Source organism: Roseburia sp. AF42-8 (genome assembly GCF_003435965.1).
GTDB classification, from domain to species: domain Bacteria; phylum Bacillota; class Clostridia; order Lachnospirales; family Lachnospiraceae; genus Roseburia_C; species Roseburia_C amylophila.
Window position 1 is genome coordinate 1 of sequence record NZ_QTVB01000024.1, and the last position, 41742, is coordinate 41742.

A 41742-nucleotide genomic window follows, 5' to 3' on the forward strand; every position below is an offset into this window, starting at 1 on the left:
TCAGTCGGTTCGGTTGGCTCAGTCGGCTCAGTCGGCTCAGTCGGCTCAGTCGGCTCAGTCGGCTGGGTTGGTTCGGTTGGTCCGGTCGGTCCAACTGGCTCGGTCGGCTCAGTTTCTTTCTCCTTTTCATCAAAAGAAGCATACACTACGGTACTATCATTTAAATCTGCAACATTTACTTTACTGCCATCTTCTAAAGTCCAGCCGGTAAATTCATAGGTTGTTGTCTCTGTCTCTGCCTTTACAGGATCTGTTACAGAAACTTCCGTTCCCTTTACTTCACGTACTTCCTGATATACATTTCCGTCTACCATAAAAGTAACGGTATAACTGTTATCAACAATTTCTCCATCAATATGCCAGGAATTCGGATTAATCATCCGGTACCATTCGATGCGGTAGAATCTTGCATCATCCCCTGCAATGCCGCTGTTCGCTGCATATGCATCTAAAACAGATGCAAGTGTTACCGGCATCTTTCCATCATAATTCTTTTCTGCATCAAAAGAGGCTGGTGCAGTAAAACCAGACATATCCGTTGTCACTTTCAGCTGATTTAAAGAAACTGCTGCTCTTCCTATATAGTCATAATTTGCTGTTGCATCACCAACTGTTCCTTCCGGACGGACAGTTCCTGCTTTCCGGATGTAGAACTCTGCCTTCTGTGTAAATGTATCTGCTACTTTTACATATACGTTATAACCCTCTGTATTGCGGAAAAGTTTTGTATATGTTGTCACTACACCTGCATTTTCATCCTCTAAGATGAATCCATGGATTACGCTTTCCTCTGTGGTTGCATAATCTGCTGCTTCTTCTAATACAGCCGGGTCTAAAATACAGTTTCCACTTAACAGCAGCAGTTTTCCATTTCCATATTTGGCATATACTTTTGCACGAATCTTACTGATTCCAAAGCTTACATTTACAGTTCCACTATAGTTACCGGTAAAGGTTACGGTTGCCAGCGCAGTTCCCTCTTCTACATTATCTTTGTAATTACCAACAGTATAATCGGTTCCTGCTGTTAATACTTTTCCATTATAAGTTACAGTTACATCTTCTTCACTGAGTGTTACTGCTTTTCCGGTATAATATTTTTCCTTTGCAGCTGCAATCACGCTGTCATTTTCCACTTCTTTCGGAAGAATGGTATAGGTTGTATTTACCGTTCCTTTATAGTTACCGATTCCGGTAATTGCTGCTGATGCCTCTCCTGCATTTGGATTACTTCCACTGTATATTACAGTATAATCTTTTCCTTCTACTAATGTTTTGTCTCCATCCTTTACCACAACTGCAACTGTGTTTCCAGTATACTCAGTATCCTTTGCAGTTACCATTTCATTCGTCAACGTTTTCTGCCGGATAGTAAAGGCTGCTTCATTACTGTCTGCGGATTCAAATTTCTTTGCACTGGCTGTTGCAATTACCGTATAAGTTCCTGCATCCACCGGTGCCTTGCTTAATTTATTTCCTGCCTCATCATAATAAGTATAAGTAATGGAAATGCTTGGATTTTTTTCAATTCCCCAGCTGTATGCATTGGCATCACAACTTAAGTTCTTCTCATCATTACTGCCATTATATTCAAAATCGCTGGCTGTAAGATTTGCATACAATGCTTTTAAATAAGTTCTTACCGGTACAATAAATACCGTCTCTTTATAGTTCTCTGCTGCATCTCCTTCCGGCACAAATACTACATGATGGTCTACATCTTCAAAGATTGCAGTTCCGGTAGTATTAAACCACAGTGTCTCATCCGGGCTCCGCCACTCAAAATGGCCTTCCAGTTCCTGGTTCTCATCATTGACCGCTACTGCCATTCCGCCATTAAGATGGGACTCTCTCAGTTTTCCGGACATATGATTGATTGTTGCAGATGGTTTTTCCTTAATTACTGCCTCTGCCTTATTTACAGTTACAGTATAAGTCCTGCTTCCTGCCTCATATACATCTGTTGCCGGTGTTGTAATCGTATAAGTATAAGTTCCTGCATTTAAAATCTCTTTGTCACAGGTTCCAACAATACCACTCTTTGGACCGTCCTTTACAAAGTTCTTTGCATTCAGTGTCTGGACTTTTCCGTTATAAGTCAGATTTGAAATGCTCTCTTCAAATACCGGAGTTCTCTTACTGATTTTAATAGTATATTTTTCTGTTTTCCATTGAAAGAGATAATTCTTATACTTGCACTTCAAGGTAACTGTTCCTGTCTTATCCGCAGTTACAGATACCTCTTTCTTATTTGTATTTTTTAATGTTACCTTATCTTTTCCACTGGTAACACTCCATTTGGTTTCGTAAGCAATCCATGCAGAACACTCGATTTTCTTCGTATCCTGCAGCTGCATCTTAATTGTACCATCCTTTTCGGCAGCTTTTACTGTCATCCCGGTTATTCCGGATAAGGACAATACCATCAATGCTGCCATTACAAAAGCTGTAATTCTTTTTCCCAACATTTTGGCTACTCTCATGTTTTTTCTCCTTTTATTCATTTTATCCATTTCCTGTTAATTTATGAATTGTATAACCAATCATAGCCTACTCTGTGTTATAAAAAGCGTTATATTTTTCTATTTTTTCTTTATTCTTCCGAATTGTACTTAAATCTTCCTGTTTGTATTGTATTTCTCCTCGTATCTACTCGTCTGTTCCATTCACCAATACTTTATGATATTTCACATATTTCTTTCCAGCCGTCCGTTCCATGTTGTCATTGATTCTTTCTATCACAAGTCCGCAATTTTCTTCTTCAATACCTATTAAAAGTATCAGATACTGGTTTGTGCTGTATCTGGTATACAGGTCACCGCTGCGCAGGGAGTTTTTCAATGCCTGCTCCAGTTCTGCCCGGATGTATTCGAAATGAACACCGCCTTCTGAAGCATACCCCTTCCCATCGGTAATGGTGCTCATAAGAAGCCACGCACTCTTTCCCGTACGCTGCAAAACCCGTTTTGCAAAGCGGTAATTTTCAATGAAAACAGGATACGAACAGTAAAATGCTCCTTCCTCTCTCTCTTCTTCCAGCTTCTCCTGTATTGCCTGAATATGAGTGGCATCATCCTCCGTAACACAGCTGCTGATTCGTTTTAATTGTTCCAGCATAGACTTTGAAGGCTCACTGCCAAGCTCTGCCAGCAGCATTTCTTCTGTCTTATGATATAATGCCACCGCCTCTTTGGAACGCTTCATGGCAATCAATGCCTCCATCTGGTATACCTGCCAGTCATCCAGTGGATAAAGAACCGCTGCTTTTTCTGCTATCTCATATAATTTCTGATACTCCTGCTCATCCCTGTAAATTCCGCACAGTCTCTTTACACAGGACATATATAATTTCCGGTATTTCGTTGCCCAGAAAATTACCCATTCCGATGCTCCCAGTGCCGGCAAAAATTCTCCACGGTACAGCCTGACTGCTTCCTCTAATTCTGTTTTTCCAAAATCTTCCGCCTGTTTCAATGCATGCTCTGCCTTCTCTTCAAAAGAAATGCAATCACAACGATACGGAATTTCCGGTGTCCAGTAATAAACTCCCTTTCGGCTTATAATATAATCGCTCTCCGGCAGTCCCTGCTCCTTAAGCAGTTTCCGCACCCGGAAAAGAATTGCCCGGAAACTGTTGGATGGGTTTGCGACCTCCTCATTTTCCCATAGTCTTCCCACCAGTTCTTCCCTTGTTACCCCTTCTGTACCCGCATGCAGAATAATCTGAAGCAGCCGGTTCGTCTTTGTCGTTGATTTCCGGTCTATGATAAAGGAATGATTTCCATATTGCATTCGAAATGTTCCAAGCATACTTACTTCTAAAATTTTTTTCATGCTTCCTGCCCCCCTGCAGATTATTTTTCCTAATTGCAGTATAAAGGACTTTGTTTTTATACGCAAAAGATTTTTCTCATTTCTTCCGGATTGTCAAAACGAAAGATTACTCTTATAATCATATTCATAAATAATTCTAAAAAATAATTGTTTCGAGCTGTTAGAAAGGATTATACCATGGAAACAGGATTTATTGATTTACATGTACATTCAACCTGCTCTGACGGAACTTTTACTCCATCTGAGCTGGTTCATGAAGCCAGACGTCATTCGATATATGCCTTTGCCCTTACTGACCACGACTGTATCGATGGTATTAGAGAAGCGCAGGAAGAAACCTTGCGGCTTAACTCCCCGGATGCACCGGAAGTCATTGCCGGTGTTGAACTCTCCTGTGAACTGGATGACCGTGAAATCCATATGGTCGGGCTATATATTAACCCGGACGATAAAGTATTTAATGATAAATTAAATGCATTCCGTTCTTCCCGCACAGACCGCAACCGCCTGATGGTTGATAAACTGCAGCAGGAGGCACACCTTGCCATTGATTATGACAGTCTTATCAGAGAATTTCCGGATGCAGTCATTACAAGGGCACATATTGCAAGATACCTTGTAAATCATGGTCTTGCCAAAGATATGAATGCAGTATTCAGTAAATATATCGGGGATGACTGTCCTTATTATGTAGACCGTCCTAAAATCACTCCGCAGGAAGGTATTTCCCTGATTCATCATGCCGGTGGTCTTGCCATTTTAGCCCATCCGGTACTCTATCGCATGAATGCAGACCGATTGGACACTCTGGTTCAGACACTGGTAGAAGAAAGCCATTTAGATGGTATTGAAGCCGTCTATTCCAGCTACCAGCTTGGTGACGAACAGAACATCAAGAAGCTTGCGCAAAAATATCATCTGCTTATTTCCGGTGGTTCTGACTTCCACGGAAGTAACAAACCTTATATTTCCATGGGAAACGGAACGAGACATATGCCGATTCCTTATTATATTTTATCAGATATTAAAAATGCGCTGCATTGCAGATAGCTTACTACTCATGTACACCAAGAGGGACTGTCATTTTACAATTTCTGTAAAACAACAGTCCCTCTTTATAGATACTTTCTATTTTTTGTCTTTCACCTCATCTAATGCATTTCGAAAGATTCGTTCAAATTCATTTTCGGAACATTTTTTCCGGCTGGATTCATCCGAATACCCTCTATTCTGCTGTCTTTCCTGCTCGTGAACGAGCAAAACAACCGGAACCTTAAAATAACCGTCATATCCGTATGCGACAATCCCCTCCCTGGAGCTTTATTTCAATGGTTTCATATTATATATCGGCAAAAGTGTCTGATTTCTTTAGTCCTCTACCGGTTCTGCCGGAATAAAAATACGGTCTTTTACCACATCCGCAGGCTTTGGTGCTGCTTCTTCTGCTTCCCTGCAGAACTGCAGCTGTGAATTCACCAGCACCTTTCCACGTTTGTCAACCTTTTCATAGGTGCCATCCTTCTGAAGGAGATGTGCTTTCGTATTATCTGCCAGTTCCACATCCAGAATATGCATTACTTTATGCTTTAACTCTTCATTTTCTACAGGGAAAATAATCTCTACACGGCGGTCTAAGTTACGCGGCATCCAGTCAGCACTTCCCATGTAAATTTCTTCCTGTCCATCATTATAGAAATAGAAAATTCTGCTGTGCTCCAAGAAATTTCCTACAATGGAACGCACTCTGATATTTTCACTAATCTTTGGAATACCTACCTTCAGGCAGCAGATTCCACGTACCACCAGATCAATCTGCACTCCCGCTGCTGATGCTTCATACAAAGCTGCAATAATATCACGGTCACAAAGAGAATTCATCTTAGCTACAATTTTGGCTGTCTTTCCGGCTTTGGCATATTTTGTTTCACGCTCAATTAATTTCAAGAAACGCTTCCGCAGCCAGATTGGTGCTACCACCAGCCGGTTCCAGGACAGCGGTTCAGAATAACCGGATAACATATTAAATACTGCTGTTGCATCTTCACCGATTGCTTCCGAACAGGTAAAGATACCACAGTCTGTGTACAGCTTTGCAGTGGAATCGTTATAGTTTCCGGTTCCAAGATGTACATAACGGCAGATGCCTTCTTCTTCTCTTCTTACGACCAGTGCAATCTTGCTGTGGGTCTTTAAGCCCACCAGACCATAGATGACATGGCAGCCTGCTTTCTCTAATTTTTTTGCCCAGACAATGTTATTTTCCTCATCGAAACGGGCTTTTAATTCTACCAGAACAGATACCTGTTTGCCATTTTCTGCTGCCTGTGCCAGTGATGCAATAATCGGCGAATTGCCGCTGACACGGTAAAGTGTCTGTTTGATTGCCAGTACATCCGGATCTTTGGCTGCCTGACGGATAAATTCGACTACCGGATCAAAGGTCTGGTATGGATGATGCAGTAAAATATCACCTTTTTTAATTGCATCAAAGATACTCTCTCCCTGCTGGATCTGTGGCACCGGCTGTGGCGTATATGGTTTGTAACGTAAATCATCACAGCCTTCCAGTCCATACATCTTCATCAGGTAAGTCAAATCAATCGGTCCATTGATTTTAAAGATATCATCCTCTGACTCTACCCGAAGTTCATCCTTTAAAAATGCCAGCAGACGCTTATCAATGCCATATTCCACTTCCAGCCGGATAACTTCGCCCCACTGCCGTTTCTTTAAGGATTTTTCAATTTCTTTCAGTAAATCCTCTGCTTCGTCCTCATCAAAGGAAAGGTCCGCATTACGCATAATACGATACGGATAAGCACAGACCACTTTATGGCCTAAGAACAATTTGGAAATATTCTTCTCAATAATCTGCTCCAACAGGATAAAGGATTTCTCGCCTTCCTTTACGGATGGAATCGGAATCAGCCTTGGTAATACAGATGGCACCTGAACTGTTGCATATTCATAAATGGTTCCGCCCTTCTTACCCTCTGCCTTTAACTTCTTCTCCTCTGCTTTGCCAAGAAGATCATCTTTCTTTGGATTTTCTTCCAATAAGGCTACAATGTTTAATGTCTTATTGCGAATCAACGGAAATGGTCTGGATGCATCTACTGCCATCGGTGTCAGTACCGGATATATATTTTCTTCAAAATAACGGTCTACATATTCTGCCTGAAAATTCTCCAAATCTTCATAGGCATCTACAATATAGATTCCCCTTGCATTCAATAGCGGAATCAGGGAACGGTTATAAGTAGAATACTGCAGTTCTACCAGTTCCCTGGTGTCATGATTAATGGCTGCTAACTGTTCAGACGCTGTCATACCGGCAATGTCTGTTTTCTTATAGCCCGCATGTACCATATCCTTTAAAGAAGCCACACGTACCATGAAAAATTCATCTAAATTTGAAGAAGTAATACTGACAAATTTTAACCGTTCCAGAAGCGGAATGGATTTGTCTCTTGCTTCATTCAAGACTCTGCCATTAAATTTAATCCAGCTCAACTCACGGTTTTCGTAATATTCCGGATTCGTATATTCTTTTAACTTTTCCATTCGCATACTCTCCTAACTATAGACCTTTTTCACTTTAATCACCGGTTTCATACTGAATACTTCTTCAAAGAAGGACGCCTTGGACTCAAACAATCCTTTTTCCAAGGTTACATCATCTTCCGTCTCTATGGTAATAATCAGATTTCTTCCGGAAACAGAAGTCTTTACATTCTTAAATTTCTGTTTGTGGCTTCTATCCATGGCATTTGCCACCTTAAGGATGGCTGCAAGCTTGGCTACAGTAAGATAACTGTCATGGTCCATCTTATCTGCCAGTCTGTCATAGCTGTCTATCGGTAGTGTATTATAAAGTACCGTAGACGCCACAATTTCACGCTCCAGATGAGTCAATCCAATAATTTCCGAAGAAATAATAATGTCATAGGAGCACTGCGGTCCATTAACCAGACTGACAAATTTACCACAGTCATGGAGAATGGCTGCCGTCCTTAGTATCAGCCGCTCTCTGTTTCCCAATCCATGAATCTTCTTCATGGCATCAAATATCTGGACTGCCATCTGCTCTAATGCTTCAAGATGTGGCTGATAGCCGAAATATCTTTTGGACATACATTCCGCCGCAGATATTACATCTTCTTCGAAATCATGTGTTGCTTTCACCATATTATGCCGCTGTGCATAATCATATGCTATACCATCATTTACATTCACACCCGGAACAACAACATTCTGCGCATTTAATGCAGCAACTAACTGCCGGTAGATAACCAGTGCCGGAATCAGCAATGCATCACTCTCGTTGGTGATTCCTAATTCTCTTGCAATCTGTCCTGTATTCTTGGCTCTCAGCTTCTCCGTATAACGATAGAACTTGTCCGCATCTACCATACATTTGCCATTTTCTTTACTGATTTTCGGCATAAATGCAGAGATATAATCTCCCATAAAAATGACATAACGGATGCCATCCTTTGGCAGATAAAGAGCTTTAAAGACCTCTAACTCCTTATCTACGACCTCCTGAATCTGCTGCTCATAATTGCCACTTTGCATGCCAAGATCAAAGAGTTTCTCCTGCACGCGCATAATTCCAATCAGAAGATGCTGTGTGGTAACTACCTTTCCTTTTACAAAAAGTGTTATCTGCATACTGCCGCCACCTACATCAACTACTGCTGCATTCTGACTGGTCATATCCTCAAAATTCTTCTGGGATGCCACCGTCTTATAACTGATAAAACGATGTTCCGAATTGCTCAGCACTTTCACATTAAGTCCGGTCCGAATCCGTATCTGGTCTAAAATAAATGCTTCGTTCTGTGCATCCCGGATGACAAGACCTGAATATGCTTCATACTCATCCGTCCGGTACATCTCCATAATCCCCACGAATTCTTTCAGCACCTGACACAATTCATCCGCTGTCTCATATCCGACATATCCCTGGGAATAAACATCCCTTCCCAATTCTATTCTATGGCGGACATGGTCAATTTCCCGGATTCCTCTCTTAATGGAAAGCTCAAACACTTTCATGCTGATTTCATAAGACCCGATATAAATTGCTGCAAAAGTCTTCATCCGTGCTCCTCCTCCTGTGTAAATCTTCTGTTACACTTCCTGTCCTAACATATAATTGATAAACTGCTGTGCGGTTCTTCCGGAAAGTCCACCATGACTTAACTCCCATTTGTTGGCTTCTGCTAAAAGCTCTTCTGCCGGAAGATGTACTCCCTGCTTTTCTGCCAGTTCTACTACAATCTGCTGGAATTCTTTCTTGGTCGGTGCTCCAAAGTAAATAGATACACCAAAACGATATACCAGTGAAAGTTTTTCCTGTACGGTATCAGAAGTATGCATATCTTCACGCACTTCCTCTTTATCTGAAAAGTTCTCACGAATCAGATGTCTGCGGTTTGAGGTTGCATAAATCAGCACATTGTCCGGTTTCTTCTCCAGCCCACCTTCAATTACAGCTTTCAAATATTTGTATTCAATTTCAAATTCCTCAAAAGATAAATCATCCATATATATAATAAATTTATAATTACGGTTCTTTATCATGGAAATAACAGTGTTCAAATCTTTAAACTGATGCTTATAAACTTCAATCAGGCGAAGTCCCTGCTCATAATACTGATTGGCAATTGCCTTTATGCTGGTTGATTTACCGGTACCTGCATCACCAAACAACAGACAGTTATTGGCACTCTTTCCCTTTACAAAAGCTTCTGTATTATCCACCAGCTTCTTCTTGGCAATTTCATAGCCTACCAGGTCATCGAGTTTCACATGAGCGATTCTGGTAATCGGTGCCAGTTCTACAACACCATTGGTATTCTGGATACGGAATGCCTTATGTAAGCCTAGATTTCCCACACCAAATCTTGCATAGAATCCGGTTACGCTGTCCTGAAATGCATTGGTATCCTTTGCTCCTGCCAGTTCTACAGCCAGTTCACAGATGCAGTCACGGATACGTTTGTTAAATACGCTTCCATTATCATCCGGTCCCTTGAAATTCTGAAGCACATCCATATCATCAATTTCCAGAGTCTTTGCCACTTCATTTAAGTTATAATCAAACATTTCTTTTAAAATAGCAAAATCATGGGCTGCAATCGCATTGATACTTCCGTTTACTGCTCCTTTCATTTCGCAGGCGGTACTGTAGGCATTTTCATTATTTACCATAATAAACGCAAGAAAACAGTGCCACAGATTTCCTTCAAAACCGTGGCTCACTGCCAGTTCAATCAGTTGGTTCAAACATCTATAATACAATTCTACTATATCAGACCGATTGTAAAATTCACTATCATAGTTTTCCAAAATCCATGTAAAATTATAAAATAATTCTCCATTTTCAAAGTTCTTATATAAAATTAATTCTCCTGAATGTTTCATCTTACTGTCTTACCTGTCTTTCTAATAATTTCCAAGAATTTTAAAGTTTTCAGCTTCTTCTTTGATTCCATGCAATGCATTCTTTACTGCACTCTCATTTAAATTTCCTTCAAAGTCAATAAAGAAACGATATTCCCAGTTCCGCTCTCCTAATGGTCTTGATTCTATCTTATTCATGTTCAAATCATTAAAAATAAAATGGGATAACATATGATAAAGAGATCCACTTTCATGCGGAATTTCAAAGCAGATACTGATTTTTCCGGCATTCTTTAAGAATATCTTACGACCGGTTACAATGACAAACTTTGTACAGTTATTGCTGTTATCCTGGATATGCTCGTCCAATATATCAAGCCTGTAAATATCGGCAGTAAGACGGCTGGCAATGGCTGCCTGTCTTAGGAGACCATCTTCTTTTACTTTTTTTGCTGCCATGGCAGTATTCTTAAAGCTGTGTTTTTCCCAGTTCCGATGCTCGTCCAAATATCTGCCACACTGCATCAGTGCCTGCGGATGGGAATATACCTGTTCAATATCAGATAGCTTTGAGCCTTTCGTTCCGAGCAGGCAGTGGTCTATTGGAATAATCTGTTCTCCCACGATACAATTATCATATTCTACCAGCAAATCATAATTTTCTGACACAATTCCGGCAGAAGAATTCTCAATCGGAAGCACTGCATAATCTGCTTCTCCTTTTGCGATTGCTTCCATGGCATCCCGCCAGGTCTGCACATGATAACTGTTTGTGGTATCATGGAAAAACTGCTGCATTGCCATCTGGCTGTATGCGCCCTCTTCTCCCTGATATACGATTCTTATATTTTTATCCGGAAGTGCCGCTACCTCTTCAAATGGTATCGGCTCCATAATGCCTTTTTCTGCCAGCTTCTGATACTGCCGTTTTCTGCTCATGCTCATCAGATGTTCAAAAAGTTCTCTTGTTCCACGCTTTAAAAACGGGTCATCTACCATGGAAGTTACCTTTTCTAACTTCTCTTCTTCCCTTGCCTTATCAAAGACTTTTTTCCCGGTAGAAAGCTTATAATCTGCCACCTGTTCGGTCAGTGCCATACGTTTTTCATACAGTGACACCAGCTCTTTGTCCACGCTGTCAATTTCTGCTCTTATCTCGTTTAAATCTTTCATTGTTATCTTTCACCTTATTATTTTTTTCTATCATATACCATTCCCATTTCGGTTGCAAGTTTCCCGAAAGAAAGTTATAATTTTTATCGTAAGAATTGTGGAATTTGGAAATGTTATAGGAAAGTTCTTTCCTGTCGTATTTCCAAATTTCACAATCGTCTGATTACATATAACATCAAAGGAGGATTCTTATGAAAAACAAACGAAAAAAACAGCTCTTTATCACGATTGCAATTATTCTTATTCTGATTACAGTGTTTTGTCTGATTCATTTTCTTAACCGCACAAAAATGAATTCCGGTTATGTCAATGGAAATTCTGCCGGTAATCTTTATAACGGTGGACTTTTCTGTGAAAGTAACGGCACTGTTTTCTTCAGTAATCCTTCCGACAACCACCGACTCTATTCCATGAATCCTGATGGTTCTGATATGAAGAAGCTTTCCGATGATAACGTCTCTTATATCAATGCAGATGATCACTATGTTTACTATATCCGAAACAACAAGAGTAAGGATACTAATTTCTCTTTTCTGAATTTTGGAACTAACAGCTTATGCCGTATCAACCGTGATGGAGGCAGGGTTACCATTTTAGATGACGACCCAAGTCTTTATGCCGGACTGTACGGAAATTATATTTACTATATCCACTATGACAAAGAAACGGCTTCTACCTGTATCGGGTAAAGATCGACGGCACAAAAAAAGAACAGGTTTCTAAGTTTCCTTATAAGACCTGCTCCTCTAATGGACAGTATATGTACTTTAATGGCGAAAACGATTCCCACTCTCTCCTGCAGCTTGATACTGCCGACAACTCTGTTGCTACACTCTATAGCTGCACCTGTTATGAACCGACTGTAATCAATGACACGGCTTATTACATGGATGGAGACAACGATTATGGACTAAGCACTTATTCCTTAAGCAGCGGTACTGCCAACCTTATCATCCCATCCAGAATTGACTGCTACAACGTCACCGGGGATTATATCTATTATCAGAAAAATGGAGAGGGTGCCGGTATCTACCGCTGTCTCACCGACGGAAGCAATGAGGAATTACTGATATCCGGTAATTATACCGCATTACATACCACCTCACAGTACCTTTACTTCTATAAATACGGCAATGACTCTGCCTGTTATCAGATGCCACTTAGCGGAACCGGAAATGATATCGGTGTATTTACGCCGGAAAAATTATAGTATTCTTTTTCAAGAATCATATTCCAAATGTAGATTAACTCGTTTTGATTAAAGAATCTTTTAATTTATGAAAACAAATTTCAGAAAGGCTGCCCACTTGGATAGTGCGACAGCCTTATTATTCCCCCCTATCAGCCTTTCACTTAAAATTCAAGCAGTTCGGCGATTCTTAGAAGTATTTCCATCACATCTTCATAAGAAACCTTCTCTGCATATGTATTGTTCACGCAATAATTATTCCAAAGAACTTTTAAGGCTGTATCCTCTCTCATATCCTCTATAATCTCTTTCCACTCCAACATTGTCTGCAAGGATTCTCTTTTCTTTGCAGTTCTTGTAACAGCAAGTTTCAACATTTCAGGATGAATCGACTCCTTATACATATGATAAAACATATATAAATCATATAAGTCTCTGGCTCTTGAAGTTCCAATATTTCTTCTAATAATCGTCTCATACTTTTCTGCTATAATAGTTTCAATATTATATGCCTTAATATTAATTTCATCGTCATCCAGTATTGTTTTATATGAATACCGAACAGCTCCCGGGGTTATCTCATCTCCTGTAGTAATGTCAACTTTCACCTTATTTGCAATTTTTCCATAATGAGCAACTAAAAATGCACTGAAATTATTATAGTCATCTTTTTCTCTGATTATTTCAAACTTTTCAAACTCAAACTTTATGCCATCACCAACATCAATTAGAAGAATCTCTCGAATTACTCTTTCTAGCTCATCTTCTTCCATATTGATTCCAGTTACCGTAGTATCCATATCCATGGTAGTTCTTTCTGAGATTCCAATCATTGATGATATTAGAAAACCACCTTTTAATATAAAATTATTTTTATATGATGACTTTGCCAATCTTTCAAGGAAGCGCTCAATTAAAAACATCTGCAATACTTCTTGTGGCTGTAACTTTCTCTTTTCTGCAAAACTCCTTATCTGTCCCTTTAATTGTTCTGGTGTTCTCTCTTTCAACTCAGCACCTCCATATATGTCCGAACCTTCTGTTCCAAATGAAACGCTCTGGAATATTTGATAATCTTTCTTGGATTACACTTTCCACCAAAATACTCCTTCAGAGCCTGTGTATACACTTGAACATCGATACTCTTTTTATCTCTTATCAAATCACAGATACATCGTTCCAAATCATATGCCTTAACGTCATATCCCTGTGGGCTTTTCAACATCACAATACCTAAATCCCACAGTTCCTTCTTACAATAATGAAACTTTGTATTCTCATAGTTCTTCTTTATCCTGGAAACATTATCTCCCTGAGGAACCGTTAAATCCAGCTTGTGTGGCACTCTGTCTGAAATTCCATGTAAGAATAATGCGGTTCCATGGGAAAATATCAATTTATCAGACCTGCTTTGAATAACCCGGAATTCATCCGGCTGCTCATCTGCCAAAATATAATTTCCATGAGATTCTTTTAAGAGGATTCGTTTTTCCAGACTATCATAAAGCAGCAACCGGTCGATACCTGCTTTATGAAAATCCTTAGCGGATGCAATTCCACCATTCTGTTCAATTACCGACTTCAATTTATCAATGTAATAATCCACAAATACCACCACTCTTTCAAATCGTTCTTTCATTCTATCATATGAAAGAACGGTTGTAAATATTGTTCTTTCATTCTATTCAATTAAAGAACGTTTTTCTTACTATACGCATAGAAAAGGACATATCTCCTTCCAATTTAGGAATTTGATATGTCCTGTTAATTTCTTATTTCCCCTTACAGGCTGGTACGAACCTGTTTTGGTTTATAGCCTTCTTTTTCCAAAGCATTGATAATCTGCTGTTTATGCTCCGGTCCAAAGCACTCTAATGTAATGCGAAGTTCAACTGCTGCGGTACGGTTGGTTGTTACAAACTGGTTATGCTCCAGCTTGATAACATTTCCCTGCTCTCTTGCGATGATTCCGGACACTTTACAAAGCTCACCCGGCTTATCCGGAAGCAGTACAGATACAGTAAAGATTCTGTCGCGGAAAATAAGTCCCTGCTGAACAACGGAAGACATGGTAATGACATCCATGTTTCCACCGCTCAGGATGGATACGACCCGTTTGTCTTTCACATTCAGATGCTTTAATGCGGCAACGGTAAGTAAACCGGAGTTCTCTACCACCATCTTATGGTTTTCTACCATATCAAGGAAAGATACGACCAGCTCATCATCGCTTACGGTGATGATATCGTCTAAGTTCTTCTGAATATATGGGAAGATTTTTTCTCCCGGAGTCTTTACTGCGGTACCATCTGCAATGGTATTCACTGCCGGAAGTGTTGTAACCTTACCCTCCTTAAAGGAAGCCTGCATACAATTTGCTCCAGCCGGTTCTACACCAATCACTTTAATCTTTGGATTCAGTAATTTGGCAAGAGTGGAAACACCGGTTGCCAGTCCGCCTCCTCCGATTGGAACTAAAATATACTCAACCAGTGGAAGTTCTTTAAAGATTTCCATGGCTATGGTTCCCTGACCGGTTGCAACCGTCAAATCATCAAAAGGATGGATAAAGGTATATCCATGCTTCTCAGCCAGTTCATAAGCATGTGCACATGCTTCATCATAAACATCTCCATAAAGTACTACATCAGCACCATAGCTCTTGGTACGGTTTACTTTAATCAGTGGTGTTGTGGTTGGCATAACGATGGTTGCTTTACAGCCATAGCATTTTGCTGCATAGGCAACACCCTGGGCATGGTTTCCTGCGGAAGCGGTAATCAGTCCCCTCTCTCTTTCTTCTTCGGATAAAGTGCTGATTTTATAATAGGCACCACGTACCTTATATGCTCCGGTAAACTGCATATTTTCTGGTTTCAGATATACTTTGTTACCGGTCTGCTCACTCAAATAATTGCTGTAAATTAATTTGGTCTCCAAAGTTACTTCTTTTACTTTTTCACTTGCTTCTTCAAATTTATCTAATGTTAACATTCTGTCTCTCCTTCTTCTCCCGAATCTTCCTTTACATCAAACAATGCACTTACAAACTGCCCGGAATCAAATTTCTGTAAATCATCTATGGTTTCACCGACACCGATATATTTTACAGGGATGCCAAGTTCTGACTGAATGGCAACTGCGATACCACCTTTTGCGGTTCCGTCCATTTTCGTTAAAATAATTCCGGTAATGTCTGCCACCTCTGCAAACTGTCTTGCCTGTGCCAGTGCATTTTGTCCGGTTGTAGCATCCAATACTACCAAGGTCTCGCGGTATGCATCGGAATACTCTTTTTCCAGAATACGGTTGATTTTGCGAAGCTCTTCCATCAGGTTTTTCTTGTTATGAAGCCGTCCGGCAGTATCGCACAAAAGGACATCTGCCTTTCTTGCTTTCGCAGCTGCTACTGCATCGTATACCACAGAGCCCGGGTCAGCACCCTCCTGACCGCCAATCATGTCTACTCCGGCACGGTTCGCCCATTCCTTTAACTGGTCTCCTGCCGCTGCACGGAAGGTATCTGCCGCAGCTAAAACCACGCGTTTACCCTGACTCTTTAATTTACCTGCCAGCTTGCCAACAGAGGTTGTCTTTCCGACTCCGTTTACACCAATGACTAAAACGACAGATTTTTCTTCCTCGAAGCGGTATGCAGTCTCGCCTACATCCATCTGCTCTTTGATACTCTGAATCAGAAGCTCTTTACAGTCTGCCGGCTCTTTGATTTTTTCTTCTTTGACACGTTCCTTTAACTTGTCCAAAATTGCCTCTGTGGCATGTACACCAAGGTCTCCCATAATCAGAATCTCTTCGATTTCTTCATAGAAATCATCATCAATATGTGAAAATCCATGAAATACAGAATCAATACCGGATACAATGTTATCCCTTGTCTTGGTTAATCCTGATACAAGGCGGGCAAAAAAGCCTTTTTTCTCTTTCTTTTCTTCTTCCATCTTGTCACTTCTTTCTCTGTTCATTTCTCTTATTTATCTAAATCTTCTTCAATCAGATTTACACTTACCAGTGTGGATACACCCTTCTCCTGCATGGTAATTCCGTACAGGCGGTCGGCTGCTGCCATGGTTCCTCTTCGGTGCGTAATGATAATAAACTGCGTATTCTTCGTTAATTTATGCAGATATTTTGCAAAACGTCCTACGTTAGAATCATCTAACGCTGCCTCAATCTCGTCTAAAAGACAGAATGGGGATGGCTTTAAGTTCTGAATTGCAAATAACAGTGCAATGGCTGTCAACGATTTCTCTCCACCGGACAACTGCATCATGTTCTGCAGCTTCTTTCCAGGTGGCTGCGCAATAATACGGATGCCGCACTCTAAGATGTCCTCATCCTCGACTAACTCTAAGGTTCCTTTACCACCACCAAAGAGATCCTTAAATGCCTTGTCAAATTCATGCTGGATTTCCGCAAACTTCTCGGTAAACTGCTTGCGCATTCCGGTATCCAGATCTTCAATGATACCCACCAGCGTCTGCTCTGCTTCTACTAAATCATCATGCTGCGTCTTTAAAAACGTATAACGTTCACTGATTTCTTTATATTCTTCAATGGCATTGACATTGACATCACCCAATTTTCGGATATCATCCTTGATACCGTAAATCTGTTTCTTAAGTTCCGGCAAATCCTGATATTCTTCATTGCGAAGCAGCAATGCGTTATGCGGAGTCAGCTCATATTCCTCCCACATATAATTGGTCTGGTATTCACCTGCCTCTTCTAACTTCTCTCTCTGGCTGTTCAGTCGGAAAATCTCTTTGTCAAGATTTGCAATCCGCTTGGAAATCTCTTCTCTTCGTTCAAAGAATCCCTTATACTCTGCTGACATCTGTTCTTTTGCAACAATGCTCTCAGAAAGCTTCTGATTCAATGCCGCATAATTCTCATCGGATGCAAGAATGGTCTTTCGGATGGCTTCAATGTCTGTCTCATGACGTTTTGCATCTTCTTTGGATTCTGCTGACTGATTCTTCAAAGACTCCTGATTCTTGTATACACGCTCTAACTCTTCTTCCACACGTTCTAAGTTTTCCTGTATGAATTCCTGTTTCTGTGTGAATCCGGCTTCCTCTAACTGCACCTTGGAAACAGCTTCAGTTGCAGCCTCTTCCAGTTTCATCTGTTCTTCTAAAATTACCTGGAACTGCTCTGCCTGGGCTTTGATTTCTTCTTCCCGTACTTCTGCTTCTTTGATTTCCTCTTCCGTACGTTCCTTGCCCTTCTTAATATCCGTCAACTGTTCTTCAATATCCTGGCTCTCATTCTTTAAACCTTCAAATACGCTCTCGCTTTCATTCTTCTGCTGCAAGGTACGGTCTACATTCATCCTGGCTGTATTCTGCTGTAAATACTGTTCCTGTAAATCAGTCCGTACCTTTTCCATATCCTGCATGGCAAGTTCCTGTGCAGTGCGGATTTCTTCGCTCCGCTCCTTGCAGGATGCAATGGTTTTCTTCAGTTCTTCCAGTCTCTTCGTCAAATCGTCAATTTCGCGTTTTCTTCCCAGAAGATTACCGGTATTCTTAAAGGCACCACCGGCAATGGAACCACCCGGGCTTAAATACTCACCCTCCAAGGTTACCATATGTAAAGAATAATGGCTCTTCTTCGCCAGTGCCAACGCATGGTCAATGGAGTCCATAACAAAGACTCTTCCAAGAAGATAGGACATTACACCGTCAAATTTTGCATCATGTTTTACCAGCGTATCTGCCTTTCCGATTACGCCTTCTTCTTTTAAGAATACATCCTGCTTGCTGTTATCCTTACCGGTAACACTGGTCAGCGGCAGGAATGTGGCACGTCCCAGACGATTCTGTTTCAGATAAGCAATCATTTTCTTTGCTGTCTGCTCGTCTTTCGTAACAATGTTCTGGATGTTTCCACTGAGTGCAACTTCAATGGCTGTCTCATACTTCTTGTCCACCTGAATGAGGTCTGCCACAACGCCGAGGATTCCGCCTTCCTTATCCTTCTGCTCCATTACCTTACGGATACTGTTTCCATAGCCTTCATAACGCTCTGCAATATTTTTTAAGGTCTCAAGACGGGATTCTCCCTTATTATAATCAATAGTTGCTTTTTCTAAGGCACTCCGGTTCTCTGCTGTTTTCTTACGCCAGCTTTGAATTAAGTCTGCGGTCTCTTTTTCTTTTGCCTTTAATGCTTCAATCTCACGATTTACTTCTGCTAATTTGTCCTGATATTCTGACAATACACTCTGCAAATCTGCTTCTTCGCTTTTACGCTTTAAAAGACGCTGATTCAACTGGGCTTTGCGGATATTTACCTGCTCTGCCATGGTATCGAATTTCTGTAATTTTGCTTTTGTGGAAGCTTTATTATTCAGAATCTCGATAATCTCATTCTTGCCTTCTTCGATGCCCTGTGTACAGCGGGCAATTTCCTTCTGAATCTTTTCCAACTCATCAGAAGCTGCCTGCTTGCGTGCTTCAATCTCTGCTACCTGGCTGTCAATTTCCTGCTTCTGTGCAAGATAATGCTCCTGCTGTTCTTTTCTTTCTTTCCGGTCACTTTCTAACTGCTCCAAACGTGCTTTTAAGCTGTCATCTGTCATCTGTGCAGCCTTAATCTGCTCATTTAATACATTAATCTGACCTTCCAGTTTTCCCTTCATGACATTGGTATTGCTGAGTTCTTCGCGGATTTCTGTGATTTTCGCATCCATTTCTTCCATGTCCTGCTCTTTTTTCTCATACTCCGCTTTGATATTCTCGTATGCCTCGTTGTCTTCTTTTAACTGGGTATCTGCAATTTTAAACTTTTCTTCTACTTCTTTGGTCTGGGTCTCAATCCGCTCCATCTCTAAAAGGAACATGTTAACATCCAAGGTCTTTAACTCTTCCTTTTTCTTAAGATAGATTCTTGCGGTCTCTGACTGTTTCTCCAACGGTCCTACCTGACGCTCCAACTCTGTCAAAATGTCATTGACACGTACCAGGTTCTCCCGCTCACTTTCTAATTTCTTCTGGGCGGTTACTTTTCTTCTCTTATATTTTACAATTCCTGCCGCTTCATCGAAAAGTTCTCTTCTTTCCTCCGGCTTACCGCTTAAGATTCGCTCAATCTGACCCTGTCCGATAATAGAATAACCTTCTTTACCGATACCGGTATCATAAAAAAGCTCGCTTACATCCTTCAGACGGCATGGATTGCCATTGATAAGATATTCACTTTCTCCGGAACGGTATACTCTTCGGGCTACCGTTACTTCTGAATAATCTACCGCAAGCTGATGGTCTGCATTGTCTAATGTAATCGCAACATATGCATAACTTAATGGCTTACGATTCTCTGTTCCCGCAAAAATAACATCCTGCATGCTTGCACCACGTAGCTGCTTGGCACTCTGTTCTCCCAATACCCAGCGCACTGCGTCCGCAACATTACTTTTTCCACTACCGTTTGGCCCCACAATGCCTGTGATTCCGTTGTGAAAATCAAATACAATTTTATTTGCAAATGATTTAAAACCGTGAATTTCAATACTTTTGAGATACATAACTTCCTCCGTTTAAGAGCGCTTATTCTCCTGCTGTTTCAGCTTAAGCAGCGCCTGATATGCAGCTTCCTGTTCTGCTGCTTTCTTTGTATGTCCCATTCCCTCTCCAATGGACTTTTCTCCGATTCTGGCTTCTACCACAAACCGCTTATCATGATCCGGTCCTTCTTCCCGGATCAACTGATAATTCAGTTCTTCATTATATCCTGCCTGTACTATCTCCTGCAGGATAGTCTTGCTATCATAAAAGAGCTGTTTGTGCTCAATGTCTGTCAAAATGTATTTTAACACAAACTCTTTTGCATTAGCAAAACCACCATCCAGAAAAATTGCTCCTATTACTGCCTCCAATGCATCCGAAAGAATGGATTTCCGATTTCTTCCTCCTGTTAAATCCTCTCCTTTTCCCAGATACAGATATTTTCCCAAATCAATTGCTCTGGTACAAAATGCCAGTGTCGGCTCACACACAAGACTTGCCCGGAGCTTGGTCAGTTCACCTTCCGAATAATCCGGATACTTCTGGTATAAGAATTCACTGGATGTAACCTCAAGCACTGCATCGCCTAAGAATTCCAGCCGCTCATTATCCGAGTGCTTCTTCATATGTCTTTCATTGGCATAGGAACTATGGGTTAATGCCTGTCTTAATAATCCCTGATTGTTGAAATGATATCCTATCACTTCTTCAAATTCATGTAATCTGCTCACTGTTTTCTCCTTCTAACTGTCGATGCTGCCCGCAAACTACGGGAAACACGCTTTGCAAGCCGCCTGCGGCGGTCGCTTGCGACATCTACCTTATACGCCGCAGTGTGCATCCTCGCGGAGCGTTTTTTACTTTACAGGAAAGAAATTTCCTGTAAAGCAAAAAAGAATCCGGCATGCCGGACTCTTTCGCACAATATGCTTCCTTTGAAGAATACTATCTATTCTGCTTTTAGTTCAGCGCACTCTTTATCTGCTCTACCGCATCGCCTACAGTAACAATTTTCTCTGCTTCTTCATTTGGAATCTCAATATCAAATTCTTCCTCCAGACCCATGATAATCTGGAAAACATCCAATGAATCTGCGCCAAGGTCATCTACAAAAGTAGTTTCCATACTAATCTCTTCTTCGTCCACATTCAGGACTTCTGCAATAATTTTTTTCAGTTTTTCAAATTCCATAATCTTTTCCTTTCTATTCTTCTGTTTCAGAAATTACTATATTTTTTTTGATTTTATTATTGATATCCTGTTCTTTAAATGTAACACACTGAATGATGGAATTCTTTACTTCCTTCGCCTTGGAGCTTCCATGTGTTTTAACCACCAGTCCATTCAGTCCAAGCAATGGTGCCCCGCCATACTGGGATGCATCGAAAGATTTTAATGTCTTCTTCAGTGCCGGCAATGCCAATGCTGCACCAATCTTACTCTTTAGGCTGCTGAGCATTCCCTGCTTTACTACACCAATCAGCGTACTGGAAAGTCCTTCATAAAGTTTAAGGATTACATTTCCTACAAACGCTTCACAGACAATGACATCTGCTCCGCCATGTGGTATCTCTCTTGCTTCAATACTTCCCACAAAATTGATATCCTTGCATTCTTTTAATAAAGGATATGTTTCCTTTACCAGTGCATTTCCTTTTTCTTCTTCTGCTCCGATATTTACGATTGCAACTCTCGGGTTCTTGATTCCCACAACATTTTCCATATAAATGGAACCCATCCTGGCAAACTGTACCAGATGTGAAGAACGGGCATCTACATTTGCTCCACAATCAATGAGCAGGGATACTCCTGTCTCGGTCGGAATCAGCGGTGCCAAAGGCGGACGCTCGATACCACGGATTCTTCCTACAATCACCTGTCCACCAACTAATACGGCTCCGGAACTTCCTGCCGATACAAATGCATCTGCTTCCTTCTGTTTTACCATATTCATTCCCACAACAATTGATGAATCCTTTTTCTTACGAATTGCATTTACCGGATGTTCCGCAGTCTCAATTACTTCTGTTGCATTCTTAATTTCAATCTGGTCTTTCTCATAGGTATACTTTTTCAATTCTTCAGCAATAACCTCCTGCTGTCCAACCAGTACAACCTGTATATCTCTGCGTGTATTTACTGCCTCGATGGCACCTTTTACAATTTCGCCCGGCGCGTTGTCGCCTCCCATTGCATCAACTGCCACTCTAATGACTTCCTGCATATACATTCCTCCTGTAAATCTGCCATCACATTAAGCCTATATTGAAATATACTATAACTTTCCATAGAAATCAACAGAAAACTAATTGAAATATTCCCGGTTCCGCTCCTCTTCTTTGGCAATATCCTCTTCTGACATATAACGCAAGAAAATCTTCTCCATAATTCCATTCTGAATTGCAATAAATGTTGCCGGTGCAAAGATTAAAAAAAATGGAATCAGATATACCAAAAATGCAATTACCAGTAAAATCACCAGCATAAGAATGGTCTTTGGCAGATGTGCAAATGACATCAGTGCCGCATTCTTTACAATTGCTTTATTGGTATTTTCAAAACGGGCAATGTTCGGATATACATATAACCAGATTGCAATCTCAAATACCAGCATAACAACAAAAATCACAAAAGCCTTGCCCCATGCTGCTCCGGCTTTCATAAACTGAAACATAATAAACCAGTCTGCTCCCATAATAAGACCAATTAATAGAAAAATCAGCCAGATTACGGTTGCCTGTTTAAAATTAGAACGGAAAGATGACCAGAACTCTTTCCAGATATATCCTCTGCCATGGCGGATTACTTTATTCACTGCATAATAAAGTGCAGTGCAGGATGCTCCAATGGTAAAAACCGGAATACATGCCATGAACCAGATTAAACTCAAGCAAAATATGTTAATCACTTTATCAAATGCGCTAAAGAACTTATTATTATAATTAAAAATATTGCTCATACCTTCTCCTTTTCTATGAATAGGCATCCACAAAACAGAATCTGTTTTGCAAATGCCTATCTTTTTCAGAAAGTAAAAAGGGAGTGTTTTTACAAACACTCCCGGGTCACTTCTTAATTAGTCCTGAGGAATAATTTCTTTCTTGTTGTATGAACCGCAGTTCTTACATACTCTGTGAGGCATCATCAAAGCGCCGCACTTACTGCATTTTACTAAACTTGGAGCAGTCATTTTCCAGTTTGCTCTTCTTTTATCTCTTCTTCCTTTGGAAGATTTGTTCTTTGGACAAATTGACATCTGGTTACACCTCCTTAAATTTATTGAAAATATCTTGAATTGCTGCCATTCTCGGGTCCAGCTCAGATTTCTCGCAGTCACAAGTCTTGACATTCAGATTCGTACCGCATTTCTTACAAATCCCCTTGCAATCCTCTCTGCACAGAACCTTCATTGGCCAGTTCACCAAGATTTCATCATAGACCATTTTATCAATATCAAGCTGAAATCCTTTCATGTAGTCTGCCTCATCCATCTCTTCTTCCGAAGCATCCGCATCTTCCAATGGGAACTTCTTATCGAATACAAGGTGGAAATCTGTTGGAACTTCTTCCAAGCAGCGGTCACATGGTATTGCTATCCTTACGTCCGTTTCTCCGTGAATCAGTAAATCCTTATTCTCTTCGTTAACGATACGCAGCTCGAATGGCTTTTTCTCTATGAATGGAAACACACCTAACTTCGAATCAAAGGATGTCAATTCAATTACAGCCTCTTTCGTAAGCTCTTTATTTTCACATGAACATACATCGGTTAAATCTAATATCACGTTTGTCTCCTTTTCACACCTAAACAATTATACATAGCACTATAGCTTTTGTCAACAATATTTTTCCTTTTTTAGCCTACCAAAGCTACGGTTTCTCTTGCAATTGCAAGTTCCTCGTTGGTCGGGATAATGCATACGGTTACTTTGGAATCCGGAGTAGAAATAATCTTATCCTCTCCACGAACCATATTTGCTTCCTTATCCATGGTAATTCCAAGATATCCGAAGTATGCAAGAATCTTCTCACGGATGAAGGATGTATTCTCACCAATTCCTGCGGTAAATGCAATGGCATCTACTCCGTTCATTGCAGCCACATAAGCACCGATATATTTTGCTACACGGTAAGCAAATACTTCACATGCTGCAATTGCTCTTGGATTTCCTTCATGATAAGCAGCCTCGAGGTCACGGAAATCACTGGATACACCGGAAAGTCCCTCTACACCGGATTTCTTATTTAATACATCCATAATTCCGTCGATGTCAAGGTTTTCTTTCTTTGCAATGAATTCCATGATTGCCGGGTCAATGTCACCGGAACGTGTTCCCATTACAAGTCCCTCTAATGGAGTAAGTCCCATAGAGGTATCTACACATTTACCATCTAATACAGCACTGATGGATGCGCCGTTTCCAAGGTGGGCAACAATCAGTCTGGAATTGTTATAATCAAGATTTAAGAACTCAGCCAGACGTTTGGATACGAAGCTGTGGCTTGTTCCGTGGAAACCGTAACGTCTTACCTTGTATTTTTCATAATATTCATATGGCAGACCATAAAGATAAGCCTTCTGCGGCATGGTCTGATGGAAAGCGGTATCAAACACACCTACCATTGGTACACCAGGCATAAGTTCCTGACATACACGAATACCAATTAAGTTTGCAGGGTTATGAAGTGGTGCAAGCTCATTACACTCTTCCACTTTTGCCAATACTTCTTCATTTAATACAACAGACTGGGCAAATTTCTCACCACCATGTACGACACGATGTCCTACTGCATCAATTTCAGAAAGACTCTTTACCGCACCTGTCTTTGGGTTTACCAGTGCATCCAATACCATCTGGATACCTTCTTTATGGGTCGGCATTGGTGCTTCTGTTATCTCTTTATCATGACCAGCAAGCTGGTATACTAATCTTCCATCAATTCCGATTCTTTCACAAAGTCCTTTAGCCAGTACAGCTTCTGTATCTGAATTAATAAGCTGATACTTCAAAGAAGAACTTCCACAGTTAATAACTAATACGTTCATCTGTTTTCTCCTCACTGCTATTTTTTTACGGTTCATTGTTACAAATCCGCATATGTATGTTTAGTATACGCCTATTTTAAATGGTGTTCAAGTACAGTGTCTGAAAAAATGCAAAGAAAAATATTTTTTCGAAATTCTTCTTATGAATACTTTCCATAAGTAATTTGCCAAAAATATGGGAATAATGCTATGATAGAACTATATTATTTGTAACTTTGGAGGACTTATGCACATCATAGGAATCATTGCAGAATACAATCCGTTTCATAACGGTCATGCTTACCAAATAGAAAAAATCCGTTCCCTGACCCAGGCTGACTTCGTTATCGCAGCCATGAGTGGAAATTTCGTCCAGCGGGGAGAACCGGCTCTTATTGACAAATATGCACGAACAGAAATGGCTTTAAGCTGCGGTGCTGACCTGGTAATTGAGCTGCCAGCCCTCTGGGCAACTGCTTCTGCCGAACTTTTTGCTTCTGCAGGTGTTGCACTTATGCGTAAATGTGGCTGCGTAGACACCCTCTGCTTTGGTGCAGAAACAGACAACCTTTCTTTATTAAAAGAAGTTGCTTCCCTGCTCGTATCCGAACCAGAGGACTACAAAGAATTTCTCTCTTCCTGTCTCAAAAAAGGAATGTCCTATCCTGCCGCAAGAAGTCAGGCGGTATGCAGCTATTTAAAAGAAGCCAACCAGCAAATCCCGGCCGATGAACTTGCCTGCCTTTTAAATGAGCCAAATAATATTCTTGCTATTGAATATTTAAAAGCGATTCAGGCTCAGAACGCCGCCATCACCCCTTATCTGATTCAGCGGACCGGAGACGGCTATCACGAAGCGGCACTTAACAGCAGTCTTTCCTCTGCCACTGCCATAAGAAAAGAACTTCTTTCAAACGGCTGGAATGACATCACTACATTAAATCCATATCTGCCGGAAGCTGCTTATTCTATTTTAAAAGAATATCTTAATCTTTATCTGCCGGTTTCTGCCAATGATTTTTCTGCTCCGCTCTCTTACCTTCTGTTACAGCAGAGTGAAGCACAACTGGCTTTCTGTGGTGATTCCAATGAAGCAATTGCCCACCGGATAAAAAATTTGCAAAAACAGTTTCATTCCTTTGAGCAGTTCTGCCAGTTACTGAAAACAAAGGATATGACTTATACCAGAATCAGCCGGATTTTCACGCACCTTCTGCTTCAGATTACATCTGAAGATTATCGTTTGGGAAAATCCTTAGATTACATTCCTTATCTTCGTATCTTAGGATTCCGCAAAGACGCCTCCCGGCTCCTCACGATTTTAAGCAATTATGCGGATGTTCCGATGATTTCTAAGAGTGCCAACGCAGCCTCTATGCTATCTTCTGATGCTGCACGCCTTTTTGATCTGGATGTCTTTGCCGGAGAATTATATGAAAACATCTTGTCCGGGAAAACCGGGCAGGATGCCAGAAGCGAATTTGTACGCAATATTGTAAGGGTGTGAATTTGCCGTGCCGTCTGATTCCACCATTTGGTTGGTGGAAAAATCAAAAGAGCGTTTGATAAGAACTAAGATTTTGATTGTAAAAGGACATCTTAGTTCTTTTGCAGTAAAATTTCAGCAGTTCTTAGCAGTTTGTTTTTCTTGAATGTAAACTGTCTTTCCGTTGCTTTGACTGGATGTCTGCACTGTCCGTCGGGTACGGATGCTCTATAAAGCCTGCAAGGGGCACTGGGAATTTCGGATAATACATCACATTATCTGGCAACCGGCGCAAATTCACATCCATGTTCAAATGCGCCTCGCTGGCACATCCCTGTGCCAGCGTTGCCTGTTGCCAGACGAAATTCCAAGTGCCCCTAACAGCCTTTATTATGCATCCGTACTTCGACGAACCGTACAGACATCTTGTCAAACATTGGAAAGACTGTTTTTATCTCAAAAAGAAAAACAAACTGCTTAGTAACTGCGGAATTTTATAGCAGGAACTAAATGTCCTTTCACAAAACAAAATCTTATCTTTCAAATCCTATCTGATTTTCCAGCTCTTAGTGGTGGAACAGACGGATTCCGGTAAAGCTCATCACCATACCATATTTGTTACAGGTTTCGATTACATGGTCATCACGGATAGATCCGCCCGGCTGTGCTACATACTGCACGCCACTTCTGTGGGCGCGCTCGATGTTATCTCCAAATGGGAAGAACGCATCAGAGCCAAGAGATACTCCGGTATTCTTATCTAACCATGCACGTTTTTCTTCTGCCGTAAATACAGCAGGTCTGGTCTTAAATATCTTCTCCCATTCGCCATCTGCAAGTACGTCCATATAATCCTCGCCAATGTAAAGGTCGATTGCATTATCACGGTCAGCTCTGCGGATTTTATCTAAAAATGGCAGATTCAGTACCTGTGGAGACTGGCGTAACCACCAGTTATCTGCTTTGGAGCCTGCTAATCTGGTACAGTGGATACGGGACTGCTGTCCGGCACCAATACCGATTGCCTGTCCGTCTTTTACATAACATACGGAGTTAGACTGTGTATATTTTAAAGTAATCATGGAAATTGCCAGATCTCTCTTTGCTGATTCCGGCAGCTCTTTGTTTTCGGTTACAATATTGTCAAAGAAATGCTCGTCAATATTTAACTCATTTCTTCCCTGCTCAAAGGTAACGCCAAATACCTGTTTCCGCTCGATTGGGTCTGGAATATAGTCAGGATCAATTTCAATGACATTGTAATTGCCATTTTTCTTTGCTTTTAAAATTTCTAATGCGTCATCATCATAGCCCGGTGCAATGACTCCATCAGATACTTCTCTTTTAATTAAAAGTGCGGTTGCTTTATCACAGACATCAGAAAGAGAAATGAAATCTCCGAAAGAGGACATACGGTCAGCGCCTCTTGCTCTTGCATATGCATTGGCAATCGGTGTAAATTCTACATCCATGTCATCTACCCAGTAAATCTTACGCTCTACTTCAGAAAGTGGAAGTCCCACTGCTGCACCTGCCGGAGAAACATGTTTAAAAGAAGTGGCTGCCGGAAGTCCGGTTGCTTTCTTTAATTCTTTTACTAACTGCCAGCCATTGAATGCGTCTAAGAAGTTAATATAACCTGGTTTACCATTTAATACTTTGATTGGCAATTTGCCATTTTCCATGTAAATTCTGGATGGTTTCTGATTTGGGTTACAACCATATTTTAATTCTAATTCTTTCATTTTATTTTCCTCTCTCGCACGAATCTTATTCACAAAATCCTATTTGTTCTTGTTTACAATGCGGCTTTCATATTTTCCGGTTTCAATATCAATATATCTTACAAATAAGGATACCTTATTGTCTGCATTCAGGTTATTCCATACCAGCTCGGTAAATGCATCAATGTCATCTCCGATATCAACCAGTACCGGCTCGCCTTCAAAGCTTGGTAATGGATTGCCATCATTCATATAAGTATGAATGAAATGTCCTTCTCCTGCTACCGGATTCTCATAAGCAAATGTATAACGGTTGCAGGCATCCGGATTACCATTGTTGCTCTTTAAAATAGACATTGCATAATTGTATTTTCCATCTTCCACATGCATGATTCCGGAAATACGCGGTGTATAGTTAGGTGCGTCCGGCTCAAATTCTCTGGTTCTTAATGCCTGTTCGAAGGTCTGCTGTTTATCCATCAGTTCATAAATGGTATCTGTCTGGTCTCCATTGGTTACAATGGTCTTATTGCCCAGTACACGAACCGGTGCATAAATAATAAGACTTGGGTCACTTAATTTTGCAGGGTCAAATGCCTGGGTACGGATTCCTTCTCCATCCTCAACAAATACACGGTTACGGCTGTTCTCGCTTCTTCCCATGATAAAATAAGCAGTTACCGCATACTTTCCATTCTTCGACTTTCCAATTACAATTCCTCTTCCCGGATAAGTAGTGCTTCCAAGTTCTTCTGCTAATGAAGTCATCTTCATTTTTGTTCCTCCTTCTTACGCTCCATGTAATTTTTAAAGTTGCTGCAGCTTTCCGTCAAAGTCTCTTTCCCTTTCGAATTTTTCCTGTGACTTTTCCTGTTTGCATGCATAAAAAATACCGACACGTATCCCGAGCTTAACTGCCCAGACGGTCGGCTTCCTCAGGTCATACTTCATGTGGTTATTCCCACGGTTCCGTCAGTCATATGACCTGAATTTAGTAAAACATATTCCAAAACACTTGTCAAGGAATTCTTCCTCTAAGGACTCCCCTTCATAAGATTTTCTATTTCTATAAGAACTCTCTCAGACGTTCTGCACGGTTCGCCCAGGTATCTTCCTTAAGTGCCCGTTCATAAGAATATTCTATGATTTCTTTCATTTTCTTCGGATGTCCCAGCATGGATAATACCTGTTCCGGCAATGTATCCAGATGCTCTAACTCATAAAATGCCAGATCTTTTCCATCGCAGAAACGCTCCTTTAAATAAATGCTGCCATCTGTCAGGGATACTGCTTTATTTAACATGGCTGTAAAAATTCTGTCATGGGCTCCATCCTTAAACCACGGCATGGTATTCAATGCAAGCTTTGTATTCCGGATGATTTTTACGCATTCGGCAGAATCAATCTGTCTTCCGTTTAAAATAAGATTCTCCGGATGCTTTACCTTAAGATTCTCCCATCCTTTGCCAAAAACATGTACCCGTACTCCATTGTCTACCAATGTCCGCACCGTTTCTCCACGGAAATAAGTCCGGTTATACATATCCAAAAAAAGCATTCCTGCAAAGCATGCCATCAGCTCCCGCTCCGTTACTTCCGGAATCTCCCGGCGGACAAAATGCTCCATGGCAGAATCTAACGGCTCTGACGGATGCAGGCGGAGATAATTTAATATCTCATGATAGAAATCAATATATTCCTTCGTCTGGCTGGTAAAATGCTCTTCAATTGCCGGAAGATGCACATAGTTTGCGATAAAACCCACTTCATATTCCCGGTTCTCATATGGAATAAAATCTGTTGGGACTCGCTCTTCCCCATCCATCAGAAAATTCCCTGCCAATGGTAAAAAATGACAGGGAATCCCTTTATAAAACCGTTTCATATAAGAAATATGCTGACGGTCGATACAGAACACAGTCAGATTCGGAATTGTCTCATCAAGCTGCTTATGATAATACAACGGATGGTCCACAAGAATACAGTAGACCGGAATATTTCTGCTGGCAAAGACAGACTGAGACTCTGTCTCCAGCAGGAACTCCTCTCCGCTTAATCCGATAAAGTTAAAGGTAATGACTGCGGTCTCGCCACTTTTTAAAAGCGGCTTAATCGTTTCGTGTCAGCATATTCTGCCTGAATGTCGAAGAAGAAAATCTGATATCCCATCTTGCGAAATGACGCTGCCATCTCATGCGAAAAATAAGTTAATGTTTCTACGCCTCGTTCAAAAAACACAAGTTTACGGATATCACTCATTTTCTTTCTCCATTTCAAAAAATCCTAGTTCTTAAAGCTGTGAATTGGTGCAGGAATTCTTCCCCCACGGTTGATAAATGCATCACAGGAATACTGGTTTACCGGCATAATCGGTGCATAGCCGAATAATCCACCAAATTCTACAGTATCGCCTACTCCCTTTCCGATTACCGGAATCAGACGGGCTGCTGTAGTCTTCTGGTTAATCATTCCAAGTGCCATTTCATCTGCAATAATACCGGAAATGGTAGTTGCCTTGGTATCACCCGGAATTGCAATCATATCAAGACCTACGGAACATACACAGGTCATTGCTTCTAATTTTTCCAGTGTAATGGCATTTGCCTGTACTGCATTAATCATTCCCTGGTCTTCACTGACCGGAATAAATGCACCACTTAAACCACCAACATAAGAAGATGCCATTACGCCGCCCTTCTTAACCTGGTCATTTAAAAGAGCAAGGGCTGCTGTCGTTCCCGGTGCACCTGCATATTCAAGACCAATTTCACAAAGAATATCTGCTACACTGTCTCCGATTGCAGGAGTTGGTGCCAGAGATAAATCTACAATACCAAATGGAATATTTAAAATTCTCGACGCTTCCTGTGCTACAAGCTGACCTACACGGGTTACTTTAAATGCAGTCTTCTTAATAGTCTCACATAATACTTCAAAGTTCTCTCCACGGACTTTTTCCAGTGCAGTCTTTACAACACCCGGTCCGCTGACACCAACATTGATTACCGCATCTGCCTCTGTTACACCATGGAATGCGCCTGCCATAAACGGGTTGTCATCCGGTGCATTACAGAATACAACCAGTTTCATACAGTCTACAGAATCTCTGTCCTTAGACTGCTCTGCCACCTCTAAGAGAATCTCTCCCATTAATTTTACAGCATCCATGTTAATTCCGGTTTTTGTGGATGCAAGATTTACAGAACTGCAGACTCTTTCGGTACGGCAAAGTGCCATTGGAATAGAACGGATTAAAAGCTCATCTGCCTTTGTCATTCCCTTGGATACCAGTGCAGAATATCCACCAATTAGGTTTACTCCTACTGCTTTGGCTGCTGCATCCATAGTATCTGCGATGGTTGCAAAATCTTCCGGTGTCTTGCAGGCTGCCCCGCCAACCAGTGCAATTGGTGTAACGGAAATTCTTTTATTTACGATTGGAATTCCAAATTCCTGCTCAATCTGATTTCCTGCTGATACCAGATCCTTTGCCACTGTAGTAATTTTCTTATAAATGTTATCGTTTAACTTCTTTAAATCAGAATCAATACAATCCAAAAGACTGATTCCAATGGTAATGGTACGGACATCTAAGTTCTCATGCTCCACCATTTTATTGGTTTCGCTTACTTCCATTATATTAATCATTTTTTGTCTCCTATATTCTGCCTTTCTACGCAGCTCATTTCCTGTATTTTCATTGATACGCCTTAGTGACCTGCCAACAGCAGTTCCCTTTTATGTAAGTCGTATTAAATTCTGTGCATCATATCAAAGATTTCTTCTCTCTGACATTTGATGGTAACACCGATTTCCTCACCTAATTTTTCCAGTGCTGCAGAACACTCAGCAAATGGTGTTTTGGATGTATTTAAATCAACAATCATCATCATATTGAAGAATCCGTCAATGATAGTCTGTGAAATATCCAGTACATTGATATGCTGTTCTGATAAATAAGTACAAACTTTTGCGATAATTCCTACAGTATCTTTTCCTACTACAGTAATAATTGTCTTGCTCTGTGTCTTTTCCATTTTGTTCTCCTCTTATTTTTGCTTTCTTAATATTCTTAAATCCGGATAAGCTCAGACACTTCGTCCCGCTTTGCTACCTGGATTGGAAAATCATTTCCGTGGTACGGGTTCTCACCCTGTTCTACTTCCTGGCGCACTGTCTCATATGCCAGTTCTGCCAGATTATTTTCCTTGCTCAGATGCCCCAATACTACTTTTTTAAACTTATCATGCAGAAGCTGCCCTAAAAATTGTCCACTGCTCTCATTGGAAAGATGTCCTCTGTCCCCTAATATCCGCTGTTTCAGAGGATAAGGATAACTGCCCACCTGAAGCATACGCACATCATGATTTGCTTCTAACAATAATACATCTAAATCCTGCAGCTTGTCTATAAGATAATTGTCATATTTCCCCAAATCGGTAATGACCGCCATCTTTTTATCTGACTGTTTCATGATGTATGCCACCGGATTTGCGGCATCATGGGAAATGGATACCGGCTCCACCGTAATATCTCCAATCTGAAATTCCACTCCTGCTTCGATAGGATGAAACAATGTCTCATCTACTTTTCCCACACTGGAAATCCCTTTGACTGCCTCAATGGTCTCTGCCGTGGCATAGATTGGAATTCCATATTTTCTTGCTACCACGCCAAGACCGGAAATGTGATCTGAATGTTCGTGGGTCACAAGCAGTGCCTGCATTTCCGCGGTTTTCAAACCGATACTGTTTAATCCTGCTTCAATGCGCTTTCCACTGATTCCGGCATCAATCATCAGATGGCTGCTTTCTGTTCCTGCGTAGATACAGTTTCCACTGCTTCCACTTGCAATACTGCATAATTCCATTTTCTTATGTCTCTTTCTATTTAGTAATTCTCTTTCCAGTACACTTCAATTTTATCGCCATCCTGCAATACCTGTGTATACTGGGCATCCATGCCATTAATTAAAGTTACAATTGCTCTTCCATGGGATGCTGACAAATCAAAATCAATATAATCAAAAATATCCACGAATACATATTCTTCTTTGCCACTTAAAGTAATTTCCTGATTGTTTGCAATAATATGTAATTCTTTGCTTTCCGGCTCTGTCGGTTTCTGCACCGGTGCATCGGCTGCTGCTTCTGCTGCAGAATCTGTATTCGTTTCAACTGCCGGCTCTGCACCTGCCGTTTGAATGCCATCTGCAACATTTTCATCCGCAGCATTTTCGCCTGTCACAGATTCAGCTGCCACAGAAGCTTCTGTCTCATGAACTTCAGCTGCACTGTCTGTGCTTCCTTCTGTTGAAGCTTCTTCTTCCGGTCCGGCATCAAATCTGTGGTCTGCCTGTCCATAGGAAATATGGCGTTCACCGCTTTCATAGGCAGAAGCACTCCATTCGATTTCAAAGTTCTCATAGCAAAGGGAACCCATATCTGCCGGTTTTCCATTTAAGATAATTCCGGCTTCTTCATCAATCCGCACATCCATAAACTCTGCCAGCTGTCCAATGGTATAGAAGTTTCTGGTTTCGATTTCGTCCCCTTCCTGAATAACATAATTAGAAGGTTCAAGGCTTCCATTGACCTGAACAAATTTCGGACAGGTAATATTGATGCCATTGACCTGGAAGGTAATGGTGGAGGATGTATATTCATCTAACTGTTCAATCGTAGATACGGCTTCTTTTCCAATGGTAGATGCTTCTATGGTAATCTCGGAATTCGGAACCAGTGGTGTATTGATGCTGACTACTCTTCCGTCCACTTTAACAATGGCAGATTCTCCCGGTTCTCCACGGACGATTCTCGGCTTGCCATTTACGGTAAACTCCACTGCCTTGCCCCGTCTTGGGAATAGTGCTTCATTCGGGAAGCCCGCCTGCAATGCAGCGTCCACAATGGTAAGATGGCTGTTATCATAAAGCTTTAAGCGTTCTCCGTTAAACCGGACCATAATGAAATTATTCTTCTGGTCATAATAATTAAGACAGATTCCAATCGGCGTTACCAGTAATGGGTCTTTCTTAATCTCTTCTTGTGCAAAATGAACCTCTTTTAAAACTTCTTCTCCACGTAAAGCTACACGCTCTCTTGGAATTTCAAGCTTGTCTGCAAGCATTTCCGTAAATCCGTGGATTTTGCCGCCGCCGCCAACTACGAAGGCTGCACTGACCGATTTATCACCATTTAACTCTTTGATTTTCTCTGCTACCTCAGTAGTAATCTTATCTACCGTATCATGGGTTAAATCCCAGATTTCTTCGGATGGAATCGTATGGGTAATGCTCATGATATCGGTAAATTCCACTTCATCCGCCATACCGGATGTCAGCTTCATATGTTCTGCCATATTAAAATCCACCAGATAATGCTGTACAATTAATTCGGTCAGCTCATCTCCGGCATAAGGAATCATGCCATATGCAATAATGCTTCCGTCTCTGGTGACACAGATGTCGGATGTTCCGGCTCCCACATCAACCAGTGCAATATTTAACATTCGAAAGGCCTCCGGAATTGCTACGTTGATTGCAGCAATAGGCTCCAAGGTCAGATTGGCAACATTTAATCCAGCCTGCCCTACTGCGGAATACAGACCATCTACAACGTCCTCCGGCAGGAAGGTTACAATAACATCCTCCGAAATTTTCTCTGCCTTATGTCCTTCTATATTGGAAAAGACTTCATCATTGATATAATATTTTACAACAGAATATCCCACACAGTAAAATTTGTAACGGGTATCATTCTTCTCTTTTAAAATCTGCTGGGCATGGTCTACTCCCAGTAAATCCAGAGTATGTATATGTTCTGCAGTTACTACGGTCTCTTCTGCGAATTCATATTCCACGCTGGTGGTCACGGTTTTCAGTACACGGCCAGCGGCAGCAATGCAGACATCGGTAAGCTTTGCCTCTAACTGCCCTTCTAATTCTGCCTTTACTTCTGCAATTGTTCTGCCTACTCTTCCGATGTCATGAATCTGACCATCCAGCATAGCTCTGGTTTCATGCTCTTTCATATACTGGGCTGCCACATAGAAGTCTTTGCCTTCCCGATATCCAACTGTTCCAACTACGTTTCTTGTCCCGATATCCAAGCCAAATACAAATTGATTTGCATTCTGTTCTGCATTATCCATTGGTATTTTCTCCCTCATTCTCTATTATCGTTCTTACCTGTGCAATGGTTTCTTCCGTCGTACCATTATTATCAATTACCACTTTGCAATGTCTGCGGTATTCGTTCTCGCAAAGCTGGCTTTCAAACATTTCACTGATTTTTTCATCACTGTAGCCTCTCGACTGCTTCAGCCTTGCTCTGCGATTCTCCTCTGAAGTATAAATATACCATAATTCATCACAAATTTCATCATAATGTTCTTCGATTAATAATGCCGCTTCCAATACCAGATAACGAAGCCTGCCTTCTTCCTTTTCCTGCTCTAATACATGAAGCACATATTCCTTTACTGCCGGATGCAAAATCTCATTCATTCCATTCCGCCTGGCTTCATCCTTGAAAATAATGGCTGCCGCCTTCGGACGGTTCATCTTCCACTTTTCATCAAAAACATCTGTTCCAGCAAACAGTTCCTGCAATTTTTCGTTACAGGACTGTCCCGGCTCAGAAAGTTCTCTTGCTATATCATCCGCCAGCATTACTTTCGTATCTTCTCTGCCGGCAAGGTATTTTAATATTTCTGTTTTTCCGGCTCCTACACCTCCGGTAATTCCGATAAATTTCATAATTTCTGCCTTATCCTATTTTGCTTCGTACCAGTTATTTCCGGCATGCATATCCACCTCTAAGGTTACCGCAAGGTCTGCTGCATGAAGCATTTCTTCTTTCAAAATCTTCTCTACCTGCTGCTGTTCTTCTTTACAGGTCTCAACCAAAAGTTCGTCATGTACCTGTAAAATCAGTTTTGATTTCAAGCCTTCCTCTTTCAGGCGGTCATGCACATGAATCATGGCTATTTTAATAATATCTGCTGCAGAACCCTGAATCGGTGCATTCATTGCCACACGTTCTCCAAAGGAACGCTGCATGAAATTACTGGAGGATAACTCCGGCACCGGTCTTCTTCTGCCAAACATTGTTGTGACATAGCCTTTTGTCCTGCCATCCTCTACCAGTCCGTCTAAGAATGACTTGATTCCCGGATAGGTTTCAAAATAGCTCTTAATATACTGTTCTGCTTCTTTTCTTGTAATACTTAAATCCTGACTTAATCCGAAGGAACTGATTCCATAGACAATACCAAAGTTAACCGCCTTTGCATTTCTTCGCTGCAGCGGTGTTACTTCTTCGAAAGGTACATGAAATACCTTGGATGCAGTAATCGCATGAATATCTTCTGCATGCTTATATGCATCAATCAGATTTTTATCTCCTGACATATGTGCCAGCAGACGAAGCTCTATCTGGGAATAATCTGCATCTAAGAATACATAGCCTTCTCTTGGCAAAAATACTTTACGAATCAGCCGTCCCAATTCCATCCGGATTGGAATGTTCTGTAAATTCGGGTCTGTACTGCTTAACCGTCCGGTGGCTGTTATGGTCTGCTGGAATGTACTGTGAATCCTTCCATCCTCTGCAATAAATGCAGCCAGTCCGTCGGCATATGTGGATTTTAATTTGGTCAACTGACGGTACTCTAATATTTTTGATACAATTGGATAATCCGGTGCCAGCTTTTCCAGTACATCTGCCGCAGTGGAATATCCGGTCTTGGTCTTCTTGCCGTTTGGCATCTGCAGTTTTTCAAAAAGAATCACGCCAAGCTGTTTTGGTGAATTGATATTAAAGGTTTCACCGGCTTTTTCATAGATTTCTTTTTCAATTTTGTCTATGGATACTGCAAGATTCTCTCCATATTCTTTTAAGGCATCTGCATCAATAGCAATGCCTTCCTTTTCCATATCAGATAAGGTATATACCAGCGGCATTTCTATTTTATCAAAGAGTTCTTTCATGCCCTCTTCTTCTAACTGCTTTGCCAGCGGCTCTTTTGCCATTAAATTAATGTATGCCTGATAACATGCCATTTTCAAGAATTCTTCCGGCTTTTCTTCCGATGCTGTGACAAAATCTTTCTTTCCAAGATAATCTTCTCTGGATGGCACCATCAAATCAAGATAGTCTTTTGCAATATCTTCATAAGCATAGTCATTTTTCAATGGATTTAATAAATAAGCAGCTATTTTCACATCAAAAATATGACTTTTTTCATCGGCTTCTATCCATTTAAGCTGTGGTTTTAAATCAAAGGTGCAAAGCTCTACGCCTGCTGCAAGAAGCTGTCTGCTCTGTTCGAATAGATACTGCTTTGTCACAAATCCCGCAACCGGAATATATGCCACATCTTCTTTTGTGCATGCAACTGCAAGTCCAAGCACAACATCCTTTTCATAAATCAACTGGAAGCCTGCTGCCTGCTGCTTCTTTGCCTTTTCAAAAAAATCTTCTACCCCAGCAAAATCCTCGATTCGTTTAAAGTTTTCCTCTCCGGTATTTACCGGTGTGTCCACTTCAAACCGTTTCAAAAGATTCTTAAATTCCAGACGCTTACACATCATATAAGCTTCCGGTGTATATAAATTGCCAATTCTTGCTTCCCTGATATCATATGGGATGTCTGCATCTATCTTAATGGTCGCCAGTGTCTTACTCAACTGTGCCATATCATAATGCTCTTTTAACATCTCTTTCGCACGGTTTGGCTTAATCTCTTCTACATGGGCATATGCATTTTCAATGCTGCCATACGCCACAATCAGGTTCGTGGCTGTCTTTTCGCCGATTCCCGGTACACCCGGAATATTATCTGCGGTATCGCCCATCAGCGCCTTTACATCAATAAACTGCAATGGTGTAACCTGATATTTTTCCAATACCTCTTTGGTATTATAATCTTCGATTTCCGTTCCGGTCCGCCTGGTCTTTGGAATCCGGATCTTAATGTGGTCACTGGCAAGCTGCAATAAGTCCCGGTCTCCGGACACTACAGACACTTCATAGCCTGCTGCTTCACTGCGCTTTGCTATGGTTCCCAATAGGTCGTCTGCTTCCAAGCCTTCTTTTTCAATTACCGTAACTCCCATGGCACGCAGCATTTCTTTCATCAGCGGTACCTGCTGCCGCAATTCTTCTGCCATCGGTTTTCTCGTTCCCTTGTATGCATCAAACATCTTATGACGGAATGTTGGTGCATGCACATCAAAAGCAACCGTAAGATACTCCGGCTGCTCTTCCTCTAATATTTTAAATAAAATGTTTAAGAAACCATATACTGCATTGGTATGAAGTCCCTCTGCATTGGTCAAATCCGGTAATCCAAAAAATGCCCGGTTTAATATACTGTGTCCATCGATCAGAACTAATTTTTCGCTCATCTTATCCTAACTTTCCTCATCCATCATCTGGAAGAATTTTGTATCTATTTCAGGGTATGACCGTTTCAAGGAAATCGGCTTACCATTACGATCTAAGAAGCAGTGCTCACTGGCTGCAATGGTACGAAGCTCTCCGGTCGCTTTATCTGTCATACGATAGCGGACACTGAGTTTGATTCCATTATAACCTGCAATGGCTGTTTCAATGACAACGGTATCCCCAAATCGCACCATGCTCTTATATTCACACTGTACCGACAGCACCGGACTGATAATTTCCTGGTCTTCCATCTGTTTATAGCTGAAGCCCATCTGATCCATCAAGTCCATGCGTGCCTCTTCCATCCAACGGATATAATTGGAGTGATGCACAATCCCCATCTGGTCTGTCTCATAATATTTTACATTATGCTCATACGGTTTTACCTTAATTGGTGTTACTCCATGATAAATATCAACTCTTGTATCCTTCATATCTGTCACCTTCCTTACGAAACGATTATACTCAAAAAACGAACGACGTTCAAGCGTCGAAGGGATTCTTTTGGAATTATTACGCCTTTCTACTCTCCAATTACCTGAATCTGACACATTTTCATAGTAGTAAGCGCCGCCTTATGGGATTCCGGCGTCACTCCGGCACAACATGTGGCATCTACTGTAATCTCTACATCCGGAAATTCCGCTTTCAAAATCAAGGCATTGGATACCACACAGATATCCGTACAAAGTCCGCATAATTCTATTTCTTCAAAGTTTCTCTCCGACCAGTGTGTCCATCCAAAGGTCGGTTTATTAATACAGCTGCATCCCGGCACCTCCAAGCCTTCTGCAATCTCCCAGCCCTTTGTTCCTTCAATGCAATGCTCCACCGGAAGCTTCTTTCCCTCCGGTGTACTAAGATAATCTGACTGATGGGTATCCCTGGTAAAAATGATCTCGTCCCCACGCTCCTGATACTCTTTGATTTTCTCTTTTACCTTTGGTACAATTTCTTGTGCCTCTCTGGTTCCAAGTGAACCATCGATAAAGTCATTCTGCATATCTACTACAATCAGTGTTTTCATATTTGATTCCTTTCATTCCCTTTTACCAATTATCTATCGGAAGTTATTTCTTTTATTATACACATTTTCTCTGACAGTTGCATACCATATCATAAATATCTTATGGTCAACCGCTATGTCAAACTGTACAAATCTTTTTTACCTCTCCACAATTTCCTGCCAGTTGTCCGAATGCCTGTCGACCGATGAACTTACGCTCCTTGCTGCAGACCTGGTGGTATTAAGTGATATGCTTGCAAATCTTGCCACCCGGAAATCAATCTGTGAGCCTGCTGCTTCTGCGGAAGATGTACCATAACTTACCTACCGGACTTGCCACCGGCAGCCTCTTTCGGATGCCCGACAGCAAAAATGCAGAGAAGTATCTCTATAAACTACTTCTCTGCATTCTTTTATAATGTCTTGGTAAAGCAAATAATTCTGTTTGCTTCTGTAAAATTCATTGCTTTATGAAATAGAACACTATCTATAGTATCCAACCGGACTGGTTTTTGTTCCTTCTACATAATCATACCGCAACTGGCATTGTGCAAAGCCAATTGGAATATCATTTTCATATTTCAAAAAAATTGAGTGTTTCTTTTTTCCATAATTTCTGAGAATTCAGTAATCAGTTCACTGACCGAATGGCTGTCCCACATTTGTACTGCTAAATTTGCCAGTATTTCTAAATCCTGTTTTTCTGCTTTTCGTACCATATTGTTCCTCCAAACCTGAATTGTCTACTTCTTCATTTTTTCGCTCATTTCATGGCTACTTATTACCGGTATAAATGTAAAATCAGTAACATCATTCCAATTCGAAGCCCACTCCTGCAACACTTCCAAACTTTCAGCTTCATTGATTTGATAACAGGTATTACCGTCTTCTGCAACCCGACTGTTGACATAGGTTTCACCTGTTGGCATCATCCGCCCTTTTTCATGAAATCTCCTGTAAACAGCTTCTTTGTCTTTATATTTTTCAATTACCATATATAGCATAGTTCCTACCTCCAAATCAGACTTTCTACTTTACTCAACTCCTCTGTAATCTCATTTACACGCACCTCGTTACAATCCCCCATTTTCATCATTTCCAAAATCATATGCTGTCTATTTTCATCTCCCAGTGCAAGCAGAATTTTCTGGCATTGTTCAAAATCTGCCGCCAGCTTATCTATATCTTTCTTTGTATGCATCATTTTACCTCATGTCCAGTTACTGCTTCAAAGTGATATTTGACAATTCCAAGATCTATCTTAGAATAAAATCCTCCAAGATTTTTTGCTGTAACTTTTCCATTTTTCAGTTCCAACTGAAACTTCTGCTGGTTTACAGCAGTAGGTGCAAGACTTACTGCTTCCATACCTCTGTCAAACCATTCTGTACTCTGGTCTGCCTTTCCAAGTTCCACTATACTCTTACTTTTATGTGGAACTCCCTGTGTTTTTCCATATCCCAGTGAAATAATGATTAACAGTTTCTGTCCTCTTTCTATTTCTGCTTTTGATTTACCATGCGTCATTGCTACCCAGCAGGTATTAAGACCAAGTTCCTGACATTTCAAAACAATCTTCTCACCATAATATCCCGCCTTTTCCTGATCATTCTTATTTCCAACAATGGCAATATAATTCTTCACATTTTCAAACTTCCCATAATGAGCCATAAAGGAATTAAAGCACTTCGGTTCGTCATAAAAAGCCTGAATTGATAATTTACTCTCAGCATTGACGTCATTTATCAAAGAGTTGATTTCTTCTCTTTTCGATGGTTCGATAGTCTGATTTTTATACTGTCTTACGCTGTGTCTTTCTTTCATAATTTCTAATATATCCATTACAATATCCTCGCTTTCGTTCATCTAATTAAATCAAGTATATCATATCTTCCCATAAAAAATTCAATGGT

The 41742-nt window shown here is 40.9% G+C and carries 36 protein-coding genes, 2 pseudogenes and 1 riboswitch; of the genes and pseudogenes, 4 read left to right on the forward strand and 34 right to left on the reverse strand.

Translation table 11 applies throughout. The annotated features are described in order from the left end of the window. Both DW059_RS16130 and DW059_RS10330 read right to left on the reverse strand, forming a co-directional pair. A pseudogene (locus DW059_RS16130) lies at window positions 1-2483 on the reverse strand (hypothetical protein); the annotation flags it as partial. A 166-nt stretch (window positions 2484-2649) separates the two neighbouring features. Beyond that, a complete protein-coding gene (locus DW059_RS10330; protein ID WP_117698730.1) occupies window positions 2650-3834 on the reverse strand; it encodes an AfsR/SARP family transcriptional regulator in 1185 nt (394 codons plus the stop codon). Window positions 3835-4011: 177 nt separating this feature from the next. On the opposite strand from DW059_RS10330, the gene DW059_RS10335 reads away from it, so the two are divergent. Continuing rightward, the gene (locus DW059_RS10335; protein WP_117698731.1) at window positions 4012-4884 is read left to right on the forward strand and encodes a PHP domain-containing protein; all 873 of its coding nucleotides are present in this window, start codon (window positions 4012-4014) and stop codon (window positions 4882-4884) included. 318 nt (window positions 4885-5202) lie between these two features. Here DW059_RS10335 and DW059_RS10340 read toward each other — a convergent pair whose 3' ends face one another. From DW059_RS10340 to pheA, 4 genes are read right to left on the reverse strand one after another with little or no spacing between them, the layout of a single operon-like run. Next, window positions 5203-7398: an RNA degradosome polyphosphate kinase gene (locus tag DW059_RS10340; protein WP_117698732.1), complete on the reverse strand. Its 2196-nt coding sequence runs from the start codon at window positions 7396-7398 to the stop codon at window positions 5203-5205. Window positions 7399-7410: 12 nt separating this feature from the next. After that, window positions 7411-8940, reverse strand: a complete 1530-nt coding sequence (locus tag DW059_RS10345; RefSeq protein WP_117698733.1) for a Ppx/GppA phosphatase family protein — start codon at window positions 8938-8940, stop codon at window positions 7411-7413. A 30-nt stretch (window positions 8941-8970) separates the two neighbouring features. Beyond that, window positions 8971-10266 (reverse strand): ATP-binding protein, encoded by a 1296-nt coding sequence (locus DW059_RS10350; protein WP_117698734.1) that lies wholly within the window; start codon window positions 10264-10266, stop codon window positions 8971-8973. 21 nt (window positions 10267-10287) lie between these two features. Then, entirely contained in the window at window positions 10288-11418 is a 1131-nt protein-coding gene (gene pheA / locus DW059_RS10355) for a prephenate dehydratase (protein WP_117698735.1), read from the reverse strand. A 290-nt stretch (window positions 11419-11708) separates the two neighbouring features. Between pheA and DW059_RS16490 the strand changes: the two are divergent. Next, window positions 11709-12628 (forward strand): annotated as a pseudogene (locus DW059_RS16490) (DUF5050 domain-containing protein). A 143-nt stretch (window positions 12629-12771) separates the two neighbouring features. Here the strand turns inward: DW059_RS16490 and DW059_RS10370 are convergent. From DW059_RS10370 to DW059_RS10425, 12 genes are all read right to left on the reverse strand, one after another. Beyond that, the gene (locus DW059_RS10370; RefSeq protein ID WP_242986205.1) at window positions 12772-13617 is read right to left on the reverse strand and encodes a nucleotidyl transferase AbiEii/AbiGii toxin family protein; all 846 of its coding nucleotides are present in this window, start codon (window positions 13615-13617) and stop codon (window positions 12772-12774) included. After that, the gene (locus tag DW059_RS10375) at window positions 13614-14246 is read right to left on the reverse strand and encodes a type IV toxin-antitoxin system AbiEi family antitoxin domain-containing protein (protein ID WP_117698738.1); all 633 of its coding nucleotides are present in this window, start codon (window positions 14244-14246) and stop codon (window positions 13614-13616) included. Before DW059_RS10375 ends, DW059_RS10370 begins: the two co-directional genes overlap by 4 nt. A gap of 143 nt (window positions 14247-14389) precedes the next feature. Further along, a complete protein-coding gene (gene ilvA, locus DW059_RS10380) occupies window positions 14390-15601 on the reverse strand; it encodes a threonine ammonia-lyase (RefSeq protein WP_022244090.1) in 1212 nt (403 codons plus the stop codon). After that, complete coding sequence (ftsY, locus tag DW059_RS10385; RefSeq protein ID WP_117698739.1) at window positions 15595-16590, reverse strand: signal recognition particle-docking protein FtsY; 996 nt, start codon at window positions 16588-16590, stop codon at window positions 15595-15597. Before ftsY ends, ilvA begins: the two co-directional genes overlap by 7 nt. A gap of 5 nt (window positions 16591-16595) precedes the next feature. Beyond that, a complete protein-coding gene (gene smc, locus DW059_RS10390; RefSeq protein WP_117698740.1) occupies window positions 16596-20156 on the reverse strand; it encodes a chromosome segregation protein SMC in 3561 nt (1186 codons plus the stop codon). 12 nt (window positions 20157-20168) lie between these two features. Then, entirely contained in the window at window positions 20169-20867 is a 699-nt protein-coding gene (gene rnc, locus DW059_RS10395; protein ID WP_022244087.1) for a ribonuclease III, read from the reverse strand. Window positions 20868-21096: 229 nt separating this feature from the next. Then, entirely contained in the window at window positions 21097-21327 is a 231-nt protein-coding gene (acpP, locus tag DW059_RS10400) for an acyl carrier protein (RefSeq protein ID WP_022244086.1), read from the reverse strand. 13 nt (window positions 21328-21340) lie between these two features. Continuing rightward, complete coding sequence (gene plsX, locus DW059_RS10405; protein ID WP_022244085.1) at window positions 21341-22360, reverse strand: phosphate acyltransferase PlsX; 1020 nt, start codon at window positions 22358-22360, stop codon at window positions 21341-21343. A gap of 81 nt (window positions 22361-22441) precedes the next feature. Then, on the reverse strand, window positions 22442-23095 hold the full coding sequence (locus DW059_RS10410; protein WP_158552108.1) for a YesL family protein: 654 nt from the start codon (window positions 23093-23095) through the stop codon (window positions 22442-22444). A 117-nt stretch (window positions 23096-23212) separates the two neighbouring features. Then, window positions 23213-23392 carry a 50S ribosomal protein L32 gene (gene rpmF, locus DW059_RS10415; protein WP_022244083.1) on the reverse strand — a complete coding sequence of 60 codons (180 nt, stop codon included), beginning with the start codon at window positions 23390-23392 and terminating at the stop codon, window positions 23213-23215. 4 nt (window positions 23393-23396) lie between these two features. Further along, entirely contained in the window at window positions 23397-23921 is a 525-nt protein-coding gene (locus tag DW059_RS10420; protein WP_197420842.1) for a YceD family protein, read from the reverse strand. A gap of 71 nt (window positions 23922-23992) precedes the next feature. Beyond that, window positions 23993-25183 carry an acetate kinase gene (locus tag DW059_RS10425; protein WP_022244081.1) on the reverse strand — a complete coding sequence of 397 codons (1191 nt, stop codon included), beginning with the start codon at window positions 25181-25183 and terminating at the stop codon, window positions 23993-23995. 226 nt (window positions 25184-25409) lie between these two features. Here DW059_RS10425 and DW059_RS10430 point away from each other — a divergent pair, with 226 nt between their 5' ends. Continuing rightward, window positions 25410-26669, forward strand: a complete 1260-nt coding sequence (locus DW059_RS10430) for a nucleotidyltransferase (RefSeq protein WP_117698742.1) — start codon at window positions 25410-25412, stop codon at window positions 26667-26669. A gap of 545 nt (window positions 26670-27214) precedes the next feature. Here DW059_RS10430 and DW059_RS10435 read toward each other — a convergent pair. From DW059_RS10435 to DW059_RS10485, 12 genes are all read right to left on the reverse strand, one after another. Next, window positions 27215-28393: a phosphoribosylaminoimidazolecarboxamide formyltransferase gene (locus DW059_RS10435; protein WP_117698743.1), complete on the reverse strand. Its 1179-nt coding sequence runs from the start codon at window positions 28391-28393 to the stop codon at window positions 27215-27217. A gap of 39 nt (window positions 28394-28432) precedes the next feature. Then, entirely contained in the window at window positions 28433-29146 is a 714-nt protein-coding gene (locus DW059_RS10440) for an IMP cyclohydrolase (protein ID WP_022244078.1), read from the reverse strand. Window positions 29147-29281: 135 nt separating this feature from the next. Beyond that, window positions 29282-29362: riboswitch (ZMP/ZTP riboswitch) on the reverse strand. A 76-nt stretch (window positions 29363-29438) separates the two neighbouring features. After that, entirely contained in the window at window positions 29439-30335 is an 897-nt protein-coding gene (locus DW059_RS10445; RefSeq protein WP_147326043.1) for a glycosyltransferase family protein, read from the reverse strand. A gap of 134 nt (window positions 30336-30469) precedes the next feature. After that, window positions 30470-30631, reverse strand: coding sequence for a hypothetical protein (locus DW059_RS15925; RefSeq protein ID WP_158552109.1), 162 nt, complete (start codon window positions 30629-30631; stop codon window positions 30470-30472). Window positions 30632-30655: 24 nt separating this feature from the next. Then, window positions 30656-32020, reverse strand: a complete 1365-nt coding sequence (locus DW059_RS10450) for a PFL family protein (RefSeq protein WP_117698745.1) — start codon at window positions 32018-32020, stop codon at window positions 30656-30658. A gap of 104 nt (window positions 32021-32124) precedes the next feature. Further along, window positions 32125-32409 (reverse strand): ACT domain-containing protein, encoded by a 285-nt coding sequence (locus DW059_RS10455; protein ID WP_022244074.1) that lies wholly within the window; start codon window positions 32407-32409, stop codon window positions 32125-32127. 35 nt (window positions 32410-32444) lie between these two features. Then, a complete protein-coding gene (locus DW059_RS10460) occupies window positions 32445-33242 on the reverse strand; it encodes an MBL fold metallo-hydrolase (RefSeq protein ID WP_117698746.1) in 798 nt (265 codons plus the stop codon). A gap of 20 nt (window positions 33243-33262) precedes the next feature. Then, window positions 33263-35524, reverse strand: coding sequence for a cell division FtsA domain-containing protein (locus tag DW059_RS10465; protein WP_117698747.1), 2262 nt, complete (start codon window positions 35522-35524; stop codon window positions 33263-33265). Further along, window positions 35517-36131, reverse strand: coding sequence for a dephospho-CoA kinase (gene coaE, locus DW059_RS10470; protein WP_117698748.1), 615 nt, complete (start codon window positions 36129-36131; stop codon window positions 35517-35519). The genes DW059_RS10465 and coaE overlap by 8 nt, the downstream gene beginning before the upstream one ends. Window positions 36132-36146: 15 nt before the next feature. Continuing rightward, window positions 36147-38783 carry a DNA polymerase I gene (gene polA / locus DW059_RS10475; protein WP_117698749.1) on the reverse strand — a complete coding sequence of 879 codons (2637 nt, stop codon included), beginning with the start codon at window positions 38781-38783 and terminating at the stop codon, window positions 36147-36149. 6 nt (window positions 38784-38789) lie between these two features. Then, complete coding sequence (locus tag DW059_RS10480) at window positions 38790-39257, reverse strand: acyl-CoA thioesterase (RefSeq protein WP_117698750.1); 468 nt, start codon at window positions 39255-39257, stop codon at window positions 38790-38792. An 89-nt stretch (window positions 39258-39346) separates the two neighbouring features. Further along, complete coding sequence (locus tag DW059_RS10485; protein WP_117698751.1) at window positions 39347-39850, reverse strand: cysteine hydrolase family protein; 504 nt, start codon at window positions 39848-39850, stop codon at window positions 39347-39349. Window positions 39851-39965: 115 nt separating this feature from the next. Here DW059_RS10485 and DW059_RS10490 point away from each other — a divergent pair, with 115 nt between their 5' ends. Further along, window positions 39966-40148 carry a DUF6774 domain-containing protein gene (locus DW059_RS10490; RefSeq protein WP_117698752.1) on the forward strand — a complete coding sequence of 61 codons (183 nt, stop codon included), beginning with the start codon at window positions 39966-39968 and terminating at the stop codon, window positions 40146-40148. Window positions 40149-40410: 262 nt separating this feature from the next. Here the strand turns inward: DW059_RS10490 and DW059_RS16495 are convergent, their stop codons facing one another. From DW059_RS16495 to DW059_RS10510, 4 genes are read right to left on the reverse strand one after another with little or no spacing between them, the layout of a single operon-like run. Further along, window positions 40411-40548, reverse strand: a complete 138-nt coding sequence (locus tag DW059_RS16495) for a hypothetical protein (RefSeq protein WP_242986207.1) — start codon at window positions 40546-40548, stop codon at window positions 40411-40413. 24 nt (window positions 40549-40572) lie between these two features. Next, window positions 40573-40833: a DUF3303 domain-containing protein gene (locus DW059_RS10500; protein ID WP_117698753.1), complete on the reverse strand. Its 261-nt coding sequence runs from the start codon at window positions 40831-40833 to the stop codon at window positions 40573-40575. Between the two features lie 5 nt (window positions 40834-40838). Next, the gene (locus DW059_RS10505) at window positions 40839-41033 is read right to left on the reverse strand and encodes a hypothetical protein (protein WP_147326044.1); all 195 of its coding nucleotides are present in this window, start codon (window positions 41031-41033) and stop codon (window positions 40839-40841) included. Next, window positions 41030-41671: a nitroreductase family protein gene (locus DW059_RS10510; RefSeq protein ID WP_117698757.1), complete on the reverse strand. Its 642-nt coding sequence runs from the start codon at window positions 41669-41671 to the stop codon at window positions 41030-41032. The genes DW059_RS10505 and DW059_RS10510 overlap by 4 nt, the downstream gene beginning before the upstream one ends. Window positions 41672-41742: the final 71 nt, after the last annotated feature.

Bases quoted from the DNA above. Each gene is read 5' to 3' on its own strand.
- DW059_RS10330 (WP_117698730.1), bottom strand. From the start codon at position 3,834: ATGAAAAAAATTTTAGAAGTAAGTATGCTTGGAACATTTCGAATGCAA.
- DW059_RS10335 (WP_117698731.1), top strand. From the start codon at position 4,012: ATGGAAACAGGATTTATTGATTTACATGTACATTCAACCTGCTCTGAC.
- DW059_RS10340 (WP_117698732.1), bottom strand. From the start codon at position 7,398: ATGGAAAAGTTAAAAGAATATACGAATCCGGAATATTACGAAAACCGT.
- DW059_RS10345 (WP_117698733.1), bottom strand. From the start codon at position 8,940: ATGAAGACTTTTGCAGCAATTTATATCGGGTCTTATGAAATCAGCATG.
- DW059_RS10350 (WP_117698734.1), bottom strand. From the start codon at position 10,266: ATGAAACATTCAGGAGAATTAATTTTATATAAGAACTTTGAAAATGGA.
- pheA (WP_117698735.1), bottom strand. From the start codon at position 11,418: ATGAAAGATTTAAACGAGATAAGAGCAGAAATTGACAGCGTGGACAAA.
- DW059_RS10375 (WP_117698738.1), bottom strand. From the start codon at position 14,246: ATGAAAGAACGATTTGAAAGAGTGGTGGTATTTGTGGATTATTACATT.
- ilvA (WP_022244090.1), bottom strand. From the start codon at position 15,601: ATGTTAACATTAGATAAATTTGAAGAAGCAAGTGAAAAAGTAAAAGAA.
- ftsY (WP_117698739.1), bottom strand. From the start codon at position 16,590: ATGAACAGAGAAAGAAGTGACAAGATGGAAGAAGAAAAGAAAGAGAAA.
- smc (WP_117698740.1), bottom strand. From the start codon at position 20,156: ATGTATCTCAAAAGTATTGAAATTCACGGTTTTAAATCATTTGCAAAT.
- acpP (WP_022244086.1), bottom strand. From the start codon at position 21,327: ATGGAATTTGAAAAACTGAAAAAAATTATTGCAGAAGTCCTGAATGTG.
- plsX (WP_022244085.1), bottom strand. From the start codon at position 22,360: ATGCAGGAAGTCATTAGAGTGGCAGTTGATGCAATGGGAGGCGACAAC.
- DW059_RS10410 (WP_158552108.1), bottom strand. From the start codon at position 23,095: ATGAGCAATATTTTTAATTATAATAATAAGTTCTTTAGCGCATTTGAT.
- rpmF (WP_022244083.1), bottom strand. From the start codon at position 23,392: ATGTCAATTTGTCCAAAGAACAAATCTTCCAAAGGAAGAAGAGATAAA.
- DW059_RS10425 (WP_022244081.1), bottom strand. From the start codon at position 25,183: ATGAACGTATTAGTTATTAACTGTGGAAGTTCTTCTTTGAAGTATCAG.
- DW059_RS10430 (WP_117698742.1), top strand. From the start codon at position 25,410: ATGCACATCATAGGAATCATTGCAGAATACAATCCGTTTCATAACGGT.
- DW059_RS10435 (WP_117698743.1), bottom strand. From the start codon at position 28,393: ATGAAAGAATTAGAATTAAAATATGGTTGTAACCCAAATCAGAAACCA.
- DW059_RS10440 (WP_022244078.1), bottom strand. From the start codon at position 29,146: ATGAAGATGACTTCATTAGCAGAAGAACTTGGAAGCACTACTTATCCG.
- DW059_RS15925 (WP_158552109.1), bottom strand. From the start codon at position 30,631: ATGAGTGATATCCGTAAACTTGTGTTTTTTGAACGAGGCGTAGAAACA.
- DW059_RS10450 (WP_117698745.1), bottom strand. From the start codon at position 32,020: ATGATTAATATAATGGAAGTAAGCGAAACCAATAAAATGGTGGAGCAT.
- DW059_RS10455 (WP_022244074.1), bottom strand. From the start codon at position 32,409: ATGGAAAAGACACAGAGCAAGACAATTATTACTGTAGTAGGAAAAGAT.
- DW059_RS10460 (WP_117698746.1), bottom strand. From the start codon at position 33,242: ATGGAATTATGCAGTATTGCAAGTGGAAGCAGTGGAAACTGTATCTAC.
- DW059_RS10465 (WP_117698747.1), bottom strand. From the start codon at position 35,524: ATGGATAATGCAGAACAGAATGCAAATCAATTTGTATTTGGCTTGGAT.
- coaE (WP_117698748.1), bottom strand. From the start codon at position 36,131: ATGAAATTTATCGGAATTACCGGAGGTGTAGGAGCCGGAAAAACAGAA.
- polA (WP_117698749.1), bottom strand. From the start codon at position 38,783: ATGAGCGAAAAATTAGTTCTGATCGATGGACACAGTATATTAAACCGG.
- DW059_RS10480 (WP_117698750.1), bottom strand. From the start codon at position 39,257: ATGAAGGATACAAGAGTTGATATTTATCATGGAGTAACACCAATTAAG.
- DW059_RS10485 (WP_117698751.1), bottom strand. From the start codon at position 39,850: ATGAAAACACTGATTGTAGTAGATATGCAGAATGACTTTATCGATGGT.
- DW059_RS10490 (WP_117698752.1), top strand. From the start codon at position 39,966: ATGTCAAACTGTACAAATCTTTTTTACCTCTCCACAATTTCCTGCCAG.
- DW059_RS16495 (WP_242986207.1), bottom strand. From the start codon at position 40,548: ATGGTACGAAAAGCAGAAAAACAGGATTTAGAAATACTGGCAAATTTA.
- DW059_RS10500 (WP_117698753.1), bottom strand. From the start codon at position 40,833: ATGCTATATATGGTAATTGAAAAATATAAAGACAAAGAAGCTGTTTAC.
- DW059_RS10505 (WP_147326044.1), bottom strand. From the start codon at position 41,033: ATGATGCATACAAAGAAAGATATAGATAAGCTGGCGGCAGATTTTGAA.
- DW059_RS10510 (WP_117698757.1), bottom strand. From the start codon at position 41,671: ATGGATATATTAGAAATTATGAAAGAAAGACACAGCGTAAGACAGTAT.